The sequence below is a fragment of the Sphingomonas horti genome (assembly GCF_009753715.1).
Lineage (GTDB): Bacteria > Pseudomonadota > Alphaproteobacteria > Sphingomonadales > Sphingomonadaceae > Sphingomonas_B > Sphingomonas_B horti.
The window spans coordinates 277,155-333,829 of record NZ_WQMS01000006.1; the positions used below are offsets into that span (position 1 = coordinate 277,155).

The 56,675-nt window shown below is 68.6% G+C and carries 51 protein-coding genes, 2 tRNA genes and 2 pseudogenes (2 of these 55 cut by a window edge); 25 read left to right on the forward strand and 30 right to left on the reverse strand.

The window, feature by feature from the left end; all coding sequences use genetic code 11:
• Positions 1 to 1,025, forward strand: the 3' portion of a protein-coding gene (locus GON01_RS04980) for a TCR/Tet family MFS transporter (protein ID WP_157026252.1). The gene continues 211 nt to the left of window position 1, outside the view; the window shows 1,025 of its 1,236 coding nt (coding positions 212–1,236); the start codon falls outside the window, past its left edge; it ends in the stop codon at positions 1,023 to 1,025.
• Between the two features lie 31 nt (positions 1,026 to 1,056).
• Here the strand turns inward: GON01_RS04980 and GON01_RS04985 are convergent, their stop codons facing one another.
• The 5 genes from GON01_RS04985 to secE form a co-directional block, all read right to left on the reverse strand.
• A complete protein-coding gene (locus tag GON01_RS04985) occupies positions 1,057 to 1,329 on the reverse strand; it encodes a TFIIB-type zinc ribbon-containing protein (RefSeq protein ID WP_198159778.1) in 273 nt (90 codons plus the stop codon).
• A 3-nt stretch (positions 1,330 to 1,332) separates the two neighbouring features.
• Positions 1,333 to 1,506, reverse strand: a complete 174-nt coding sequence (locus tag GON01_RS04990) for a DUF465 domain-containing protein (RefSeq protein WP_157026253.1) — start codon at positions 1,504 to 1,506, stop codon at positions 1,333 to 1,335.
• A gap of 174 nt (positions 1,507 to 1,680) precedes the next feature.
• Complete coding sequence (locus GON01_RS04995; RefSeq protein ID WP_157026254.1) at positions 1,681 to 2,493, reverse strand: TerC family protein; 813 nt, start codon at positions 2,491 to 2,493, stop codon at positions 1,681 to 1,683.
• A 152-nt stretch (positions 2,494 to 2,645) separates the two neighbouring features.
• The gene (gene nusG, locus GON01_RS05000; RefSeq protein WP_157026255.1) at positions 2,646 to 3,185 is read right to left on the reverse strand and encodes a transcription termination/antitermination protein NusG; all 540 of its coding nucleotides are present in this window, start codon (positions 3,183 to 3,185) and stop codon (positions 2,646 to 2,648) included.
• 20 nt (positions 3,186 to 3,205) lie between these two features.
• Positions 3,206 to 3,403, reverse strand: coding sequence for a preprotein translocase subunit SecE (gene secE, locus GON01_RS05005; protein WP_157026481.1), 198 nt, complete (start codon positions 3,401 to 3,403; stop codon positions 3,206 to 3,208).
• A gap of 195 nt (positions 3,404 to 3,598) precedes the next feature.
• On the opposite strand from secE, the gene GON01_RS05010 reads away from it, so the two are divergent.
• Positions 3,599 to 3,674 (forward strand) — tRNA-Trp (locus GON01_RS05010).
• A 23-nt stretch (positions 3,675 to 3,697) separates the two neighbouring features.
• Here GON01_RS05010 and GON01_RS05015 read toward each other — a convergent pair.
• Both GON01_RS05015 and GON01_RS05020 read right to left on the reverse strand, forming a co-directional pair.
• The gene (locus GON01_RS05015; RefSeq protein WP_332308469.1) at positions 3,698 to 5,608 is read right to left on the reverse strand and encodes a putative bifunctional diguanylate cyclase/phosphodiesterase; all 1,911 of its coding nucleotides are present in this window, start codon (positions 5,606 to 5,608) and stop codon (positions 3,698 to 3,700) included.
• Positions 5,609 to 5,717: 109 nt separating this feature from the next.
• A complete protein-coding gene (locus tag GON01_RS05020) occupies positions 5,718 to 7,439 on the reverse strand; it encodes a fatty acyl-AMP ligase (RefSeq protein ID WP_157026256.1) in 1,722 nt (573 codons plus the stop codon).
• A gap of 161 nt (positions 7,440 to 7,600) precedes the next feature.
• Here GON01_RS05020 and GON01_RS05025 point away from each other — a divergent pair, with 161 nt between their 5' ends.
• From GON01_RS05025 to GON01_RS17320, 4 genes and pseudogenes are all read left to right on the forward strand, one after another.
• Complete coding sequence (locus GON01_RS05025) at positions 7,601 to 8,158, forward strand: regulatory protein RecX (protein WP_181599934.1); 558 nt, start codon at positions 7,601 to 7,603, stop codon at positions 8,156 to 8,158.
• Positions 8,159 to 8,240: 82 nt separating this feature from the next.
• Complete coding sequence (locus GON01_RS05030; RefSeq protein WP_157026257.1) at positions 8,241 to 8,831, forward strand: cold-shock protein; 591 nt, start codon at positions 8,241 to 8,243, stop codon at positions 8,829 to 8,831.
• A gap of 41 nt (positions 8,832 to 8,872) precedes the next feature.
• A complete protein-coding gene (locus GON01_RS05035) occupies positions 8,873 to 9,274 on the forward strand; it encodes an NADH:ubiquinone oxidoreductase subunit NDUFA12 (RefSeq protein WP_157026258.1) in 402 nt (133 codons plus the stop codon).
• Between the two features lie 191 nt (positions 9,275 to 9,465).
• Positions 9,466 to 9,699, forward strand: a pseudogene (locus tag GON01_RS17320) (DUF2155 domain-containing protein); the annotation flags it as partial.
• A 35-nt stretch (positions 9,700 to 9,734) separates the two neighbouring features.
• Here the strand turns inward: GON01_RS17320 and aat are convergent.
• Entirely contained in the window at positions 9,735 to 10,466 is a 732-nt protein-coding gene (gene aat, locus GON01_RS16875; protein WP_157026259.1) for a leucyl/phenylalanyl-tRNA--protein transferase, read from the reverse strand.
• A gap of 163 nt (positions 10,467 to 10,629) precedes the next feature.
• Between aat and GON01_RS05050 the strand changes: the two genes are divergently transcribed.
• The 7 genes from GON01_RS05050 to GON01_RS05080 are packed head-to-tail and all read left to right on the forward strand — an operon-like array spanning position 10,630 to position 16,209.
• A complete protein-coding gene (locus GON01_RS05050) occupies positions 10,630 to 10,935 on the forward strand; it encodes a VanZ family protein (RefSeq protein ID WP_157026260.1) in 306 nt (101 codons plus the stop codon).
• A 33-nt stretch (positions 10,936 to 10,968) separates the two neighbouring features.
• A complete protein-coding gene (locus GON01_RS05055) occupies positions 10,969 to 12,039 on the forward strand; it encodes a CgeB family protein (RefSeq protein WP_157026261.1) in 1,071 nt (356 codons plus the stop codon).
• Positions 12,039 to 12,788, forward strand: a complete 750-nt coding sequence (locus GON01_RS05060; RefSeq protein ID WP_157026262.1) for a sugar phosphate nucleotidyltransferase — start codon at positions 12,039 to 12,041, stop codon at positions 12,786 to 12,788. Before GON01_RS05055 ends, GON01_RS05060 begins: the two co-directional genes overlap by 1 nt.
• Entirely contained in the window at positions 12,709 to 13,530 is an 822-nt protein-coding gene (locus tag GON01_RS05065; protein WP_198159779.1) for a PIG-L deacetylase family protein, read from the forward strand. Before GON01_RS05060 ends, GON01_RS05065 begins: the two co-directional genes overlap by 80 nt.
• Positions 13,503 to 14,543, forward strand: coding sequence for a glycosyltransferase (locus GON01_RS05070; protein ID WP_198159780.1), 1,041 nt, complete (start codon positions 13,503 to 13,505; stop codon positions 14,541 to 14,543). The genes GON01_RS05065 and GON01_RS05070 overlap by 28 nt, the downstream gene beginning before the upstream one ends.
• Positions 14,540 to 15,286 (forward strand): class I SAM-dependent DNA methyltransferase, encoded by a 747-nt coding sequence (locus GON01_RS05075; protein WP_157026264.1) that lies wholly within the window; start codon positions 14,540 to 14,542, stop codon positions 15,284 to 15,286. Before GON01_RS05070 ends, GON01_RS05075 begins: the two co-directional genes overlap by 4 nt.
• Entirely contained in the window at positions 15,283 to 16,209 is a 927-nt protein-coding gene (locus tag GON01_RS05080; protein ID WP_157026265.1) for a GNAT family N-acetyltransferase, read from the forward strand. The genes GON01_RS05075 and GON01_RS05080 overlap by 4 nt, the downstream gene beginning before the upstream one ends.
• Here GON01_RS05080 and GON01_RS05085 read toward each other — a convergent pair.
• A complete protein-coding gene (locus tag GON01_RS05085) occupies positions 16,206 to 16,826 on the reverse strand; it encodes a PilZ domain-containing protein (protein WP_157026266.1) in 621 nt (206 codons plus the stop codon). The two genes, GON01_RS05080 and GON01_RS05085, sit on opposite strands and share 4 nt — an antisense overlap.
• Before the next feature lie 114 nt (positions 16,827 to 16,940).
• Here GON01_RS05085 and GON01_RS05090 point away from each other — a divergent pair, with 114 nt between their 5' ends.
• Complete coding sequence (locus tag GON01_RS05090; protein ID WP_456299955.1) at positions 16,941 to 18,977, forward strand: autotransporter assembly complex protein TamA; 2,037 nt, start codon at positions 16,941 to 16,943, stop codon at positions 18,975 to 18,977.
• Positions 18,977 to 23,119, forward strand: coding sequence for a translocation/assembly module TamB domain-containing protein (locus GON01_RS05095; protein WP_157026267.1), 4,143 nt, complete (start codon positions 18,977 to 18,979; stop codon positions 23,117 to 23,119). The genes GON01_RS05090 and GON01_RS05095 overlap by 1 nt, the downstream gene beginning before the upstream one ends.
• Before the next feature lie 18 nt (positions 23,120 to 23,137).
• On the opposite strand, the gene GON01_RS05100 is transcribed toward GON01_RS05095, so the two are convergent.
• From GON01_RS05100 to GON01_RS05110, 3 genes are all read right to left on the reverse strand, one after another.
• Entirely contained in the window at positions 23,138 to 24,208 is a 1,071-nt protein-coding gene (locus GON01_RS05100) for an MBL fold metallo-hydrolase (protein WP_181599903.1), read from the reverse strand.
• Positions 24,205 to 24,873, reverse strand: coding sequence for a DUF1013 domain-containing protein (locus tag GON01_RS05105; RefSeq protein ID WP_181599935.1), 669 nt, complete (start codon positions 24,871 to 24,873; stop codon positions 24,205 to 24,207). The genes GON01_RS05100 and GON01_RS05105 overlap by 4 nt, the downstream gene beginning before the upstream one ends.
• Before the next feature lie 102 nt (positions 24,874 to 24,975).
• Positions 24,976 to 25,051: transfer RNA gene (locus tag GON01_RS05110), tRNA-Thr, on the reverse strand.
• 169 nt (positions 25,052 to 25,220) lie between these two features.
• Between GON01_RS05110 and GON01_RS05115 the strand changes: the two genes are divergently transcribed.
• A complete protein-coding gene (locus tag GON01_RS05115; protein WP_157026269.1) occupies positions 25,221 to 26,252 on the forward strand; it encodes a hypothetical protein in 1,032 nt (343 codons plus the stop codon).
• Here GON01_RS05115 and GON01_RS05120 read toward each other — a convergent pair.
• The 4 genes from GON01_RS05120 to GON01_RS05135 are packed head-to-tail and all read right to left on the reverse strand — an operon-like array spanning position 26,249 to position 30,151.
• The gene (locus GON01_RS05120; RefSeq protein WP_157026270.1) at positions 26,249 to 27,112 is read right to left on the reverse strand and encodes a hypothetical protein; all 864 of its coding nucleotides are present in this window, start codon (positions 27,110 to 27,112) and stop codon (positions 26,249 to 26,251) included. The genes GON01_RS05115 and GON01_RS05120 overlap by 4 nt on opposite strands.
• Positions 27,113 to 27,124: 12 nt before the next feature.
• Positions 27,125 to 27,466 (reverse strand): MmcQ/YjbR family DNA-binding protein, encoded by a 342-nt coding sequence (locus GON01_RS05125; protein WP_181599904.1) that lies wholly within the window; start codon positions 27,464 to 27,466, stop codon positions 27,125 to 27,127.
• A complete protein-coding gene (locus GON01_RS05130) occupies positions 27,463 to 28,872 on the reverse strand; it encodes a serine hydrolase domain-containing protein (protein ID WP_181599905.1) in 1,410 nt (469 codons plus the stop codon). The genes GON01_RS05125 and GON01_RS05130 overlap by 4 nt, the downstream gene beginning before the upstream one ends.
• Positions 28,856 to 30,151, reverse strand: coding sequence for a replication-associated recombination protein A (locus GON01_RS05135; protein ID WP_181599906.1), 1,296 nt, complete (start codon positions 30,149 to 30,151; stop codon positions 28,856 to 28,858). Before GON01_RS05135 ends, GON01_RS05130 begins: the two co-directional genes overlap by 17 nt.
• Before the next feature lie 173 nt (positions 30,152 to 30,324).
• Between GON01_RS05135 and GON01_RS05140 the strand changes: the two genes are divergently transcribed.
• On the forward strand, positions 30,325 to 30,888 hold the full coding sequence (locus tag GON01_RS05140; RefSeq protein WP_157026272.1) for a PadR family transcriptional regulator: 564 nt from the start codon (positions 30,325 to 30,327) through the stop codon (positions 30,886 to 30,888).
• On the opposite strand, the gene GON01_RS05145 is transcribed toward GON01_RS05140, so the two are convergent.
• The gene (locus tag GON01_RS05145; protein WP_157026273.1) at positions 30,885 to 31,079 is read right to left on the reverse strand and encodes a hypothetical protein; all 195 of its coding nucleotides are present in this window, start codon (positions 31,077 to 31,079) and stop codon (positions 30,885 to 30,887) included. The genes GON01_RS05140 and GON01_RS05145 overlap by 4 nt on opposite strands.
• A 219-nt stretch (positions 31,080 to 31,298) precedes the next feature.
• Between GON01_RS05145 and GON01_RS05150 the strand changes: the two genes are divergently transcribed.
• Both GON01_RS05150 and GON01_RS05155 read left to right on the forward strand, forming a co-directional pair.
• On the forward strand, positions 31,299 to 37,853 hold the full coding sequence (locus GON01_RS05150) for a HAMP domain-containing protein (protein ID WP_232328663.1): 6,555 nt from the start codon (positions 31,299 to 31,301) through the stop codon (positions 37,851 to 37,853).
• The gene (locus GON01_RS05155) at positions 37,850 to 39,922 is read left to right on the forward strand and encodes a response regulator (protein ID WP_198159781.1); all 2,073 of its coding nucleotides are present in this window, start codon (positions 37,850 to 37,852) and stop codon (positions 39,920 to 39,922) included. The genes GON01_RS05150 and GON01_RS05155 overlap by 4 nt, the downstream gene beginning before the upstream one ends.
• Here the strand turns inward: GON01_RS05155 and GON01_RS05160 are convergent.
• The 5 genes from GON01_RS05160 to GON01_RS05180 all read right to left on the reverse strand — a co-directional run bounded on the left by GON01_RS05160 (position 39,919) and on the right by GON01_RS05180 (position 43,792).
• The gene (locus GON01_RS05160; protein ID WP_309503107.1) at positions 39,919 to 40,185 is read right to left on the reverse strand and encodes a DUF5985 family protein; all 267 of its coding nucleotides are present in this window, start codon (positions 40,183 to 40,185) and stop codon (positions 39,919 to 39,921) included. The genes GON01_RS05155 and GON01_RS05160 overlap by 4 nt on opposite strands.
• Positions 40,182 to 40,460 carry a DUF5985 family protein gene (locus GON01_RS05165; RefSeq protein ID WP_157026275.1) on the reverse strand — a complete coding sequence of 93 codons (279 nt, stop codon included), beginning with the start codon at positions 40,458 to 40,460 and terminating at the stop codon, positions 40,182 to 40,184. Before GON01_RS05165 ends, GON01_RS05160 begins: the two co-directional genes overlap by 4 nt.
• A complete protein-coding gene (locus GON01_RS05170; protein WP_157026276.1) occupies positions 40,457 to 40,837 on the reverse strand; it encodes a hypothetical protein in 381 nt (126 codons plus the stop codon). Before GON01_RS05170 ends, GON01_RS05165 begins: the two co-directional genes overlap by 4 nt.
• Positions 40,838 to 40,961: 124 nt before the next feature.
• Positions 40,962 to 42,431, reverse strand: coding sequence for an acetyl-CoA acetyltransferase (locus GON01_RS05175; RefSeq protein WP_157026277.1), 1,470 nt, complete (start codon positions 42,429 to 42,431; stop codon positions 40,962 to 40,964).
• Positions 42,432 to 42,433: 2 nt separating this feature from the next.
• The gene (locus GON01_RS05180; protein ID WP_157026491.1) at positions 42,434 to 43,792 is read right to left on the reverse strand and encodes an FAD/NAD(P)-binding protein; all 1,359 of its coding nucleotides are present in this window, start codon (positions 43,790 to 43,792) and stop codon (positions 42,434 to 42,436) included.
• Positions 43,793 to 43,876: 84 nt separating this feature from the next.
• Between GON01_RS05180 and GON01_RS05185 the strand changes: the two genes are divergently transcribed.
• Positions 43,877 to 45,085: an acetyl-CoA acetyltransferase gene (locus GON01_RS05185; protein ID WP_157026278.1), complete on the forward strand. Its 1,209-nt coding sequence runs from the start codon at positions 43,877 to 43,879 to the stop codon at positions 45,083 to 45,085.
• On the opposite strand, the gene GON01_RS05190 is transcribed toward GON01_RS05185, so the two are convergent.
• Positions 45,082 to 46,254: a BaiN/RdsA family NAD(P)/FAD-dependent oxidoreductase gene (locus GON01_RS05190; RefSeq protein WP_157026279.1), complete on the reverse strand. Its 1,173-nt coding sequence runs from the start codon at positions 46,252 to 46,254 to the stop codon at positions 45,082 to 45,084. The genes GON01_RS05185 and GON01_RS05190 overlap by 4 nt on opposite strands.
• Before the next feature lie 313 nt (positions 46,255 to 46,567).
• On the opposite strand from GON01_RS05190, the gene GON01_RS05195 reads away from it, so the two are divergent.
• The 5 genes and pseudogenes from GON01_RS05195 to GON01_RS17415 all read left to right on the forward strand — a co-directional run.
• Positions 46,568 to 47,203: an ATP-binding cassette domain-containing protein gene (locus GON01_RS05195; protein WP_157026280.1), complete on the forward strand. Its 636-nt coding sequence runs from the start codon at positions 46,568 to 46,570 to the stop codon at positions 47,201 to 47,203.
• A complete protein-coding gene (locus tag GON01_RS05200; protein ID WP_157026281.1) occupies positions 47,200 to 48,579 on the forward strand; it encodes a hypothetical protein in 1,380 nt (459 codons plus the stop codon). Before GON01_RS05195 ends, GON01_RS05200 begins: the two co-directional genes overlap by 4 nt.
• A gap of 40 nt (positions 48,580 to 48,619) precedes the next feature.
• On the forward strand, positions 48,620 to 49,018 hold the full coding sequence (locus GON01_RS05205) for a hypothetical protein (protein ID WP_157026282.1): 399 nt from the start codon (positions 48,620 to 48,622) through the stop codon (positions 49,016 to 49,018).
• Between the two features lie 71 nt (positions 49,019 to 49,089).
• On the forward strand, positions 49,090 to 49,455 hold the full coding sequence (locus GON01_RS05210) for a hypothetical protein (protein WP_157026283.1): 366 nt from the start codon (positions 49,090 to 49,092) through the stop codon (positions 49,453 to 49,455).
• Between the two features lie 868 nt (positions 49,456 to 50,323).
• Positions 50,324 to 50,437 (forward strand): annotated as a pseudogene (locus tag GON01_RS17415) (PEPxxWA-CTERM sorting domain-containing protein); the annotation flags it as partial.
• A 99-nt stretch (positions 50,438 to 50,536) separates the two neighbouring features.
• Here GON01_RS17415 and GON01_RS05220 read toward each other — a convergent pair.
• The 7 genes from GON01_RS05220 to GON01_RS16605 all read right to left on the reverse strand — a co-directional run.
• A complete protein-coding gene (locus GON01_RS05220; protein WP_157026284.1) occupies positions 50,537 to 51,289 on the reverse strand; it encodes a phosphoadenylyl-sulfate reductase in 753 nt (250 codons plus the stop codon).
• Entirely contained in the window at positions 51,282 to 51,701 is a 420-nt protein-coding gene (locus GON01_RS05225) for a DUF934 domain-containing protein (protein WP_157026285.1), read from the reverse strand. The genes GON01_RS05220 and GON01_RS05225 overlap by 8 nt, the downstream gene beginning before the upstream one ends.
• Before the next feature lie 114 nt (positions 51,702 to 51,815).
• Entirely contained in the window at positions 51,816 to 53,450 is a 1,635-nt protein-coding gene (locus tag GON01_RS05230) for a nitrite/sulfite reductase (RefSeq protein ID WP_157026286.1), read from the reverse strand.
• A 1-nt stretch (position 53,451) separates the two neighbouring features.
• Positions 53,452 to 53,748 (reverse strand): DUF2849 domain-containing protein, encoded by a 297-nt coding sequence (locus GON01_RS05235; RefSeq protein WP_157026287.1) that lies wholly within the window; start codon positions 53,746 to 53,748, stop codon positions 53,452 to 53,454.
• On the reverse strand, positions 53,745 to 54,632 hold the full coding sequence (gene cobA / locus GON01_RS05240; protein WP_157026288.1) for a uroporphyrinogen-III C-methyltransferase: 888 nt from the start codon (positions 54,630 to 54,632) through the stop codon (positions 53,745 to 53,747). Before cobA ends, GON01_RS05235 begins: the two co-directional genes overlap by 4 nt.
• A 178-nt stretch (positions 54,633 to 54,810) precedes the next feature.
• Complete coding sequence (gene astD, locus GON01_RS05245) at positions 54,811 to 56,205, reverse strand: succinylglutamate-semialdehyde dehydrogenase (protein ID WP_157026289.1); 1,395 nt, start codon at positions 56,203 to 56,205, stop codon at positions 54,811 to 54,813.
• Positions 56,202 to 56,675, reverse strand: partial view of a protein adenylyltransferase SelO family protein gene (locus GON01_RS16605; protein WP_181599908.1) — the 3' end only. The gene runs 882 nt beyond the window's last position; only the last 474 of its 1,356 coding nucleotides appear in the window; its start codon lies beyond the right edge, outside the window — the gene reads right to left on this strand; it ends in the stop codon at positions 56,202 to 56,204. Before GON01_RS16605 ends, astD begins: the two co-directional genes overlap by 4 nt.

Consider the following 56,675-nt stretch of genomic DNA (forward strand, 5'->3'; position numbering starts at 1 on the left):
GCAACCTTGGAGACCGCTACGGCCGGCGACCCGTGCTGATCGCGGCGATGACGGCGTTCGCGGTCGATTATGCGCTGATGGCGGTCGCGCCGACGATCGCCTGGCTGTTCCTGGGGCGCGCGATTGCCGGCATCACCGGCGCCACCTTCGGCCCGGTCGGCGCGGTGATCGCGGACGTGACCCCGCCCGAGCGGCGCGCCACCAATTTCGGCTATCTGGGCGCGGCGTTCGGCATCGGCTTCATCGTCGGACCGGCGCTGGGTGGACTCGTCGCGACCTTCGGGCCGCGCGCGCCGTTCTGGCTCGCATGCGCGCTGGCCGTCGCCAACGCCGTCGCGATGTACTTCCTGCTGCCGGAGACGCTTGCCGCCGAGAACCGCCGGCCGTTCGCGCTGCGCGACGCGCATGTGATCGGCGCGTTCAAGCCGCTGTTCGCAGCCGGCAACGCGACGCCGCTGCTGGTCGCCTGGTTCCTGTGGCAGCTGGGCGGGGTAGTCTATCCGACCACTTGGGCGTTCTGGGCCAAATTGCGCTTCGACTGGACCGACGCGCAGATCGGCTGGAGCCTGGCCTGGGTCGGTTTCCTCCAGCTGCTGGTGCAATTGTTCCTGACCGATCGCGTCATCAGGCGGACGGGGGAGCGCGGGGCCGCGATCATCGGTCTGGCCTGTGGGGCTGCGACGCTGGTCATCTATGCGTTCGTCACCCAGGGCTGGCAGGTCTATGCCTTTTTCCTGATCGGCTGCCTCGGCGCGCTGGCATGGCCGGCGCTGAACGGCATCCTGTCGCGGATGGTCGATGCAAGCCGGCAAGGGGCACTGCAGGGCGGCATCGGCAGCATGAATTCGGTCGCGGCGGTGCTGGGGCCGCTGATCGCGTCGCAAAGCCTGGCCTGGGGCGCGCGCCACTCGTTCGATGGCGCCGCCTTCATCGTTGCCGGCACGCTGATCGGCGCGGCCACGGCGATCGTGCTGCTGGGCGTGCCGCGCCTGCACTATGCCGCCGCCGGCGAAGCAATCCGATAGCCGGGACCGGACTGCTCCGCCGCGCCGATCCTCAGTCGAACAGCTCGGCCAGGAACGACTTGCGCTTGTAATGATGCTTGTCGCGGTAGTCGCCGCGCTCGTGGCGCGGGATTCCGGTGACCACCGAGGCCGGGGTCTGCGCCGGCGCGCTCCGCTCGATGATCTTGTCGATCTCGCCGCGATCGAGCCAAACGCCGCGGCAGGCCGGGCAATAGTCGATCTCGATCCCTTGCCGGTCAGACATGACAAGCACCGTCCCGTCGACCGGGCAGGTCATCGACGCCATCTGCTGGGGGGTGCGCATCGCTCAGGCCCTCCCGCCGCTCAGGCGGCGGCCGGCGAGCCGGTCCTTGATCGCCAGCCGCAGCTTCTTCAGCCGCAAAAGCCGAATGCTGTCGGGGAAGCGCCGCTTGAGCTCTCGCCGGATCTCGTCGTCCAGCTTCCTGTGGGTGAGGGTCAGTCGGTAAATGAAAGCGTTCATAGCCTCTTTCCAATCGATAAGGATCGATCGGGAGCGCCGCGAGGCAGGAGGGGCGAAACATCGCAACCTGCATCGGGAGCTATTCCCGATGCGGTCCGACATCACGGCCGTTCATCGAACGGCCGCCAGAGGGGCCCGGTCCGCAGTCTCAATTTATGACCGGGCCCCGAAGATTCAACCCTGGGGAAAGTGCGTAGGAGGTTCGGCGGCCGCCGCCAGCGCCGCCCGCTTGTTGCGGGACCAGATGTTCAGCGCCTCGACCGCGGCGGAGAAGGCCATGGCCGTGTAGATATAGCCCTTCGGCACATGCACGCCGAAGCCGTCTGCGATCAGCACGGCGCCGATCATCAGCAGGAACCCGAGCGCCAGCATCACCACCGTCGGGTTGCGGTTGATGAAGTTCGCCATCGGCTCGGCCGCGAACAGCATCACCAGCACCGCGCACACCACCGCGACCACCATGACCGGAAGATGCTCGGTCATGCCGACCGCGGTCAGGATCGAATCGACGGAAAAGACGAGGTCCAGCACCAGGATCTGCACGATCGCGGCACCGAACGAGAGGCCGGCGCGGGCGACGTCGAACACGTCGTCGTTCGGCCGCGGATCGGCATTATGGTGGATTTCCTTGGTCGCCTTCCACACCAGGAACAGGCCGCCGACGATCAGGATCAGGTCCCGCCACGAGAATTGGGTCTCGAAGCTCGGCTCGCCATAGGCGCTGGGGGAGCCCTGCAGGCCCAGGTCGAAGACCGGCGCGGTCAGGCCGACCAGCCAGCTGATCGCGGACAGCAGCGCCAGGCGCATGAACAGCGCCAGGCCGATGCCCAGCCGCCGCGCCTTTCTGCGCTGGTGCTCCGGCAGCTTGTTGGTCAGGATGGAGATGAAGATCAGGTTGTCGATGCCGAGCACGACTTCCATGACCACGAGCGCGGTCAGCGCGGCCCATACGCTGGGGTCGCTGAACAGGGCAATCAATCCGTCCATCGGTTTAGGCGCTCCTCTGAGAGATGCGGTCCGACATCACGACCGTCATGGTCGCCAGAGGGGCCCGGCCCGCGCCCGCCATTTACGTGGCGGCGCGGACGGCTTCAAGGGTGGAAAAAGGGCGAGGGCGGCGGCCGCCGGCCCTCAGGCCGTCACTTCGCGCGTTCGACCTGCTCGAACTCCAGCTCGACCGGCGTCGCGCGGCCGAAGATCGACACGCTGACCTTGACGCGGCTGCGGTCGAAATCGAGCTCCTCGACGACCCCATTGAAGCTGGCGAACGGTCCGTCCAGCACCTTCACCTGGTCGCCGATCTCGTAATCGACCTTGACCTTGGCCTTGGGCGCGGCGGACGCGGCCTCTTCCTTGGTGCTCAGGATGCGCGCGGCCTCGGCCTCGCTGATCGGCTGCGGCTTGTTGTTGGTGCCAAGGAAGCCGGTGACCTTCGGCGTGTTCTTGACGAGGTGATAAACGTCGTCGTTCATCTCGAGCTTGGCGAGGACGTAGCCGGGGAAGAATTTCCGTTCCGACTGCACCTTCTTGCCGCGGCGGACTTCGGTGACGGTCTCGGTCGGCACCTCGACATGCTCGACCAGCCGCTCGAGTCCCATGCGGGTCGCCTCGGCCATGATCGCGTCGCGGACCTTGTTCTCGAAACCGGAATAGGCGTGGATGATGTACCAGCGGGACATGGGGTGCGCTTCCTGAAAGGTTAGCCGGCGAAGGTCAGCAGCGAATGGACGATCGCGCTGAACAGGGAATCGATGCCGAAGAAGAAGATGCCGAGCATCGCGGTCATGATGATCACCATCAGCGAGGTCATCATCGTCTCGCGGCTGCTCGGCCAGACGACCTTCGCGGTCTCTGCGCGGACCTGCTGCACGAACTGGGGAATGTCGCCGATCTTCATCGCCACTGTGTCTCGTCCCGTCTTCGGGGTGAACGCCCCCGTCCGGGCCGGCGCCCGAGGGATGCTTCACCGATGTAGTGAGATTGAGCCGCGCTATAAAGTGGGCCGCGCGGCGAAGCAAGCCGGGCGCTTGCGCATCCGCAAGGGCGCGGCTACATCGCCCGCCGGCCCGGGCTCGAAGCTCGGGCCGGGCCTAGGAGTGTAGCTCAGTTGGTAGAGCATCGGTCTCCAAAACCGAGGGCCGGGGGTTCGAGTCCCTCCACTCCTGCCATCCCGCTTCCCGCACAGGGTTGATCAGGCCGCGGCCGCGCTCCTGGCGCCGCCGGTGAACAGCGCGCGGGCATCCGCCGCGCTCATCGGCCGGCCGAACAGATAACCCTGAACCTTGCGGCAGCCGAGCTTGCGGATCATCGCCAGCTCGTCCTCCGTCTCGACGCCCTCGGCCGTGGTCGACATGCCGAGACTGTCGGCAAGCGCCACCACGGCGCGGATGATCGCGACATTCTCGGGCGTGTTGCTCGCCGCCCCCTGGACGAAGCTGCGATCGATCTTGATGGTCGAGAATTTGGTACGGCTCAGATAGCCGAGCGACGAATAGCCGGTGCCGAAATCGTCGAGCGACAACTTGATGCCGAGCGCCATCAGCTCACGCAGCACGGCGACCGCGTGCGGCGCCTCGTTCATGAACACCGATTCGGTGACCTCCAGCTCCAGACGGCTGGGCGCGAGTCCGGTTTCCTGCAGCACGGCGGCCACGGTCTTTGCGAAATTGCGGTTGTGCAGCTGCTCGAACGAGACATTGACGGCGACCCGTACGGTCGACGGCCAATGGGTCGCTTCCTGGCAGGCCGTGCGCAGCACCCATTCGCCGATCGGGCCGATCAGCCGCGCCTGCTCGGCCAGCGGCACGAATTTGGCCGGCGAGACGTTGCCCAGCTGCGGATTGGTCCAGCGCAGCAGCGCCTCGAATCCTTCGATCGCGCCGGTCTCGCCGGTCACGACCGGCTGGTAATTGAGGTGAAGCTCGCCGTTTGAGAGCGCGCGGCGCAGGGCGATCTCCATCACCCGGCGCTCCTCGGCATCGACGTGGAGCTGCGGCTCATAGGCCTGAACGGTGGCTCCGCCCAGGTCCTTCGCGCGGAACAGCGCCAGGTTGGCGGAGCGGAGCAGCACCTCCGACGTCCCGCCATCGCGCGGGCCGATCGCGACCCCTGCGCTCGCGCCGACGAACAACGTGTGCTGGTCGATATCGTAGGGCAGCGACAGCTCTTCGACGATGCGCTGGGCCAGCTTCTCCAGCCGCGCCTGGTCCGATCCGTCGTTGAAGACGATGCCGAACTCGTCGCCGCCGAGCCGCCCGCACAGGTCGTTAGGCCCGAGCAGCGCCTGCAGCCGCTCGGCGGCGCGGCCGAGCAGAATATCGCCGACGGCGTGGCCGAGCGTGTCGTTGACGTTCTTGAAGCGATCGAGGCCGACGATCATCAGCCCGCAGCGGCTGCGCCACTGCTCGGCATGGGCAAGCGCGTCGCCGACGACTTCGGAGACGTGCAGGCGGTTGGGCAGACCCGTCAGCGTGTCGTAGCGCGCCATCCGGTTGATCTTGTCGGCCGAGTGGCGCTCCGCGGTCACGTCGGTGCCGGTGCCGCGGAAGCCGGCAAAGCCGCCGCGCTCGTCCTGGATCGGGGCGCCGCCCAGCTCCCACCACAAAGTCTCGCCGCCGATGCTGACGGGCAGGATCAGCTCCTTGAAGGATTCGCGATACTTGATCTTGTCGGCCAGCGTGCGCAGCGCCGCCGGGAAATTTCCGGTCTCCCACGTCTCGCCGGCAAGGATCTGGAGGAAGGAACGGCCTTCCAGTGCGCCGGCGTCGGCGCCCAGCGCCAGCGCCAGGCGCGGCGACACGCCGGTCAGGTTCTTGGCGGTGTCGATCTGCCACGACCAGTCCGCATCGCTATAGTCGTGTTCGAGCAGCTTGACGCGCGGCCCGTTCATCGCGTCGGCAAGCACGCGCGATGGGTGCGTGCCGGTCGAAAGCGCTCGGACGTTGGCGAGGCAGCGCGCGACCAGGATCGCGTCGAAGGCGATCGTCGCCACCAGCAGCATCAGCAGCGGCCAGCCGAGCGACAGGCCGCGCAACGCGACCAGCGACAGCAGCCCCAGCGGCAGCGCCGAGGCGAGCAGGATGGTCGTCGCCAGCGTCCGCACGAAACTATGCGGGATCGCGTCTGAGGGTTGGGGCCGGAGTCGCTTCACGCGCCCGGAATTAAACTCCTGTTCGTTAGCAAGCCGTAAGCGCGCCGTTCAGGTTGGGCGCTCAGGCCGCGAGCGGCTGGATTTCGCCCGATAGGTACAGGTTGCGCGCCTTGGCCCGGCTCAGCTTGCCTGAACTGGTGCGCGGCAGCGTGCGCGGCGGCACCAGTTCCACCACGCAATTCATGCCCGTGATGCTGCGCACCTTCTCGCGGATCGCGTCGCGCAGCCGGGCGCGTTCCTCGGGATCGGAGGTGCGGCACTGGACCAGCACGGCGGGCGTCTCCTCGCCGCCGGGCGTCGTGATCGCGAAGGCTGCGATGTCGCCCGCCTTGAACCCCGGCAATTGCTCCACCGCCCATTCGATGTCCTGCGGCCAGTGGTTCTTGCCGTTGATGATGATCATGTCCTTGGCGCGGCCGACCACGTAGAGATAGCCGCCGGACAGATAGCCCATGTCGCCGGTGTCCAGCCAGCCATCGACCAGGCACGCCGCGGTCGCCTCGGGATCGCGGAAATAGCCGGCCATCACCGACGGCCCCTTGCACCAGATTTTGCCGATCGCGCGCTCCGGCAGGGCCGTGTCGTTCTCGTCGCGGATCTCGACGGTCATGTCCTTGGCGGGCCTGCCGCAATTGACGACGGCGCGGAACCGCTGCGGCCCGTCATTGGCGGCGATGCCGCCGGCCAGCTCGGTCTCCTCGACCAATTCGACCTCGATTCCCTCGCCCGGCGGCATGATCGTCACCGCCAGCGTCGCTTCGGCGAGGCCGTAGCTCGGCAGGAAGGCGCTGGCCTGGAAGCCGGCGTCGGCGAAGGCGTCGACGAACGACTGCATCACGTCCGGGCGGATCATGTCGGCGCCGTTGCCGGCGATCCGCCAGCGCGACAGGTCGAACCGGTCGGACGCGCGGGTCTGGCTCGACATGCGCCTGGCGCAGATGTCGTAGCCGAAGGTCGGAGAATAGCTGATCGAAGTCCCCGGGTTGCGGCTGATCAGGTCCAGCCAAGCAAGCGGACGGCGGGCGAAATCCTCGGTCTTCAGATAGTCGACCGAGACCTGGTTCGCGACCGGCGACAGCATGCAGCCCACCAGCCCCATGTCATGGTACCAGGGCAGCCAGGAAATGCAGCGGTCGCTGTCCTCAAGCTGCATCCCGTGCGAATGGGCGGACAGGTTGTTCAAGAGCGCGTGGTGGGTGACGGCGACACCATGCGGGAAGCGGGTCGAGCCGCTCGAATATTGCAGATAGGCGATATCGTCGGGCTTGGCCGTCGGCAGCACGGCCCGCGGCGCCGCCGCCTGCGCGAACGACTCCCACGAGATCGCCGAGATTCCGGCCTGGCGCGCGGCCTCCTCGGCCATGCTCGCCAGTTCCTCGGGGAAGATCAGCATCACCGGGTCGCAGCTCTGCAGCTGGACCTTCAGCTGGTCGACATAGGCGGAAGCGCCGCCGAACGAGGTCGGCAGCGGCAGCGGCACCGGCCAGGCGCCGGCATAGACCGCACCGAAGAACAAGGAGGCGAATTCCGGCCCCGTCTCCGCGATCAGCGCGATCCGGTCGCCGGGCGCAATGCCGCGACCGATCAGCCGATAGGCATGGGCCAGCGCGTCGTGGCGCAACTCGGCAAAGGGATAAGCGCGGGCGAGCGCGCCGCGGGGATCGCAGAAATTGAATCCGCGCGCACCCTTGGCGGCATAGTCGAGCGCTTCGGTCAGCGTCGCGAAGTCGGACAGACGGCGCGGCAGCGCGTCGTCCGTCGGCGTGGCGTTCTGGTGCGTCATTTCGTTCGCGTACGACCCTGATTTACGTGCAACGGGCGCTTGCATCATCGCGAGTAGCCCTTTTCTCTTGCCTCAGCCCCCCTTGCCGTTCGACACAACGCGCATGAGGCTCTGCGATCGTTGCTCTTTATTCGCTGGCGCGGTCAAAATCGGACGTGAGTGTGGCACAATCGTGGCGTAGCCGACGGACCGATCCGGACGCAAGACGCGCGCCTCCGCTCGATCGCGCGGGTCTGGAGCGGGCGGCGCTGCGCTATGTCGAGCGCTACGCGACCACGCGCGCCAAGCTCGCGGCGTATTTGAAACGCAAGCTGAAGGAGCGCGGCTGGGGCGGGGACGATGCCGCGCCGGTCGAGGAGCTGGTCGCGAAGCTCGCAGGCCTCGGCTATGTCGATGATGCCGGTTTCGCCGCGGCCCGCGCGACCGGGCTGACGCGGCGGGGCTATGGTCTGCGCAGGGTCGCGCAATCGCTGAAGGCGGCGGGTATCGCGGAGGAGGATTACGCCGAGGCCGAAGCGGCGGCGCGCGCGCAGGCCTGGCAGGCCGCTCTGGTCTTCGCGCGGCGGCGGAAGTTCGGGCCGTTCGCATCGGAAATGCCCGACCGCACGGCGCGGGAAAAAGCATTGGGGGCGATGTTGCGCGCTGGCCACGAACTCGCGATCGCACGCCGCATTCTGGCATGCGAACCCGGCTATGTCCCGGAATTGGACCAAGGTTAACACATGATGAATCTTTGTTTCGATTCTGCGTCAGTTTCCGCTATGCTGAGTCCACGCACTTTGGGGGTTAAGTCGCGTGACGATGGAGACGATTGCAGCATCGGTTCTCGATGCGCCCGCCGAGCGTGGTTGGGCAGGCGATGCGCTGTCTGGCCAAGTTCATGAACTTGAGCGACATTGTGGAACCGTAAAGTGGTTCGACGCGACCCGCGGCTTCGGCTTCGTGGTCGCCGACGGCGATGCCGGCGACGTGCTGATTCACTTTTCGGTGCTGCGCGACCATGGCCGCCGCAGCCTTCCCGAAGGCGCCCGAGTCGAATGCCTGGCGGTCCGCCGCGAACGCGGCCTGCAGGCGCGGCGGCTGCTGAGCTTCGACCTCACCACCGCGACCGGACCCGACCTCGACCTGCTGACGGCACCGCGCGACCGGGTCGACCCGCTGGAACTCGCCGAGAGCGCCGGCGCGCCGGAGCCGGTCCGGGTCAAGTGGTTCAACCGGCTGAAGGGCTATGGCTTCCTGATCCGCGATGCGGACAGCGCCGACGTATTCGTGCACATGGAAACGTTCCGGCGCGCCGGCATCCTCGAGATCCAGCCCGACCTGCCGCTGACCGCCCGCATCGCCGAGGGACGCAAGGGGCCGTTGGCGGTAATGGTCACGCCGCGAAGCTAGGGCCTTCCTTCCGTCCGCGGTGGCCGCTAAACGCTCCGGCCATGGGACTATTGTCTTCGGCATTCACATGGTGGAACGGCGCCACCTGGGGCACCGCGCTCTACACACGCCTGAAGGGCGGCAAGGTGGGCGAGGACGACTGGGGGAACGTCTATTTCGAGGCGAAGAAGCCCGATTCCTACGGCGTGCGCCGGCGCTGGGTGATCTACAAGGGCTCGAACGACGCCAGCCGCGTGCCGCCCGAATGGCATAGCTGGCTGCACGGCCAGGCTGCCGACGTGCCTGACAAGGCGCTGCCGCCGGCGCGGCCGTGGCAGAAGCCGCCGATTCCCAATCTGACCGGCACCCACCAGGCCTATCGTCCGCCGGGCGCGCTTGAGGCAGGCGGACTGCGCCCCGCCTCGACCGGCGATTATGAGGCGTGGAGCCCCGACCAGGCATGAACCGGTGGGCGATCGCCGGCGGGGCTGCGCTGCTGATGGCGATCGGCGGCGCCGCGATCGCGTTGCAGGACGAAACGACTGCGCCCGCCTCCACCGACGCGGCCAAGGCTGCGGCCACGCCCGCCGCATCGGACAAATCCGCGCCGGCGCCGACGCCGAGCTCGGCCCCGCTGCCGGTCAAGGCGACGCCGATGAACCAGCGCGTCGCCGTGCTCGGCCTGCTCAACAAGCGCAACGGCGTGTCGCGCGATTTGACGTTGAAGCCCGGCCAGGCGGTCCGCGTCGACGACGTGATCGTGCGCCTGCGCGCCTGCGAGACCACCGCGCCGTGGGAGGAGCAGAAGCTGACCGGCGCATTTGTCCAGGTCGACGTCCAGGGGTTCGACAAGAAATGGCGGCGCGTCTTTTCGGGCTGGCTCTACAAGGAATCGCCGTCGCTGAACGTCGTCGAGCACCCGATCTACGATGTCTGGCCCAAGAGCTGCACGATGACCTGGCCGGAAATCGGGCCGGACACGGTGCGCGTGTCGTCCGGGTCGGCGCCCTCTGGCAGCGCGCCGGCCAGGCGATCGAGCGCGCCCCAGTCGGAAGCGACGCCCGAGCCCGCGCCTGCGCCGAGCCCCAGCGCTTCCCCCAGCAATCCTACATAGGTGTCCCGCGACACCTCGATCGCGCCCAGCGACGCGAGATGGTCGGTCAGGAACTGACAGTCGAGCAGCCGGTAGCCGCCGATCTTCAGCCGCGCGACCAGGTGCGCCAATGCGACTTTCGACGCGTCACGGGCGCGCGAGAACATGCTTTCGCCGAAAAAAGCCCCGCCCAGGCTGACGCCGTAGAGGCCGCCCACCAGCGCGCCGTCCTGCCAGCTTTCGACCGAATGGGCGTGGCCGCGCAGGTGCAGCTCGTTGCAGGCCTGCTCGATCTGCGCGTTGATCCAGGTGCCCTGCGCGCCCTGGCGCGCCTCTGCGCAGGCCGCGATCACCCGGGCGAAGACCTGGTCCGCGGTGACGGCGAAGCGGTCGGAGCGGACCACCTTCGCCAGCGAGCGCGACAGGTGGAAGCGATCGAGCGGCAGGATGCCGCGCATCGCCGGCTCGACCCAATACACGTCGCGGGCGCGCCGGCTGTCCGCCATCGGGAATATCCCGGCTGCGTAGGCGCGCAGCAACAGGTTGGTATCGAGGGGCCGCATCGACGCGATATTTGCGCCGGCGCCGCCCGGGTCAACATGCTGGCGCCGATCCCATTCATGCTCCCGCAAACCGAAATGGGCTGCTAAGGGCTGGCCGCTCCCCCTCTCACCCGGGATTCTTGTGCAGCGTATTCTCCAAGTCGCGTTCTGGCTCGCCGTTGTCATGACCCTGTATTTGTGCCTGCGGCACGTCGATGTTGTCATGCCGATTTCGGACAAGAAGCAGCATGCCTTCACCTTCGGTGCGCTCACTTTGCTGGCCGCGGCGGCCTATCCGTACCGCAACGTGTTCGTCGAGGCGTTCGCGCTGTCCGGCTTCGGCGCGCTGATCGAGTTCATTCAGCCCTATTTCGGGCGCGACAAGGACGTGAAGGACTGGATCGCGGACACGATTGGCATCCTGGTCGCGCTGGCGATTGCGGCGATCGCCCGCAAGCTTCTGATGCGGGAGCGGAACTCCACGCTTTGATCCCTCGTTGGGAGGCGAAAGGGACGCCACCCGATGAAGCTCGCGATTTTCGGCCTGACCGTCAGCTCGTCCTGGGGAAACGGCCACGCGACGCTGTGGCGCGGCCTGATCCGGGCGCTGGCCGCGGACGGGCACGAGGTGCTGTTCTACGAACGCGACGTCCCCTGGTATGCGGGCCATCGCGACCTGACCGAGCTCCCGGGCGCGACCCTGGTCATCTATAGGGACTGGCAGGACATCGCCGCCCGAGCTGCGGACTTTCTCGACGCCGATGCGCTGTTCGTCACGTCCTATTGTCCGGACGCGGTCGCGGCGAGCCGGCTGGCGGCGGAGCGGGGCAGGGGCCTCCGCGTCTTCTACGACCTCGACACGCCGGTGACGCTCGGGCGGCTCGCGGCGGACGAGGAGGTAGACTATCTGCCGCCCGAGGGACTGGGCGGGTTCGACCTGGTGCTGAGCTATACCGGCGGGTCCGCGCTGGACGCGCTGGAGCGGGAGCTGGGTGCGCGCCGGGCGGTGCCGCTGTACGGCCATGTCGACCCGGACGTGCACCGGCCGGTCGAGCGGCAAGCCATGTTCGGCGGCGATCTCAGTTATCTCGGCACGTTCGCTGAGGACCGGCAGGCGCTGGTCGAGCGGCTGTTTCTCGGGCCGGCGCGGCGGCGGCCCGACATGCGCTTCGTGCTCGGCGGCTCCGGCTATCCGCAGGACTTTCCCTGGACGGACAATATCTGGTTCATGCGCCACGTCGCGCCGCCCGACCATCCGGCCTTCTTCTGCTCCAGCCGCGCGACGCTGAACGTCACCCGCCGCGACATGGCCGCAATGGGATGGTGTCCCTCCGGCCGGCTCTTCGAGGCGGCGGCGTGCGGAGTGCCGATCCTGTCGGACCGCTGGCCGGGGCTCGAAGCCTTCTTCACGCCGGACGAGGACATCCTATTGGTGTCGCAGCCGGAACACGTGCTCGCCGCGCTCGATCGCGACGATGCGGAACTGCGCCGCATCGCCGCGCGGGCGCGGGAGCGAACGCTTGCCGAGCACAGCTCCGCGGAACGTGCGCGGGAGCTGGTCGCCCTGCTCGAAACCGCGCGGGAATATGCCTGATGTGGGGAATCATTCCCGCCGCCGGCAATGGAACGCGAATCCAGCCGCTCGCCTTTTCCAAGGAACTGCTGCCGGTCGGCAGCCGGATCGACTCGAACGGCGTGGAGCGGCCCAGGGCGGTCAGCGAATATCTGATCGAGCGGATGGTGAAGGGCGGAGCGACCAAGATCTGCTTCGTCATCTCGCCCAGCAAGTCGGACATCGTCAGCTATTATGGCGGCGGCATCGGCCACGTGGACACCGCGTTTGTCGTCCAGCCGCAGGCGGCCGGGCTATGCGATGCGCTGTTCCGCGCCTGCCCGATCGCCGCGCCGGACGAGCCGGTGCTGATCGGTCTGCCCGATACGATCTGGTTCCCGGAGGACGGGCTGGCCAGGCTGCCGGACGAAGGCCTCTCCTTTCTCTGCTTCCCGGTCGAGCGCCCTGAGCTGTTCGACGCGGTCGTGATGGACGATGACGGCGCGGTCGAGGAAATCCAGGTCAAACAGCAAGGCGCCCGTTCCAATTGGGTATGGGGCGCGTTCAAGATGCCCGGGCAGGTCTTTCACGATCTCTATCGCCTGTGGTGCGAGCCGGGGCGGGGCGACGAATATATGGGCACGCTCGTCAACGCGTGGCTGGCGCGCGGCAACCGGGCCACGGCCGTGAAGGCGGGCGAAAGCTATGTCGATGTCGGAACGCTGGGCGGCTATCGCAGTGCGATCCAATTGCTCGCCCGGACCGGCGCTCCGGCCGTTCGTGCCGCATGACCTTGCCGCGCGGCTGGCATCGGGCGAGCGGATCGAGGAACCGGTCGCGATCGTGGTCGCGCACCCCGACGACGAGAGTCTGTGGCTTGGAACCGCGCTGAAGCGGCTGGCGCGCGCCACTCTGATCCACCTGACCGACGGTGCGCCCACCGACATGCGCGACGCGACGCGGCTCGGCTTCCGGAGCCGCGGCGACTATGCCGCCCGGCGCGCCGGCGAGCTGGACGCGGCACTCGGGACATTGGCGGCGACGCCGCGCCGCATCGCCTATGATTTCGCCGACCAGAGCCTCGCGTACGGCCTGCCCGAGCTGATCGCGCGGCTGCGCGCCGACCTTGCCGGCATGCGCGCGGTGCTCACCCATCCATATGAGGGCGGGCATCCGGACCATGACTCCGCCGCCTTTGCGGTGTGCCGGGCGTTCGGCGGCGAGATCGTCGAGTTCGCCTGTTACCACCTTGCCGGCGGCGAACGGGCATGGGGCATCTTTTGGCCGGACGCGGATGCGCCGGAGCTAGTTCGCGCGCTCGATCGCGACGAGCAGGCGCTGGTCGGCCTGGCGATCGACGCGCACGCGAGCCAGCGCGCGGTGACCGGCTGCTGGCGACCGGCGGAGGAGCGATGGCGCCGGGCGCCGCGCTATGACTTTGCCGCGTTGCCGCCGCCAGGCGCGGCGCTCTATGACAGTTTCGGTTGGGCGATCACGTCCCGCGGATGGCGGGAGCTGGCGGCGCGATGCTGACCGTGTTGAGTATCGGCTACCCGTTCGCTCCGGTCACCGCGGACCCGGCGGGCGGGGCGGAGCAGATTCTGGCGCATGTCGATCGTGCGCTGGTCGCGGCGGGTCACCGATCGATCGTAGTCGCCCCTCAAGGATCCCATGTCGCGGGCGAGCTGCGCACGATCCCGGCGGTCGATGGAGAGATCGATGCTGCGGCAAGAACCCGGGTGCACGGCGCGGTGCGCGACCGCATCGCCGACGAACTGAGGGGCGCGCCGATCGACGTGATCCACTATCACGGGCTGGATTTCGGCGTCTATTTCGCCGCGGCCGCGCTGCCTCAGCTCGCCACCTTGCACCTGCCGATCGCCTGGTATGCGGAGGCCGCGCTCCGCTCGGGTGCGCGCCTGCTGCCGGTATCGCGGGACGAGGCGGCGCGTGCGCCGGCAGGGCTGACGCTGCTGCCGCCGATCGAGAACGGGGTCGATCTCGACCGCTACCGACCGGCGCGCAGCAAGTCCGATTATGCGCTCGCGCTCGGCCGCGTCGCGCCGATCAAGGGGTTTCACGACGCGATTGCCGCGACCAGGAGGGCCGGCGTGCGGCTGCTGATGGCTGGGCGGCTTTATCCCTATCCGGAGCATCGCCGCTATTTCGCGGCGCAGGTCGCGCCCGCGCTTGACGACTGGCATCGTTGGATCGGGGCAGTCGCCGGCCACGCCAAGGCGCAGCTGATCGCCGGCGCGCGCTGCCTGCTGGTCCCTTCGACGGCCCCGGAAACCAGCTCTCTCGTCGCGATGGAAGCGCTGGCCAGCGGTACGCCGGTGATCGCCTATCGCTCCGGGGCGTTGCCGGAGGTGGTCGAGGACGGCGTCACCGGCTTCATCGTCGACGACGCGGACTCGATGGGCGATGCGATCGCGCGGGTCGATACGATCGACCCCGCCGCCTGTCGTGCCGCGGCGGAGGCGCGCTTTTCGGCAGCGCGGATGACCGCCGAGTATCTGCGCCTCTACGAACGGCTGGCGGCATGACGTCGCCGCAGATCGCGCTGGTGCGGATGCTGCTGGAAGGCGCCGAGCTGCCCGAGACCGGCCCGGTCGCCGCGCTCGCCCGAGCCCATCCGGCGCGCATTGCGAAGGCGCGCGCGCTGATCGCCGGCGGCCTCGACCCGCCCGGCAGCGCCGAAGCCGCACGCGCGCTGTTCGATCGGCTGGCAGTCGAGGCGCCGGAGGCAGGCGTCGCGCTCTATTCGCTCGGTGATCCGGCACTGCTCGAGGAGGCCACGGCCGAGCTGGTCGCCATGGTCCAGCGCTGGCATCCGCTCGACGGGCAGGACGTGCTCGATTTCGGCTGCGGCATCGGGCGCGTCGCGCGGGCGATGACGGCGCGCGGCGCCAGAGTGGTCGGCCTCGACGTCTCGCCGGCGATGATTGCCGAGGCGCGAAGGCGCGGCGGCGACGTGCGTTACCTGATCGGCAGGGGACGCGGGCTCGATGGCGTCGCCGATGCGAGCGTCGACCTGATGCTGGCCGCCGACAGCTTTCCCTATCTGGTCGCCGCCGGACTGTTGGACGCGCATGTCGCCGAAGCGGCGCGGGCGCTCCGCCCCGGCGGCTCGCTGATCGTGTTCAACTGGTCCTATCGCGGCGACCTGGCGGCGGACACGGCGGAGGCGGCGCTGCTGGCGAATGCGCACGGGTTCGACCTGCTCCGCTCGGCCGAGCGACCGTTCGCGATCTGGGATGCGGCCGGTTTCCAGCTGGTGCGGCGATGACGCTGGGGGACGATGCGTGGGCGCTGTGGCGGAGCGATCCTCGCGCGACGCCGTTCCAGTCGCCGGCCTGGCTCAATGCCTGGGCCACGCATCTGGGCGGGCAGCAGGTTCACGTCATCGAAGTGCCCGGTCGCGCGCTCCTGCCGCTTTTCCTGTGGGACGATCGGGGCACGCGCAAGCTGGTGCCCGCCGGCGCCGGGCACAGCGACTATTGCGACATGATCGGTGATCCGGACGCGGTGCCGGCCCTGCTGGACGCCGCTGCCGACGCACCGATCGCGTGGGACGAGCTCGTGCTGCCGGACCTGCGTCCCGATTCGCCGCTGCTGCGCCCGCCGCCGCCCGGCTGGATTGCCACGGACGAACCGCACGAAATCTGTCCGGTGCTCGCGCTGCCGATGGGCAAATCGCTACGCGAGCTGCTCTCGAAAACGCAGCGGCGGAAGCTGGCGCATGACCGCCACCGTGCCGACGATCTTTCGGACCTCTCCGTGTCGCTCGCGACGGCAGCGGAGGTGCCGGACGCGGTCGAGGCCATGATTGCGCTGCATACGGCGCAATGGAATGCGGCGGGCGAACGGGGGATGCTGGCGGATCCGCGCGTCCGGGCGTTTCACCACGCGGCGGCGCCCGCACTTGCGGAAGCGGGCCTGCTGCGCATGGCGGTCATACGTCACGCGGGGCGCATCGTTGCGGCGCTGCTCGGCTTTCGCGATGCGGAGCGCTTCCATTCCTATATCGGCGGGATCGACCTGTCGGTTCCGAGGCAGAGCTTTGGTACGCTCGCCTTCGCCTGCCTGATCGAGACCGCGATCGCGGAAGGCGCGCGGGAGTTCCATTTCCTGCGCGGCGAAGAGCCGTACAAATATAGCTGGGACGCGGTGCCGGTCCGGACGATGCGGCGAACGCTGCGGCGCTGTTAGGCGCGCGGCGCCTGGTCGAGCCAGAGCTGGAAGGCGCGCCAAGGCAGCGGCTTGTCGAATCGGATGCCGGAGACGTCGCCGCGGGACCAGCGAAGCTCTGCGTTGGTGGCGCCGATCCCATCGATCGAGGCGACGATCGGCTCACCACGCTTGAGCGGCTGCTCGGGACGGCAGCTGAGGCCGCCGATCGCGATGTCGATGATGTCGCCGGCCACCGCATCGCCGTCGCGGCCAATCAGCCTGACGGTGCCGCGACGCACGAAGCGCGGCGCTCGCGGCCGGACGCGCAGCAGCGTGCCGCGCTCCTCGCGGAGCATCTGCTCGACGTTCACCGGCGCGTCGAATTCGATGCCGGCGCCAATGCCCTTGGCCCAGCGCACGACGCCGGTCATCTGCTTGTCGGAACGAAGTTCGACGTTAACCTGCTGGCCGACCGCCGGCGGATGCAGGCATTCGAACATCAGCCCGCCCGCGGACAGGTTGCGGACGACGCAGAGCTGGTCGATGCCGTCCCAGACGGTGCGGCCGACCCGCAGCACGGAAATGTGGCGAGGCCCGACGCGGCGGTCGTCGAAATCGTCTTCCTGCGGGAAGGGGTGGGCAAAGGCGGCAGTCACAGCGGAGTCGCTAGGCCGAATCGCTTAAAAATCCGCTTAATCGCCGGGCAGTAATCATGCCGGGTCCGGAACTGTCCCTCGCCGCTCGCGTTGCCCCGCGAAAAGGGGTTTCGGTTGAAGGCGATCTGGATTGTCGCGGCGGTGATGGCGTGGGCGCCGGGAGGAGCGGCGCGCGCGCAGCCGCAGCTGCAGCAAGCGCCGCCGCCCGATGCCGCGATCGTGCCCGATGCCGAGTTCGAGGCGGCGCTGCCCAAGGTGGGCGACGATTTGAAGGCTCCGCTGGCGCCACTCCAGTCGTTCGACACCCCTGCGCCACCGCCCCCCGACCCGGCGCTCAGTGAGCCGCTGCCCCCGCTCGCCACCTTCGACGTGACGACGCCGACCGAGCCGGCCAAGGCGGAAGCGGTCGAGAATGCCGCCACGGTGCGATACCGCGTCGTCGTGGAAGGCCTCGACCAAGTCGGTCTCGAAGGACGGTTCCGCTCCCTGTCGGCGCTGGACAAGGGCGACGGCCAGGCCGCGAACGGCGCAGTGGTGACGGCGCGCGCGCGCGAGGACGAGCGGCTTGCGGCGACGATCCTCCATTCCGAGGGCTATTACGACGCGGTCGTCACGTCGTCTGTCGCACCGGTGCCGGACCAGCCGAACAGCGTCACCGCGACCATCAGCGCCGTGCCGGGGCCGCGCTACGCGTTCGGCGCGATCGCGATCACCGGCCCGGCGACGGTGCCGCCCGGCATTGCGCGCGAGGCGCTGAAGCTGAAGTCCGGCGATCCGATCATCGCCGCAGATGTCGAGGCAGCCGAGGCGAACGTGCGGCTGCGCCTGCCGCAGCAGGGCTATCCGTTCGTCGATCTGGGCGAGCGCGACGTGCTGCTCGATCCGGCGACGCATCTGGGAGACTATACGCTGCCGGTCGATCCCGGCGCGCGCAGCAGTTTCGGCGGGTTCCGAACAGAAGGCGATCTCGCCTTCGACGCTGGGCATGTGGCCGTGTTGTCGCGGTTCCGGCGCGGCGAACTGTACGACAGCCGCAAGGTCGACGATCTGCGCGAGGCGATGGTCGCGACCGGGCTGTTCTCCAGCGTCGCGGTCGAGCCGATCGCAACCGGCGAGCCGGGGCCGGACGGCACCGAGCTGGTGGACCTGCGCGTGATCCAGCAGGCGGGGCCGCCGCGCACGCTCGCCGCGCAGGCCGGCTATGCGACCGGGCAGGGCTTCACGCTCAGAGGTAGCTGGACCCACCGCAATCTGTTCCCGCCGGAAGGCGCGCTGATCGTCGCCGGCGTCGCGGGCACGCAGGAGCAGGGCGCGTCGGTGACGTTCCGGCGCTCGAACGCGGGCAAACGCGACCGCACGGTGAACCTGGCGCTCAGCGCCTCGCACCAGGATTACAAGGCGTTCGAGGCCTATACCGCGTCCCTGATCGGCAGCATCGCGCGCCAGTCGACGCCGATCTGGCAGAAGGTCTGGACCTGGAGCTACGGGTTCGAGCTGGTCACGACCGACGAGAAGCGGGCCGACCCCACCCGCCGGCGCGACGACGGCACCTATTTCATCGCCGCGCTGCCGGCCCAGATCGGCTATGACCGGTCGAACAACCTGCTCGACCCGACCAAGGGCTTCCGCCTTGCGGCGCGGGTCAGTCCCGAAGTGTCGCAGCGCGCGAAGGGCGCGTTCGACCAATATGTCCGCGCTCAAGTGGACGGCAGCGTCTATTATCCGGCCAGCGACAGCCTGACGATCGCCGCGCGGGTGCGGCTGGGCTCGATCGTCGGCGCAGCCCGCGACCGGATCGCGCCGTCGCGGCGGCTCTATGCCGGCGGTGGTGGCTCGGTGCGCGGCTTCGGCTATCAGGAGCTCGGTCCGCGCGACGCGAACAACGATCCGCTGGGCGGGCGCAGCCTGAACGAGTTCGCGGTGGAGGCGCGCTATCGCTTCGGCAATTACGGCATCGTGCCGTTCATCGACGCCGGGCAGGTCTATCAGAGCAGTACGCCCAAGTTCAGCGACATGCGCTTTGGAGTCGGCATCGGCGGGCGGCTCTACACCAATTTCGGGCCGATCCGCGTCGACATCGCGACGCCGCTCGACCGCCGCAAAGGCGAGGCGCGCTTCACTGCCTATGTCTCGATCGGGCAGGCCTTCTGATGACCGCGCGGCGGATCGCGATCTGGGCGGGCGGCATCGTCGCCGGGCTTCTGCTGGTGCTCGCGGTCGTGCTGGTCGGGTTGAACACCGATCCGGGCCGCCGCTTCATCGCCGACCGGGCCGCGGGTTTCACAACCGCATCGGGGCTACGTTTTCAGGTCGGCCGGATCGAGGGTTCGATCTACGGCAAGATGGTGCTGCGCGACGTGCGGGTCAGCGACACCAAAGGCGTGTTCGCGACGGCGCCACGCATCGCGATCGACTGGCGGCCCTTCGCCTATCTCGGCAACCATATCGATATCCGATCGGCGGCCGCGCCGCTGATCACCCTTTGGCGGATGCCGGCGCTGAAGCCGGTGCCGAGCCAGCCGAACGCGCCGATCCTGCCGGACATCGACATCGATATCGGCCGGCTGAAGGTCGACCGGCTGGTGCTGCAGCCGCCGGTCTCGGGTGAGCGCCGCATCGTCACGGTCCAAGGCAGCGTGAAGATCGCAGACCGCCGCGCGCAGGTCCGCGCCGACGCGGCGGTGCTGGGCGGTGGCGACCGGCTGAAGCTGGTGTTGGACGCCGTCCCCGACGACAACCGGCTGGCGATCGAGGCGCGGCTGGATGCCCCGGCCGGCGGCGTAATCGCCCGCACGGCCGGGCTCACGGTACCGCTACAGGCGCAGATCGGCGGTACGGGCAGCTGGCAGGCATGGAGGGGGCGGCTGACGGCAACGCTTGGCGGCCAGTCGCTCGCCGACCTGGCGCTGACCGCGCGCAACGGCACCTTCGCGCTCAAGGGGCCGGCCCATCCCGGCCTGGTCGTGCCCGCCGCCGCGCGCATCACGGCGCCGGCGCTGGAGGTCGACCTGACCGCCGCGCTGGACAAGCGCATCGCCAACACGAAGCTGGCGCTCCGCTCCGACGCGCTGGCGGTCGACGCGGCCGGCGAAGTGGACCTGGCACACAGCCGGTTCGGCGCGTTCCGCGTCGACGCGCGGCTGATCCGCCCGGCCTCGATCGCCCCGAACCTCAGCGGCCGTGACGTCCGGCTGCAGATGATCCTTGACGGGCCGTTTGCGCGGCCTGCCGTCGACTACCGGCTGAGCGCGGCCGCGATCGGCTTCAACAACACCGTCGTCGAGCGGCTGTTCGCGCAAGGACGGGCGCGCGTGAACAGCGATCGCATCCTGATCCCGGTTTCAGCGCGGGCGGCGCGGGTGACCGGGCTCAGCGCCAGTGTCGGCGGGCTGCTCACAAACGTGACGATTAACGGCCAACTCGCGATCAGCGGCGACACGATCCTGTCCGACAACCTTCGCATCCGGTCGCCGCAGATAGACGCTACCGCAGTGGTCGTCGCCGACTTGTCGAGCGGCACCTACCGCGCCGGGCTGAAAGGCCGCGTCAATAACTACCTGGTGCAGGGCGTCGGCATCATCGGGCTCACGACCGACGTGAACCTGGTGACGACGCCCAAGGGTTTCGCGCTGACGGGGCGGTTCGCCGCGGAGACGGTGCGGATCGACAATGGCAGCGTCCGCAACCTGCTCGGCGGGCACACGATCGTCACCGGTCGGCTGGCCTATGGCGATGGCGGCGTGGTGCGGATCACGCGGCTGCGGCTCGCCGCGCCGAAGCTGAAGATCAGCGACGGCGGCGGCACCTATCGCCCGGACGGCCGCATCGATTTCCGGGCGACGGGCGTGTCGGACCAATATGGCCCGCTGACCGTGTTCGTCACCGGCACCACCGCGCGCCCGCAGATCCGCATCCGCGCGTCGCGACCGAACATCGGCGTGCCGCTGACCGATGTCGACGCGCAGATCCGCTCGACCGGCAACGGCTATGCGATCACCGCGACGGGCGGCTCGCCCTATGGTCCGTTCTCGGCCGACCTGTTCGTCGCTACGGGCGGCGGCGGACCGCTGGCGGTCGATATCCGCCGCGCGCATTTTGCCGGCATCGACTTCAAGGGACGGGTGACGCAGACCCGCGCCGGGCCGTTCGCGGGCCAGCTGAGCCTTGCCGGCTCCGGCTTTACCGGCACCGTGCGCCTGGGCGCGCAGGGCAGCGTGCAAACGGCGCAGGTCTCCGCCCGCGCGGTCGAGGCGACGATCCCGGCCGAGCCGCCGATCCGGATCGGCCGCGCCACCGTCGAGGCGCGACTGGTGCTTTACGCATCGGCGCCGCTGGTCGTCGCGGACATTCAGGCAGCCGGAGTCCGCCAGGGCCAGATGGTCGTGCAGACCGCGCGCGCCCGTATCAACTACCAGGGTGGGCGCGGCACTGCCGAGCTGGCCGCGAAGGGCCGCAGCGGCGCGAGCTTCGAGGTCGCGGCCAGAGCCGACCTGTCGCCGGGCCTGTACCGCGTCGCGGCGCGAGGCACCGTCAACAGCATCGCCTTCCACCTTGCCCGGCCGGCGGTGATCCGGGCCGAGGGTGGCGGTTATGCGCTGGAGCCGGCGACCATCGTGCTGCCGCAGGGCGAGGTGCGGCTGACCGGCCGCTACGGCCCGGGCGTGGAGCTGCGTGCCCGGTTCGACGGTCTCGACCTGTCGGTGCTGAACGCCTTTGCGGCGGGCGCCGGGGTCGGCGGCAAGGCCACCGGCAGCCTCGACTTCGCGCAAACGGGGAGCGCCTTCCCGCGCGCCGACCTGCGTCTCGCGGTCGACAATTTCACGCGCTCGGGCGCAGCGGCGGTGTCGGAGCCGGTCGACATCGCGCTGCTCGGCACGCTCAGGCCCGAGGGCGGCGCTCTGAGCGCGGTGATCCGTCGCGGCGGCCAGGCGATCGGGCGGCTGCAGGCGCGGCTCCAGCCCGTCGCCGCGGGAGCGAGCTGGACCAGCCGACTGTTCGCGGCCCCGCTGTCCGGCGGCATCCGCTACAACGGCCCGGCAAGCGTGCTCTGGTCGCTGACCGGCATCGCCGACCAGCAGCTGAGCGGCCCGATCGGCGTCGCCGCCGACTTCTCGGGCCGGCTCGACCAGCCGCAGCTGACCGGCGTGATCCGCGCCAACGCGCTCGGCTACACCAACGAGACCTATGGCACCCGCATCCGCAACATCCGCCTTTCCGGCCGCTTCACCAACGACCGGCTGGAGATCAGCGAGTTCACAGGCCAAGCCGGCGAGGGGACAATCTCTGCGCGCGGCTCGGTCGGCCTGTCCTCGGCCGCGGGCTATCCGATCGACGTCAGCGCAACGCTGGACCATGCACGGCTCGCCCGCTCCGACGCGCTGGGCGCCACCGCAACCGGCACCCTCCGGCTGACCAACAGCAAGGCGGCCGGCGCGACGATCGCCGGCGACCTTCGGCTGCCCGAGGTCCGCTACCAGATCGTCCGCCAGGGCGCGGCCGAGGTCGCGGTGCTGGAAGGGGTCCGCCGCAAGGGCGCGCCGCCGCCTTCTACCGAGCCCGACGAGCCGCCGCCGTTGCCGGGCCTGTTCAAGCTCGACCTTAGGTTGCGGGCCGACAACCAGATCTTCGTCTCCGGCATGGGCCTCGAATCCGAATGGGCGGCGGACCTGCGCGTGGCCGGCACCAGCGCGGCGCCACGCCTGGTCGGACGGCTGGACGTGGTGCGCGGCACCTACAGCTTCGCCGGCCGCCGTTTCGACCTCGACAACAGCAGCCACATCAATTTCGAGGGCGGCACCAATCCGGCGCTCGATATCCGCGCCACCGGCGACGTGTCGGGCACCGAGATCACGATCGTGATCGGCGGCCGCGCGCAGAACCCGCAGATCAGCTTCAGCTCGACGCCGCAGCTGCCGCAGGACGAGCTTTTGTCGCGCGCATTGTTCGGTGAATCGATCTCCAGCATCTCGGCGATCCAGGCAGTGCAGCTTGCCGCGGCGCTGAACAGCTTGCGCGGCTCGGGCGGCGGCCTCAACCCGCTCGGCAAGCTGCGTTCCGTCGCGGGCATCGACCGGCTGCGCATCCTGGGTGCCGACGAGACCACCGGCCGCGGCACTGCGGTCGCCGCCGGTACCTACATCTCCAACCGCATCTATGTGGAGATCATCACCGACGCGCGCGGCTTCACCGCCACCCAGATCAACATTGCGCTGTCGAAGGCGCTCAGCATCCTGTCGCAGACCAGCTCCTTCTCGGGAACCAGCGTGGAGCTCAGGTACCGGAAGGACTATTGACCCGTTACGTCGGGACGCTCAGCGGCGCCACCGCCAGACGCCGTCGCGCTCCTCGCGGCCGGCCCGGCCGCGGCGTTCCAGCCAGCGCAAATGCGCGAGCGTCTCGCCGGTCGCCATGCCGAGCAATTTGTCGTCGATCGTGCGCGCGAACATCACGCCGAAACAGTCGACCGCGCGGCGCGGCGCCTCGGCCAGCCGGTCCTCGAGCCGGGCGAGCTGCTTCTCGTGGCCCTCAACCAGCGCATCCAGCCGCGCATGGAGGCCGGTGAAGGGTGAGCCGTGGGCGGGCAGCACCAGCAGGTCGCCCGGCAGCTCGGCGCGAAAGCGGGCGAGGCTGTCCAGCCATTCGCCGAGCGGATCGCCGTCCGGTTCCAGCGTGGTCAGCGAGACGTTGGAGCTGATCCGCGGCAGTACCTGGTCGCCCGCGATCATCACGCGGCGCGCCGGATCGACCAGGCAGAGATGCTCGGGCGAATGGCCGCTGCCGACGATCGTGTCGAACGCGCCCAATCGGTCGCCCGCCTGCACCCGTACATAGCCGTCAGGCAGTTTGTGGACCGCGCGGGCGAACATGCTCCAGCCGCGCGCCGTGGCGGCGGCGATCTGCTCGCCCGACCAGCCGGCGCCGCGCCACATCGCGACCACGTCCTCAGGCGGCTCCGGCCGAGCGTCGGCGACGAGCAGCCGCGCGGTCAGATATTCGCCGCGCGTCATCCACAGCCGCACGCCGAACTTGCGCGTCAGCCAGCCCGCGAGGCCGAGATGGTCGGGGTGCATGTGCGTGACGATCACGCGCGTGACCGTGCGCCCGGCCAGCGGGCCGGCGAAGATCGCACGCCAGGCGTCCTTGCACGCATCGCGCGGCAGGCCGGTGTCGACGATCGCGACCCCGCCGTCTTCCTCGACGGTCCAGACGTTGATGTGCCTGAGCGCCCCCGGCACCGGCAGCCGCGCCCAGTGCACGCCCGGCGCCACCTCGATCAGCTCGCCAGGTTCCGGCGCCCGCTCGCCGAACGGGTAGTGCAGGCCCTTGTGGCTAGTCGGGCTGGCGTGGTGATCCGCCAGCGTTGCGTCCGGCGTGCGGCTCACCCGTGCTTGAACGGGTCGGCAAAGGCCGGGTGGTCGGGCGCCTGCAGCTCGCCGGCGGCGGCCGCATCGGCCTCGCGCACCGCGCGCTCGCGTTCGGCGCGCAGTTCCTCGATAAGTGCCTCGCGGTCGCCTTCGAAGCGCGTGTCGGTCGGCGCCTCGATCCCGGCCGCCTTGGCCGCCTTCGCCACCGCCGCGTCGAGCTCGCGCTGCGAGCACAGGCCCAGGGTCACCGGGTCCTTCGGCGTGATGTTGGCGATGTTCCAGTGGCTGCGGTCGCGGATCGCGGCGATCGTGGTCCGGGTCGTGCCGATCAGCTTGCCGATCGCGCCGTCGGAGACTTCGGGATGGTTGCGGATGATCCAGGCAATGCCGTCCGGCTTGTCCTGGCGCTTGGAGACCGGCGTGTAGCGCGGCCCCTTGGTGCGGCGGACCTGCTCAGGGCCCTTGCTGATCTGGAGGCGATAATTCGGGTCCTTCTGCCCCTTTTCGATCTCGTCCATCGACAGGTCGTGCGCGCGGACGGGATCGCGGCCGGTCAGCTTGGTCGCGGCGGCATCGTCGGCGATCGCCTGGACCTCCAGCACGTGCAGGCCGCAGAAATCGGCGATCTGCTGGAACGAAAGCGACGTGTTGTCGACCAGCCACGAAGCGGTCGCGTGCGGCATAAGCGGCTGAGCCAAGGGAACCTCCAGAAACAAATAGGGCCGCCCCTTCCCGGAGCGGCCGAACATCGCGCCGATCTAGGCGCGGCAGCCGCGTGAAGCAAGTGGTGCCGAGTGTCCGACTCGAACGGACGACCTACCGCTTACAAGGCGGTTGCTCTACCAGCTGAGCTAACCCGGCATCGAAATTCGCCCATGCGTCATCGCGCAAGCGGCGTCCAGCCTCCTGTCCGATTTCGGTCACAACCGTCCGGCCGCGCACGGGACGTTGTTTCGTCAGTGCTGCAAGATCAGTGGTTTAGCTCCTGCACGCTTATTGCATCGGCGCTCCTGTAATGGGGAGAGCCTGCATGAACCACCGCCTTGTCCTGAGCCTTGCCGCAGCCCTTGCGGCGCTGCCGTCCTTCGCCTGCGCGCAGATGCCGGGCCGGATCGAATGGTCGATCGACCATGGCGAGCGGCGCGACGACGGCAAGGTGCAGTTCACGCTGATGGTCCGCGAGGGTCGCAGCCAGAACATCCACAGCCATCCGGTCGCCCTCGACAGCCTCGCCGGGCTGACCGCCGAGCAGCTGCGCGGACGGCGCGGACCGGTGCGCTTTGCCGTGAAGGAGGACGCCGGCACGCTGGACTGCAGCGGTACCGCCGGGTCGGGAGAAGGCGAGGGCGCGTGCAGTTTTGCCGGCAATCCGGAGTTCGTCGGCGCTCTGGAGCGGCAGGGCTTCGGTCATGCCGACGACCGGCAATTACTCTCGCTGACGATGATGGACGTCGGCCTGCCGATGTTCGCGGAAATTGCGCGCCAGGGCTATCGGGGCGCCAGCGTGGGCGATGTGATCCGCCTGCGCGAGCATGGTGTCGGGCTGGAGATGCTGCGCGAGGTGAGCGCGCTTGGCTACAAACTACCGACGCTCGGCGCGCTCGCCGACATGCGCGATCACGGCGTCACCACCGACTATATCCGCGCGGTGATGGCGAACAGGCTCGGCAAGCTCAGCCCTCAGGAGTTGATCGACCTGCGCGATCACGGCGTGATGCCCGACTATGTCGCCGAGGTGCGGCGCAACGGCTTCCCGGATGCCGGCGTGCGCGAGCTGATCGACATGCGGGATCACGGCGTCAGCGCTGCCTTCGTGCGCGAACTGGCGGCCAGCGGCCGGCGCTTTTCGGCGGACGACGTCGTGCGGATGCGCGACCACGGGCTGAGCGCCGGTTTCGTCGGCGAGCTGCGTGAGGTCGGCTATGGCGACCTCAGCGTCGACGAGATGATCCGCCTGCGCGACAATGGCGTGTCGCTCGCCTCGATCCGCCGCGCCAACGCCCAAGGCGGCCGCTACAGCCCGGACGAGCTGATCCGCATGCGCAACGAGGGGCGGATTTAGCGCACGCCAAACGTCCAGCCTTCCGTGCGGGCGAGCTCGGGCGTGAGCTTGGCCGGCGACCAGAGCGCGCGATCGTGCGCGACCGCGCGCAGCCAGGCGGCGGCAAGGAGCGCGTCGGTCGCGTGGTCGTCGTAGCGCCCGAGCGGCGCATGTGCGCGGCTGCCGAGCGCGGCTAGGGCGCGATCGAGCGTTTGCGGATCGCGGATCTTGGTGCGGCCGCGCGGCAGGCCGGCTGCGGTGGCGGCGATGCTGGTGTAGATTTCGATCACGACCGGCCCGCGCTCCGGCACCGGATCATAGGGCCAGATCGGCAGCTTGCCGCCGATTCGGTGGAACAGCCGCATGCCGGTCAGGCTGGATTTTCCCACCTGCGCCGCGCCGACCAGATTGAAGTTGCTGTACGGGTTGCACAGCCCCTGCTCGCGGCTGGCATCCTCGACGACGCGGAAGCGGCCGGCACCGGGCGGAAACAGGTCGCCGCAGCGGCCGCCATGGCGGCGGAAGTGCCGGCTGGCTTCCGGATGATCGACAAAGCGGTTGGCGCCGAGGTGCGGCTCGTCGCTTGCGATATCCTCGACCAGCGCCCAGAGCCCGCGCACATCGGCCGGGCTGCGCGCCCAGCCGGGGAAGAAGGCGCCCTTGTCCGCAAAGGCGAGCGACGGCGACAGGTCGAGGCCAATAAGCCAGTCGCCCTCCAGCGCCAGCATCCAGTCCAGCACCTCCCGGCGCGACCAGATATGGCCGGGGCGGACAAGCTCGGGTGCGTCCTCCCCCGCTACGCAGGTCGCGAGCGCGATTCCCTTCTGCCGCGCGCCCGCGGCGCCGGACCAGTCGATCGCGGCGAAGCGATCAAACTTCATACGGCACCGGCTTCACGGCCGCTCCCCGAACGCCTCCCGCTGCGGCTTTTTCAGCCGGTCCCACCAGGCGCGAATGATGACGGTTTCGATGCGCTCGCGATCGGCGCTGTCGAAGCGGACCAGGATGGCGGGCCAGCCACGATAATGGGCGGTTTCCCAGAACGTGTCCGGGTCGGTTTCCATCAGCAGCTCCTTTTCGGGGAGCGGCGATGAAATCGCGAAGCTGCCCGCCTCGCGGCCGGGATAGACGAACGCCTTGCCGTTCACCTTGACCGCCGGACGGCCATAGCTGGTCGACAGCTCCGTATCCGGCAGCGCCAGCACGAACGCCACGACCTCGTCCCAGCTCCTCACCTGAGCGCCGCCGCCACGTCGGCGGAGAATTTGGCAATGTCGAAGCGCGCCCCGACCGGGTCCTCGCCGCGCCGGACGATGACGAGCCGCTCGGACGGGATCACCATGATGTACTGGCCGCGATTGCCCTGGGCGGCGTAGCTGCCCTCGGGCAGGCCCTGCTTTGGCCCGAACAGCCACATCGTCGCGCCATAGCCGGGCCCTTCCTCCGGCTGCGGGCCGGACGGCGTGGTCATATATTTGACCCAGCCTTCGGGCAGGATGCGCTCGCCCTGCCAGACGCCGTCGTTCAGCCACAGCAGCCCCAGCCGCGCCAGATCGCGGGCAGTCGACCAGACCTGTGACGACAGGATGAAATTGCCCTGCCAGTCGGTCTCGGCGACGGTGTGCGTCATGCCGATCTTGTCAAACAGCTCGGTGCGCGGAAACGCCAGGTAACGCGCATCGTCGTTCAGCGCGGCGCGAAGCGAGCGGATCGCTAGCAGGATGTCGTTGTTCGCATAGCGGAAGCGGGTGCCGGGCTTCGCCTCCAGCGGCCAATGCGTTGTTTCCTGAGTGACCGTCGTCGCGCCCATGTATAGTGCGTCGGTCCGGTTGCCTGCGGTGTCACTGTGCAATCCGCTCGCCATGCGGAGGAGATTGTCGAGCGTGATCGAACGGCGAGGATCGTCGTACGGGTGAACGCGCCATTCACGAACAGGCGCCGGGCTGTGGACCTGAAGCAGGTTCTTGCGGCTGGCAACGCCCAGCAGCGTGCCGGAAATGCTCTTGGCGACGGACCAGGTTCGGTTGGAGGTATAGGGGCTGAAGCCGGTCGCATAGCGTTCGGCGATGATCTGCCCGTCCTGAACAACGACGACGCCGACGGTGCGCGCTTCTTCTCCGTACGCGGGGCCGAACGCTCCTGCGGCGACTGATGCTGCTGGTCCGGTCGAGGGATTTATGCCCCCGTCGCCCGCCGGCCAGCGTCGGGAGTCGGGACCCGCAACGTTGACGGCCGGATACTCCGCGGCTTCCGACATTTCGAGCTGGCCGATCGGCTGCGTCTCACATCCGCGCCCGTGCCGCCATTCGGATCGGCGCGGGGGCAGCGCCGGGTCGAAGGCAACGGTCACCTGGCGCGTCCGGTAATCAATGCCCGCACTGAGCGTCGGCACGATCGCAGCATATTCTGCATAGATCCCTGTCAGCTCCAGCGCTTCGACCTGCGCCTGGGTGCGGCCGGCGTTGAAGATGCCGGAGCAGAGGAACGCCGCCTTGTAGCCCGCTGCGAGCGCGCGCTGATAGGTCGTCGGTTCGGCGGCGTGGGCGGGGGTGGCGAGGCTCAGCAGTGCTCCAGCGAAGGCCGGAGCCCAGCGTCCAAGGCTCCGGCTTTCGCCGGAGCACGCTTCAGCCCTTTTTCCCACGCCGCAATTCCTCCCAATAGGCCAGCCGCTCCGCGATGCGCTTTTCGAAGCCGCGGTCGGTCGGTTCGTAATAGGTCTGGGGCTTCATCGCCTCGGGCCAGTAATTGCCGCCCGAAAACCCCTCGTCGGTATCGTGGTCGTAGGCATAGCCCTTGCCATAGCCGAGCTGCTTCATCAGCCGGGTCGGGGCGTTGACGATGTTCATCGGCGGCATCAGCGATCCGGTGTCCTTCGCGCTCCGCCACGCCGCCTTCTGCGCCTTGTAGGCCGCATTCGATTTGGGCGCGATCGCGAGATACAGGCACGCCTGCACGATCGCGAGCTCGCCTTCCGGGCTGCCGAGGAAATCGTAGGTGTCCTTGGCGGCGAGGCACTGGACCAGCGCCTGCGGGTCGGCGAGGCCGATATCCTCCACCGCGGTGCGGACGAGCCGGCGGAGCAGGTAGAGCGGCTCCTCCCCCGCCACCAACATCCGCGCGAGGTAGTAGAGCGCCGCCTGCGGGTCCGATCCGCGGATGCTTTTGTGGAGCGCCGAGATCAGGTTGTAATGACCTTCGCGGTCCTTGTCGTAGACGGCGACGCGGCGATGGAGCAGCGCCGACAGGCCGGCGGGATCGAGCGGGCCGTCGAGCTCGACCGAGAACAGGGTCTCCGCCTGGTTGAGCAGGAAGCGCCCGTCGCCGTCGGCGCTCGCCACCAGCGCGTCGCGCGCGTTGGGCGTCAGCGGCAGCGGGCGGCCTTCGGCTTCCTCGGCGCGGTCGAGCAAGGTGCACAGCGCCTTGGCGTCGAGGCGGTGGAGAATCAGCACCTGCGCGCGGCTGAGGAGCGCCGCGTTCAGTTCGAAGCTGGGGTTTTCGGTGGTCGCGCCGACCAGCGTGACGGTGCCGTCCTCGACATAAGGCAGGAAGCCGTCCTGCTGGGCGCGGTTGAAGCGGTGGATCTCGTCCACGAACAGCAAAGTGCGCTGGCCGGCGGCGGCATGATCGCGCGCGGTCGCGAACACCTTGCGCAGATCGGCGACGCCCGAGAAGACGGCGGAGATCGCCTCGAACCGCAGGCCGACCGCGTCGGCGAGCAGGCGCGCGATCGTGGTCTTTCCGGTGCCCGGTGGGCCCCAGAGAATCATCGATGACAGCCGCCCCGCCGCGACCATGCGGCCAATCGCGCCGTCGGGACCTGTGAGATGTTCCTGCCCGACGACGTCCTCGAGCCGGCGCGGGCGGAGCCGGTCGGCGAGGGGCGCCGATTCGGCCGGATCGGGAGCGAAGAGGTCGGGCACCAGCCAGTCCGTAACCCCTTCGTCACCCCCGCGAAAGCGGGGGTTCCGCTGCCCTTGTATCGCTGAGGAATGGAAGAAGCGGGATTCCCGCCCTCGCCGAAGTGACGAGAAGTTGCGGCCCGCCCTTATAAGATATATCTTGATGCTACAGAACTGATCTGGAGCGAGTCGATATGTTCTTTACGTTCGAGCGCGGCTGCGGGCCGCGGCCCGGCAGCTGGCGGCGCGGGCCGTTCGAGTTTCGCTGGGAAGTGGGCGGCCGTCACGGCGGCGGCCGTCGGCGGCGGATGTTCGACGGGGAGGAGCTGCGGCTGGTGTTGCTGAAGCTGATCGCCGACCAGCCGCGCCATGGCTATGATCTGATCCGCGACATCGAGGAGCGCACCGGCGGCGCCTATGCGCCGAGCGCGGGCGTGATCTACCCGACGCTCACCATGCTTGACGACATGGGGCTGATCGAGGCGGTGTCCGAAGGGTCGCGCAAGGAATATGCGGCGACCGAGGCGGGCCGAGAACACCTGGCCGAGCGCGCGGACGAAGTGGCGGCGCTGTTCGAGCGGCTGGAGGCGCTGGGCGAGGAGCGGTCGCGGGTCGATCGCGCGCCGATCCGCCGCGCCACCGCCAACCTGTTCAGCGCGATCCAGCACCGCCTGTCGCGCGACGACATGGCGCCGGACCTGCTGCACAAGGCAGTCTCGATCATCGACGAGGCGGCGCAGAAGATCGAGCGGCTTTAGGCGGCCGCGGAATCCGGAGAGGTCGCCTGGGCGTCGTCGTCGGGCGCAGCCTCGGCCGCGCCCGTGATTGCCCGGGACGTGGCGACTCGCTGCGCTGCCTCCCCGATCAGCCGGTCGTTCTCGGCGATGTGATCCCGCAGCAATTGCTGCCTGCGCTTCACCTCGCCGACGGAAACGTCGTCGTCATGCATCAGCCTAACCTGGATTACCCCTGGGGCGGAGCAACGGCGAAGTTCGTATACGGTTCCGGAAAATGCGACGAACCGATGATGTGCCCGGCCGATCGCTTTTGGGACAGCGTTCAGGAAATTTTCACGCGCATCGAACAAAAGGCTTTGCTATCAAGAGGTCCGGCCGGGGGGCCGAACAGTTCGAATCATAAGGGCGGGGGGAAGAGCCAGGAGCCGTCCTTGAACGTACATAACCCGCGCGAGTTCGCCGAACGGCGTCAGCTCGTCAGTGCGCTCCGCAGCTTGAGGCGGGGCGATTTTACCGTCCGCCTGCCCGAGGACGATCCCGATTTCGACAGCGAGATCGCGACTTTGTTCAACGAAGTGGTCGGGATGAACCAGGATATCACGGCCGAGTTCGAGCGGCTCTCCGCCGTGGTCGGCAAGGAAGGCAAGATCACGCAGCGCGCGCGGGTGCGCGGTGCGACCGGCGGCTGGGAAACCAAGCTGCGCGCGGTCAACGAGCTGATCGACGACATGGTCCAGCCGACCGCCGAAGTCAGCCGCGTCATCGGCGCGGTGGCCAAAGGCGACCTTTCGCAGGCAATGGCGGTCGAGATCGACGGGCGGCCGCTCCGCGGCGAATTCCTCCGCATCGGCAAGGTCGTGAACACGATGGTCGAGCAGCTCGCCTCGTTCACGGCGGAAGTGACGCGCGTGGCGCGCGAGGTCGGTACCGAGGGCAAGCTGGGCGGCCAGGCGAACGTGAAGGGCGTCGCCGGCACCTGGAAGGACCTGACCGACAACGTCAACGCGATGGCGACGAACCTGACCGCGCAGGTCCGCAACATCGCCGAAGTGACGACCGCCGTCGCCTCGGGCGACCTGTCGAAGAAGATCACCGTCGACGTGAAGGGCGAGATCCTGGAGCTGAAGAACACCATCAACACGATGGTGGACCAGCTGAACTCGTTCGCCTCCGAAGTGACGCGCGTTGCGCGCGAAGTGGGTACCGAAGGCAAATTGGGCGGCCAGGCGCGGGTGGAAGGTGTCGCCGGGACCTGGGCCGATCTGACCGACAACGTGAACCTGATGGCCGACAACCTGACCGGCCAGGTCCGCAACATCGCCGAAGTGACGACCGCCGTCGCCTCGGGCGACTTGTCCAAGAAGATCACCGTCGACGTGAAGGGCGAAATCCTCGAGCTGAAGAACACCATCAACACGATGGTGGACCAGCTGAACGGCTTCGCATCCGAAGTGACGCGCGTGGCGCGCGAGGTCGGCACCGAAGGCAAATTGGGCGGGCAGGCGCAGGTGCCCGGCGTCGGCGGCACCTGGAAGGACCTGACCGACAACGTGAACCTGATGGCCGACAACCTGACCGGCCAGGTCCGCAACATCGCCGAGGTCACCACCGCGGTGGCGCTGGGCGATCTGTCCAAGAAGATCACGGTCGACGTGAAGGGCGAGATCCTTGAGCTGAAGAACACCATCAACGTGATGGTGGACCAGTTGAACGGCTTCGCCAGCGAAGTGACGCGCGTGGCGCGCGAGGTCGGCACGGAAGGGAAGCTCGGCGGTCAGGCGAACGTGCCGGGCGTCGCCGGCACCTGGAAGGACCTGACCGACAACGTCAACCTGATGGCCGACAATCTGACCGGTCAGGTCCGCAACATCGCCGAGGTGACGACGGCGGTGGCGCGCGGCGACCTGTCGAAGAAGATCACGGTCGAGGTGCGCGGCGAAATCCTCGCGCTCAAGGACACCATCAACGTGATGGTGGACCAGCTGAACGGCTTCGCATCCGAAGTGACGCGCGTGGCGCGCGAAGTGGGTTCGGAAGGCAAGCTTGGCGGTCAGGCGCGGGTGGAAGGCGTCGCCGGCACCTGGGCCGACCTGACCGACAGCGTGAACCTGATGGCCGGCAACCTGACCGCACAGGTCCGCAACATCGCCGACGTGACGACCGCGGTTGCGCGCGGCGACTTGTCGAAGAAGATCACCGTCGACGTGAAGGGCGAGATCCTGGAGCTGAAGGACACCATCAACGTGATGGTGGACCAGCTGAACTCCTTCGCGTCCGAAGTGACCCGCGTGGCGCGCGAGGTCGGCACCGAAGGCCGGCTGGGCGGGCAGGCGCAGGTGCCCGGCGTCGGCGGCACGTGGAAGGACCTGACCGACAACGTCAACGCGATGGCGGCGAACCTGACCGGCCAGGTCCGCAACATCGCCGAGGTCACCACCGCGGTGGCGCTGGGCGATCTGTCCAAGAAGATCACGGTCGACGTGAAGGGCGAGATCCTTGAGCTGAAGAACACCATCAACGTGATGGTGGACCAGTTGAACGGCTTCGCCAGCGAAGTGACGCGCGTGGCGCGCGAGGTCGGCACGGAAGGGAAGCTCGGCGGTCAGGCGAACGTGCCGGGCGTCGCCGGCACCTGGAAGGACCTGACCGACAACGTCAACCTGATGGCCGACAATCTGACCGGTCAGGTCCGCAACATCGCCGAGGTGACGACGGCGGTGGCGCGCGGCGACCTGTCGAAGAAGATCACGGTCGAGGTGCGCGGCGAAATCCTCGCGCTCAAGGACACCATCAACGTGATGGTGGACCAGCTGAACGGCTTCGCATCCGAAGTGACGCGCGTGGCGCGCGAAGTGGGTTCGGAAGGCAAGCTTGGCGGTCAGGCGCGGGTGGAAGGCGTCGCCGGCACCTGGGCCGACCTGACCGACAGCGTGAACCTGATGGCCGGCAACCTGACCGCACAGGTCCGCAACATCGCCGACGTGACGACCGCGGTTGCGCGCGGCGACTTGTCGAAGAAGATCACCGTCGACGTGAAGGGCGAGATCCTGGAGCTGAAGGACACCATCAACGTGATGGTGGACCAGCTGAACTCCTTCGCGTCCGAAGTGACCCGCGTGGCGCGCGAGGTCGGCACCGAAGGCCGGCTGGGCGGGCAGGCGCAGGTGCCCGGCGTCGGCGGCACGTGGAAGGACCTGACCGACAACGTCAACGCGATGGCGGCGAACCTGACCGGCCAGGTCCGCAACATCGCCGAGGTGACGACCGCGGTGGCGCTGGGCGATCTGTCCAAGAAGATCACCGTCGACGTGAAGGGCGAGATCTTGGAGCTGAAGAACACCATCAACACGATGGTGGACCAGCTGAACTCGTTCGCGTCGGAAGTGACGCGCGTGGCGCGCGAGGTCGGCACCGAGGGCAAATTGGGCGGGCAGGCGCAGGTGCCGGGCGTCGCCGGCACCTGGAAGGACCTGACCGACAACGTCAACCTGATGGCCGAGAACCTGACCGGCCAGGTCCGCAACATTGCCGACGTGACCACGGCCGTGGCGCGCGGCGATCTTTCCAAGAAGATCACCGTCGACGTGAAGGGCGAGATCCTCGCGCTCAAGGACACGATCAACGTGATGGTGGACCAGCTGAACGGGTTCGCCAGCGAAGTGACGCGCGTGGCGCGCGAGGTCGGCACCGACGGCAAATTGGGCGGCCAGGCCAACGTGCCCGGCGTCGGCGGCACCTGGAAGGACCTGACCGACAACGTCAACCTGATGGCGAACAACCTGACCAACCAGGTGCGCGGCATCGCCGATGTCGTCACCGCGGTGGCGCAGGGGAACCTGAAGCGCAAGCTGACGCTGGACGCGAAGGGCGAGATCGCCGCGCTCGCCGAGACGATCAACTTCATGATCGAGACTTTGTCGACCTTCGGCGACCAAGTGACCAACATGGCCCGCGAGGTCGGCATCGAAGGGCGGCTGGGCGGACAGGCGCGCGTGCCGGGCGCCGCCGGTCTGTGGCGCGACCTGACCGACAACGTGAACCAGCTGGCCGCAAACCTGACCAACCAGGTGCGATCGATCGCCGACGTGGCGACCGCCGTGACCAAGGGCGACCTGACCCGGTCGATCGCCGTCGAGGCATCGGGCGAGATGGCCTCGCTGAAAGACAACATCAACGAGATGATCCGCAACCTGAAGGATCAGACGCTGAAGAATGCCGAGCAGGACTGGCTGAAGACCAACCTGGCGCGGTTCAGCCGGATGCTGCAGGGCGAGCGCGACCTGACCACGGTTTCGAACCTGATCATGTCGGAGCTGGCGCCGCTGGTGAACGCGCAATATGGCGTATTCTACGTCACCCAGCGCGACGAGGCGGAGACCTATCTGGAGCTCGCCGCCAGCTACGGCGCCGAGAACAAGCGCGAGCTGCGTGAGAAATTCGGCCTCCGCGAAGGGCTGATCGGCCAGGCCGCCGCCGACAAGCGCCCGATCGTGCTGAAGGAGGTGCCGCCCGAGTTCATCCGCATCGGCTCCGGCCTCGGCCACGCCAAGCCCGCCAACGTCGCGGTGCTGCCGGCGCTGTTCGAGGATGACGTGAAGGCGGTGATTGAGCTCGCCTCGTTCAGCGAGTTCAACGAGACCCACCAGAGCTTCCTCGACCAGCTGATGGAATCGGTCGGCATCGTGCTGAACACGATCGCAGCGACGATGCGCACCGAAGGCCTGCTGAAGCAGTCGCAGTTGCTGACGCAGGAGCTGCAGGCGCGCCAGACCGAGCTGACCACCAAGCAGGAAGAGCTGCACGCGACCAACGAGGAGCTGCAGGAAAAGGCGCAGCTGCTGGAGAACGAGAAGAAGCAGGTCGAGGCGAAGAATATCGAGATCGAGATGGCGCGCCGCGCGGTCGAGGAGAAGGCCGAGCAGCTCGCGCTCACGTCCAAGTACAAGTCCGAGTTCCTGGCGAACATGAGCCACGAGCTGCGCACGCCGCTCAACTCGCTGCTGATCCTCTCGAAGCTGCTGGCCGACAATCCGCAAGGCAATCTCAACGAGAAGCAGACGGAGTTCGCGCGCACGATCAACGCCGCAGGCTCCGACCTGCTGAGCCTGATCAACGACATTCTCGACCTGTCGAAGATCGAATCGGGCACCGTCTCAATCGAGATCGGCGACATGCCGATGCTGACGTTGAAGCAGCATATGGAGCGGACCTTCCGCCAGCTCGCGACCGACAAGGGGCTGCGCTTCGACGTGGTGTTCGACCAGGCTTTGCCGTCCGCAATCCGCACCGACGAAAAGCGGCTGCAGCAGGTCGTGCTCAACCTGCTGTCCAACGCGTTCAAATTTACCGCGCAAGGCGGCGTTACCCTGTCGGTCAAGGCGGTGGAGAGCGGCTGGAGCACCAACCATCCGGTGCTGCGCGCGGCCGACGGCGCGATCGCGATTGCGGTGACCGACACCGGCATCGGCATCCCCGAGGACAAGCAGAAGCTGATCTTCGAGGCGTTCCAGCAGGCCGACGGCACCACCAGCCGCAAATATGGCGGCACAGGCCTGGGTCTGTCGATCAGCCGCGAGATCGCCCGGATGCTGGGCGGCGAGCTGCAGGTCCGCTCGAAGCCGGGCGAAGGATCGACCTTCACCCTGTTCATCCCGCTCGAGACCGGCGCGGTCGCGAGCAGCACGATGGGCACGCCGGCGCGGTACGAGAACAGCGGCGCGGCCGTACCGATGGCGCTGCCGGCCAGCACCGACGTGGTCGACGACCGCGAGAATCTGGGCCACGACCCGTTCGTGCTGATCGTCGAGGACGACGTGACCTTCGCGTCGATCCTGCTCGACATCGCGCGTGACGCGGGGCTGAAAGGCGTGGTCTCGACCGCAGGCTCCGGCACGCTGGCGCTGGCGCGCAAGCTCCAGCCCGACGCGATCACGCTGGACCTGGGCTTGAGCGACATCGACGGCTTCGTGCTGCTCGACCTGCTGAAGCACGACCCGCAGACGCGGCATCTGCCGATCCACGTGATCTCCGGCGCCGCGGACGTTCAGGCGGTGTCGCGGCTGGGCGCGTTCAGCATCACCGAGAAGCCGGCCGAGCGGGCCGAGCTGGCGGAGGTGTTCCGCTCGATCCACGCCCATATCCACCGCGCCGAGCGGCGCGTGCTGGTGATCGGTGGCCAGGCCAATGACCGCAAGGCGATCGGCCAGCTCGTCGCCGACCCGCTGATCGAGGTCGATACTGCTGCGACGCTCGCCCGCGCGCAGGAGAAATTCGGAATCGACCAATTCGACCTGATCGTGCTGGCGGGGGGCGAAACGGCCGCCGCGGCGCGTGAGCTTTCGGCGCTCGCAACGCTCGGCACGCCGCTGCTGGTCGCCAGCAAGGGCGAGGAGAGCGAGGCGGTCGGCAGCTTGCTGGCGCGGCTGAACGAGGTCCGCGACGTGCCGATCGTGCACAGCCTGGAAGCGCTGCCGGGCGCGGTCGCTCCGGCGCTGCGCCGCGGCAAGCGAGCCGGCAACGACAATGAAGGCACCGCGCCGGCGCGCGAAGTACCGGAGCTCGCCGGCGCCAAGATCCTGATCGTCGACGACGACATCCGCAATATCTTCTCGCTGACCAGCGTGCTGGAAAGCTTCGGCGCGGAAGTGATGCACGCCGAGCGGGGCCGCGACGGCATCCGCATCCTGGAGGAGACGCCGGGCATCTCGATCGCGCTGATCGACATCATGATGCCGGAGATGGACGGCTATGAGACGATGCAGCAGATTCGCCAGCGGCCGATGCTGGCCGACGTGCCGCTGGTCGCGGTCACCGCGAAGGCGATGAAGGGCGACCGGCAGAAATGCCTGGACGCGGGCGCTTCGGACTATATCGCCAAGCCCGTGGACATCGACCTGCTGCTGGCGCTGCTGCGCGTGTGGATCGATCGCTCGCGGTCGCGGACCGGGCTGGTCGCCGAGCCGATCACGCAATCGGCGGCGGAGTGATCGTGCGGACCATGCGGGCACGCCTGATGGAAATGACCCCGGCCCCCAAGCCGCGTATGCGGGCAATACGATCGGACCCGGACCGGGCGCGCGTGCTGGTCGTCGACGACGACGAGCGCAACCTGCTCGCGATCCGGACCGTGCTGGAGGACGTCGCCGACATCGTCGAGGCTCGGTCCGGCGAGGAAGCGCTGCGCCATGTGCTGAAGCACGAGTTCGCGGTGATCCTGCTCGACGTCTATATGCCCGGCATGGACGGCTATGAGGTCGCCCAGATCGTGCGCGGCCGCGAGCAGTCGAAGCGGACGCCGATCGTGTTCCTGTCGGCGGTCAACAAGGAGACGGAGCACCTGATCCGCGGCTATTCGATGGGCGCGGTCGACTATGTGTTCAAGCCGGTCGAGCCGGTGGTGCTCCGCTCCAAGGTTGCGGTGTTCGTCGACCTCTATCGCATGCGCCGCGAGATCCAGCACAAGGCGCGCGAGCAGGAAGAATTGCTCGAGGCCAATCTGAAGACCACCGGCGAGCTGATGCGCGCGGAGCAGGAGCTGCGCATCGCCGAGCAAAGGCAGGCGGCGATCATCAACTCGCTGCCGATCGTGCTGTACCTGGAGCCGTTCGACCGGACGCCGCGCTGGCCCGCCTTCATCAGCGGGGACCTGAAGGCGATCACCGGCTTCACGATCGAGCAGATCGCGGCCGATCCGCACATCTGGCAAGATCGGCTGCATCCCGAGGACCGGGAGCGGGTGCTCGCCTGCCTTGAGGAGCGCAAGACCACGGGCAGGCTGTCGATCGAATATCGCTGGCGGGCCGGCGACGACGGCTATCGCCATTTCCTGGACCAGGCGGTGCTGCTGCCCGGCGAGGACGGCGGGCCGGGCGAGTTCGCCGGCACGCTGCTGGACGTGACCGAGCGCAAGGCGCTGGAGACTCAATTGCTCCAGGCGCACAAGATGGACGCGATCGGCAAGCTGGTCGGCGGCGTCGCGCACGACTTCAACAACCTGCTGGCGGCCGTGCTGGGCGGCATCGGCCTGATCGAGCGGCGGCTGCAGCTTGCCGACGAGCAGAAGAAAGTGCTCGGCATGACGCGCCACGCGGCCGAGCAGGGCACCGAGCTGGTTCGCCGCCTGCTGGCTTTCGCGCGCCGGCAGAAGCTGCAGCCCGCGCCGGTCGCGCTGAAGGAGCTGTCGATCCGGCTGAACGAGCTGCTCGCGCACACGCTGGGCGGGCTGGTCGAGACACGCTGGGACGGGATGGACCAGAGCTGGCGCGCCTTTGTCGACGAGACTCAGCTGGAGCTGGCGCTGATGAACCTGATCATCAACGCCCGCGACGCGATGGCGGAAGGCGGGACGATCACCATCACTGCCGCCAATCGCGGGCCGGCGGACGCGACTGCGCTGTCGCTGCCGCAGGGCGAGTACGTGACGCTGTCCGTCTCCGACACCGGTGAGGGCATCGCGCCGGCGATGATCGAGCAGGTGATGGAGCCGTTCTTCACGACCAAGCCGATCGGCAAGGGGACCGGCCTTGGCCTGTCGATGGTCTATGGCTTCGCGCGCCAGTCGGGCGGCGGCGTCCAGATCGAAAGCGAGGTTGGGCAGGGCACGACCGTGACCATCTGGCTGCCCCGCGCACCGGACCAGGAAGGGCTGCTCGCGGCCGTCGCCCGGGACGGCGCGCCAGGGGAGCCGATGCGGCCCCTGCGCATCCTGCTGGTCGACGACCATGAAGGCGTACGCGCGATGACGTCGGCGATGCTGAGCGAGCTGGGGCACAAGGTGAGCTCGGTCCGCGACGGCAACAGCGTGGTGAAGCGGCTGAAGGGCGGCGACCGCGACTGGGACCTGCTGATCACCGACTATGCGATGCCGACCATCTCCGGCTCCGAGCTGCTGAGAAAGGCGCGCGAGCACGCGCCGGCGCTGCCCGCGCTGCTGATCACCGGCTATGCCGACCCGGACTCGATCGGCAGCCGCCCGGACGATGTCGAGGTGCTGGTGAAGCCGTTCACGATCGACCAACTGCGTGCTGCGATCGGCCGCTGCGCGGGGCTCTGCTAGGCCTTCGCGTTCTTGCGGATGATCGCGACGATGATCAGCAGGAAGGCGGCGAGGCGGATCAGGTAGAGCGGGCTGCGCTCCTCGACCGGCACGCCGGACAGGGTGAGCAGCGCCTGGCCGAAGCCCAGCAGCCCGAAAGCGGCAGCGAAAGCGAGGAACAGACCGTCGCGCGTTCGGCTCCAGAAACGGGCGAAGAACAGGCTCGCGATCAGGAAGCCGCAGGTGATCATGCCGCTCATAAAACCGTTCAGCACTGGATTCACGCTTCGTCTCCCCGCCAGATGAAGCCGAACAGCAGCACTGCGATCGCCAGCAGCGACGCCGCCAGGCGATACAGGCCGAGATCGACCGGCACGATCATCAGGTCGAAGATCACGATCAGGTTGTTGAGCGCGAGCAGGCCGAAGCACAGCGCGCTCCAGAACAGCATGTTGCCGCGAACCTTCAGATAGCTGCGCATCAGCAGCCAGGCGCAGATCGCGCTGGTGATGAAACAGAGCAGGTACACTGCCCCCGGAAACCATGTTTCGAAGTTCATTCCCCCTGGTCCCTTCGAAAGCGGAACGCATCGGCGAAATTGACGACCGAGTCGGCAGTGCCGCCGACGATCAGCCGCCGCACCGCCGCCGGGCGCGATGCGTAGAATGCCGCCACAGCGTCGACTGTCTCCTGCAGCGCAGGCGACGACGGAGCATATTGGGCGCAACCTTCCGCGTCGACCGAAACGAGGCCGGCCGCGACCAGATCCGCCGTGCTCTTCGTCAGCACCTGTTCGCTCGCCCGCAAGGATTCGTTCAGTTCCTGGCGCGTCCAGCAATGCTCCGGCTTGCTGCGCAGCAAGAGCAGCAGCTCCAGAGACCAGATTGATCCGAAGGCCGAGCGCATGAATCGGTTGATCGCGCTATCGTCGGCCATGAAGCGGTAGCGGAGTCGTCAACATCACGAATGCCCTTGGCATGGACGGGACCTCGTTCCAAGCCTGGAATGTCCTGAAATTGGCCCGGATCGGGAAAACGGCGCCGCGTTTGTTCGGAGCGGATCAGATCACGGTAAAGCCGCTGATCTTTTCGCCCGTCTCGATGCGCATCTTGCGGCCGATCGGATCGCAGCCGAGCAAGCCCGCCGCCTCGCCGCTCGCGGCGAAGCGGGCGCCGGACGCGGTGCGGCCGATCACGATCGCGCGCGGGGGCGTCGCCTTGCCATGGGCGATCGTGAAGGTCTCGATCGTGCCGGTCCCGCCGGGCGCCGCATCGACCGGCACGCGTTCGAGCCGCTCGGCGATGGTCGGCGCCGGGCGCCAGTCCGGGGGCGGGGCGGCCGCGTACAGGCCGACCGCCTGCTTCGACAGGAAGCCGCCGTTCGCGGTGACCATGCCCTTGGCGCCGGGGCGGGCGCGGAGCCGCGCGATCATCTCGGCGATCGCGAACAGGCTGTAGCCGTTGCCCGCGCCGCCGAAATAGGGAAGGCCGCCGGTCACCGTCAGCCGGGCCCCGTCTTCCGCAGCGAGCCCGAGCGCGTCGCACGCGGCGGAGACCGCGCAGGGAAAGCAGCTGTAGATGTCGACCAGGCCGACCTGCCCGATGGTCCAGCCGGCCATGTCGAGCGCGGCGCGCGCGGCGATCGCCAGCGGACGCGAGGCGCCCATGTCCGGCCGCTCGATCAGCGGCACGTCGGCCATCGCGGCATAGCCGTGCAGGTAAACGCGCTTGTCCTGCGGGATGCCGAGCGCGTCGGCCCTGGCGCTGGTCGTCATCAGCACCGCCGCGCCCTGATTCACCGCATCCTGCGCGACCAGCCATTTCAGATAGGGGTCGCTGACGCGGTAATTCTCCGCGCTTTCGGTCGCCAGGAAACCGGCGCTTCGTGCGACGGGGAACTGGGCGTGCGGATTGGTGGCGGCAACGCGCGAGAAGCCGGCGAACAGCGCCGCCATCGCCCGCAGATGCGCCTCGGGCGAGCGGCCCAGCCGCGCCCGCAATGCATGCTCGATCAGCGAATAGACGATCACCGGCACGTAGAGGCCGTGCCGCGCCTCGACCGGATGGACGCGGAGGTCGCCGGGGCCGCGATCGTCGCAGTCGCCGTCCGCCGGCTCCGGCCAGTCGAGCGCGATGCCGGCGCGGCGGGCTGCTCGCTCCAGCCCGGTCGCTTCGGCCGCGACGATCAGCGCCATGTCGCATGCGCCCGCATGGAGCGCCTCCGCGCATTCGTTGACGAACGCCTGCGGCGACTGGCCGCCGAGATGGCCGTAGATCGCCTCGCGCGGGCGGGCGCCGATCCGGCGGGCGACGGCGCGCGGGAATGCGCTAGGGCCGGGCGCGGCGTTGTCGGCGGTCATGCGCACGGCAGCGATGCGGTCGACCTGCTCCGGCCGCACGCCGGCATCGGCCAGCGCGCGGCGCGCCGCTTCCGCAGCGAAGCCGGCCGGCGAGAGCTCGGGCGAGTCGAGCGGCGGGCCGCGATAGGTGACCTGCCCGCCGCCGATCAGCACCGGTGTCCGCGCACTCATGCCTATAGTCCCTCGCCGCCCACCCAGTGCGCGTTGGCGAGCCGCCGCGCCACCATCCAGGCCTGCCGTCGCAGGTCGGGCACTGCCGTCATTTCCCAGAAGGCGCCGCGCGTCATCGGCCCGATGCAATAGAGGCGGCGATTGACCCTGCCGCCGGCGCCCACGGTGCGGCAGGCCGCATCGGTTTCGATTCCGAGCCGGAGCGGGTCCGGCCGGATGGCGCCGCGCCGCGCGAGCGCCTCCAGCAGCGCCTCGCCCGAGCGGAGCAGGTCGCCATGGACGCCGCTGCAATTGACGATGCGACCGGCCGTCATCGCGCGCGGTTCGTCCGTGCCGCGCGGACGCCAGCGCACAACAAGGCCATCGGGTGACCGCTCGATGGCGAGCAGGCGGCCTGCCAGCGCCTGGAACCGACCTTCGCGTTCGAGTACCCGCACGCGGTGCATCGCCTCCGGGGCGAGGCGGTGCCGGTGCACGTCCCAATAGGGCCGCAGGTGGCGCAGGAAGCGGCGGCGCGTGGCGTCATCGGCGCGCCACCAAAGCTGGTGGGTGACTGGCCGGAGCTCGTCGATCGCGCCGCGCCACCCAATGTCGCGGGCGCGTCGCCGCACCCGTCCGGTCAGGCGCGACAGCTGCGTCGCGGACGGCAGGGCGGCGCCTGCCGCGGCGGGCTGGTGGAGGTCGTGCGCGCGGGGCAACAGCCCGCGCCGGGATATCGCGACGACCTGCCCCTCCATTCCCTGACGGTCGAGGTCGAGCAGCACGTCGATCGCGGTCAGGCCGGTGCCGATCAGCAACGTGCGGCCATTGGTCGGCACCGGCTTGCCCGCCGGCCGCCACGGGTCGGCGATGAAGGCGTCGCCATCCAACGCATCGAGGCCGAGCCTGTCCGGCACCGCCGGCGGCAGGCTGCCGGTGGCGAGCACGACGGCATCCGCCTCGATCGGCGGGGCGCCGGCGATATCCAGCCGCAGCCGCCCCTCCGCTTCGACCAGGTCGGCCACGTCGGCTCGCACGACGCGCAGCCGGTGCGCCGCGCCCGCCGCCGTTTCGGCGAGCAGCTCGCGGAGATAAAGCCCGTAGAGACGGCGCCGCACGAACGGGCTGGCGCCGGACGAACGGCGTCCCAGCCAGCGCTCGAAATGCCGCGGATCGTCGGGGAAGGCGCTCATGCCGGCGGCACGAACGTTCAGCAGATGGTCCGGCCGGGCCGAGCCATAGGCGACGCCGCGAGCGAGCTGATCCTCGCGCCGCTCGATCAGGGTGACGCGCGGGCCGTCATGACGCAGCAGGTTGATCGCAAGCAGCGTGCCGCTGAACCCCCCGCCGACGATCGCGACTTCGGCGCGCTGATCGAACAATCCCGTTCCCTTCGACACTGTTCTGCCTGCCGCGTGCGCTATACAGTTTGATGACAGGCTGGCCAGTTTCCCGGGAGAGGCATGATGGCGCGCGGCATCAAGGACAAGGTGGCGATCCTGGGGATGGGCTGCGCGCGGTTCGGCGAGCGCTGGTCCGACGATGCCGACACGCTGATGGTCGAGGCATTCGACGAGGCGATCGCCGATGCCGGCATCGAGCCGAGCGCGATCGACGCCGCCTGGCTGGGCGTCGCGTTCGATGCGGTGAACATCGGCCCGTCGGGCATCCCGCTGTCGATGGCGCTTCGGCTGCCGAACATCGGCGTCACCAAGGTCGAGAACTACTGCGCGAGCGGGACCGAGAGCTTTCGCGGCGCGGTCTATGCGGTCGCCTCCGGGGCGGCGGACATCGCGCTGGCGATGGGCGTCGAGAAGCTGAAGGACACCGGCTATGGCGGCCTGCCGGTGCGGACGCGCGGCACCACTTTCGACATGGTCGGCGTCACCGGATCGGCGCCGGGCAATTTCGCGCAGCTGGCCGGCGCCTATCGCGCCAGACACGGCGTCGGGAAGCCCGACCTGAAGCGCGCGATGGCGCATGTGTCGGTCAAGTCCCACGCGAACGGCGCGAAGAATCCCAAGGCGCACCTGCGCAAGGCGGTGGACATGGACACGGTGCTGAACGCGCCGATGATTGCCGAGCCGTTGGGCCTGTACGACTGCTGCGGCGTCTCCGATGGCGCCGCCTGCGCGATCGTCACCACGCCCGAGATCGCGCGGAGCCTGGGCAAGGTCGACCTCGTCACGGTCAAGGCGCTGCAGGTGTCGACCTCGAACGGCTGGGAGCTGCAGCAGGCGGGCGGCTGGGACGGCAGCTATTTCCACACGACCCGCATCGCCGCCGCCCGGGCCTATGAGGAAGCCGGCGTCACCCGCCCGCGTGAGCAGATCGACCTGATGGAAGTGCATGACTGTTTCTCGATCACCGAGCTGGTGACGATGGAGGACCTGCACATCTCGAAGGAAGGCGAGGGCTGGAGGGACGTGCTCGATGGCTTTTTCGATGCGGACGGCACGATCCCCTGCCAGATCGACGGCGGCCTCAAATGCTTCGGCCACCCGATCGGCGCTTCGGGGCTGCGCATGATCTACGAGAATTACCTCCAGCTCCTCGGCCGCGCGGGCGAGCGGCAGCGCCAGCAGCCGCCGACGCTGGCGCTCAGCCACAATCTGGGCGGATCGCCGATCCAGAATGTCAGCGCGGTCGCGATCGTGGGGCTGGCGGGGGCCTAAAGCGCCATCCCAGCGGCCCAGCCGCTGGCCCAGGCCCATTGGAAATTATAGCCGCCAAGCCAGCCGGTCACGTCGACCGCTTCGCCGATAGCAAAGAGGCCGGGTACGCGGCGCGCCTCCATGGTGCGCGACGACAGCTCGGCGGTGCTGATGCCGCCGGCGGTGACTTCGGCCTTGGCAAAGCCTTCGGTGCCGTTCGGATGGAAGGTCCAGCCGGCCAGCCGGCGTTCCGCGGCATCAAGCTGTGCGTCGGGGCAATTGGCAAGTTCGCGGACCAGGCCGATCCGCTCCGCGAGCACGTCGGCCAGCCGGTCCGGCAGCGCGGCGGCAAGCTGGCTGCGCAGCGTCGCGCGCGGCTGCTCGCGCTTGGCGGCGCGCAGCCAGCCCGGCGCGCGATCGGGCAGGAAGTCGATCGCGACCGGATCGCCCCGGCGCCAATAGGACGAGACTTGCAGGATCGCCGGGCCCGACAGGCCGCGATGCGTGAACAGGGCCGCCTCCCGGAATGAGGCCTTTCCGGCGCGCGCAAGCACGTCTGCGGACACGCCCGACAGGCTGCGGAACAGTGTCTCGTCTCCGCCGAGCGTCAGCGGCACCAGTGCCGGGCGCGGTTCGACGATCTTCAGCCCGAAACGGCGCGCGAGGTCATACGCAAAGCCGGTCGCGCCCATTTTCGGGATCGACGGACCGCCGGTCGCGATCACCAGCGCCGGGGCGCCGGCCTCGCAGTTGCCGAAGCTCAGGCGGAAGCGGCCATCGGCATGGTCGATATCGCGCGCGGCGTGACCGACGGCGATATCGACGCGGCCTCGCGCGCATTCGGCGAGCAGCAGGTCGACGATCTGGCGGGACGAGCCGTCGCAGAACAGCTGCCCCAGCGTCTTTTCGTGCCAGGCGATGCCGTAGCGCTCGACGAGCGCCAGGAAATCCCGCGCAGAGTAGCGGCCCAGGGCCGACTTGGCGAAATGCGGGTTGGCCGACAGATAACGGTCGGGCGCGACCCCCAGGTTGGTGAAATTGCACCGCCCGCCACCGGAAATCAGGATTTTCTTGCCCACCCGGTCGGCATGCTCGACGACCAGCACGCGCCGGCCGCGCTGCCCGGCAACGGCCGCGCACATCAGCCCGGTCGCGCCGCCGCCCAGCACGATCGCATCATAGTCGGTCATGAGGCGGCCTTAGCGGATGTCGCGCCAATCGATAGCGGAAATCGCCAACCGATGCGGCGGCTCTGCCAAGTGCCAATTCCGACATCAAGCATAATCAATAACTTATCGGTTTGGCACGGCTGTTGCGAAGCATCGGGCAACCGGCGGATCGGCCGCCGCGATTGGCAAAGGATACCAACATGGCCCGCTCATATGACATCTCCGCCCGCCTCGCCGCGTTCGCCGCCTCGCTGCTGTTCGCGACGATCAGCGTCGTTCTCACCGTCGGTCCGGCGGTTCCGTCCTTCCCGCTCGCCTGAGCGCGGTCGCAAGGATGCTGAGCCTCGATCGCGTCAGCAAGCGCTATGGCCGCAGGCTGATCCTCGACCGCGTCGAGCATGATTTCGGGACCGGCCTGACGCTGCTGGTCGGCCCCAGCGGGGCCGGCAAGTCGACCCTGCTGCGGCTGCTCGCAACGGCCGAGCGGCCGAGCTGCGGCACGATCGGCTGGGACGGCACGCCGCTGCCGCGGGCGCGCGCCGCGCTGCGACGGACGCTCGGCTATGCGCCGCAGGCGGTCGACCTGCCGGAGGATCTGACCGCGCGCGAGTTCGCGATGCACATCGCCGCGCTGAAAGGCCTGGAGCTGGACGCCGCCGACCGGCAATTCCTCCAGATCACCGATGCGATCGGCCTTCACGCCGATGTGAGCAACCGGATCGCGACCTTTTCCGGCGGCATGCGCCGGCGGCTGATCTTCGCCCAGGCTTTGCTCGGCAGCCCCAGGCTGCTGATCCTCGACGAGCCGACTGCCGAGCTCGACCGCGAGACCGCCGCGCGAGTCGATGCGCTGATCCTCGAGCGCGCGAAGGCCGCGGTCGTCGTGATGACCACCCATGCCGGCGACGCGCTCGCCGGCAAGGTCCGGGCGGTGCTGCGGGTCGACGACCGCCGGGTGCTGCCGGCATGAGCGCCGCCCTCGCTGCGCGCTCGACACTCGGCACCGCGCTCACCCGCTATTCGCGCAGCTGGGGCTTGTGGCTGATGCTGCTGATCGCGCCGATCGGGGCGCGGCTGTTCGTGCCGCGCGGCGACGGGACGACGATCGTCATCTCGATCGCGGACCAGCTGCCGGTGATGACCTCGCCGGTGATCGGCGTGTGCCTTGGCATCGTCGTTTCGACGCTGCTGCTGCCGGCCGCCTATATCTATCTTCGCGCCAACACCAATCGCCGCCAGCCCTGGCAGATCGCCGAAGTGACGCCGGCCTCGCGCGTCGCTGTCTCCTTCGGCCGGTTCGCCGCCGACGTCGCGGTGCTGTTCGGCGCGCTGGCGGCGCTGAACGCGGCCGGTATCTTCCTCGCGACGCTGATCCTGCCGTGGCGAGCGTTCGACCCGCTGGCGCTCAGTTTCGCGCTGTGGGTGATCGCCGGCCCGGCAGTCATCGGACTGGCCGCGATCCGCACTTTGTTCGACGCGGTGCCGCTGCTGCGCGGGGCGCTGGGCGACCTTGCCTATCTCGTGTTGTGGATCGCCTCGCTCGCGGCCCCGTCGGGCACGGCGATCAGCAAGAGCGGCTTTGCCGCCAACATGCTCGATTTCGGCGGATTCGTGCGGCCGCTGATCTACGGATCGGGGCTGACCGAGCCGAATTTCGCGATCGGCGGCGCCGAGGTGAAGCCCGGCCGTATCGCGATCGACGCGATGGCGGGCCTGCTGTCGCCCGGATATCTGCCGTCGCGGCTGGCCTGGATCGGCATCGCCTTGGCGGTCGTGGTCGTGGCCGGGCTGATCTACCGCCCCCACCGCGCGCGCAACCGCCCCAGCCTGGCCGGCCGGGCCGGCAAGCTGCTCGAAGCGCGCCGGGCGCCCGCCGCCGATCCGCGCACGCCCGCTGCCCCTCGCTCCACGCTGCCCGCGCTGACCCTGTTCGCGGCCGAATTCCGGCTGATCGGCGCCGGCCGCTTGTTCAAGCTGCTCGCGGTCATGATCGGCTTGGCGGGCGTTTTCACCGATGCGATGCCGCTGCTCCTGTTGTTGCTGGTCTTCGCGCTGACCGCGCACGCCGGACGCAGCGAGAGCGCCGGGCTGGCCGCGCTGACCCGGGCGCTGCCGACTGGGCCGTGGCAGCGGCGCTGCGCCTTCGTGCTCGCCGGATCGGCCTGGGCCGCGCTGATCGCCTTGCCGCATGCGATGGTGCAGCTGGACCCGGCGATTCTGGGGACGGCGGCGGCGCTGGGCGGGCTCGCGGCCGCGGCGGCGGCCGGGCTCGCAGCCGTCAGCGGATCGAGCTTCGCGCCGCGGCTGGTGCTGCTGATTGCCTGGTACGGCTACACCGCAAGCTGAAGACGCTACCATTGTCCGCACCGCGCGTTAGATAGGCGGCATGACGAAAAGCGCGACCGACGTGATGCAGGACATCATCTTTTCCGCCGTGATCGATTCGATCCAGGCGTTGAAGACGGCGTCCAGGGGCCTGCCCAACACGCTGCTGCGGGACGTCGGCGCGATTCACGCGAACGTCACGCTGGCCGATCTGCCGGAGGATGTGCGGACCGCGATCGCCACCAACGTCCGCTCCGCGTTCACCCGGTTGCTGAAGGAAGGCTATTCGGTGATGCCGCGGGGCGGCATGCCGGAGCGGCGCGGCCCGCCGCCCGCGCCGGTGGTCGGCCGCGGCGAGCGCCGTCCGCCCTCGGGCCCGCGTCCGGGCGGTCCGAAGCTTCCCTCTACGCCCGGCGGCCGGCCGCAAGGCCCGCGGCGACCGCCCAAGCCGCGCGGCTGAGGCGGGCCGCGGTGGCGCGGGCCATCGCCCTTGCGATAGGCGCCGCCCTGGCGCTTGCCGGGTGCGCGGCGATGCCACCGGCCCGGACGATCGAGTTCCTGCCCCGGCGTCCGTCGGCGGAGCTGGTCGCCAAGGCGACCGCCGATGCGGCCGCGCAGGTGAAGCGCTGCTACCGCGCCCCGAAAGTGTTCGGCACCGGCCGCCGGATCAGCACCAAGCTGGCCGTCCGCTACGCGCCGGACGGCAGCATCATCGGCCTGCCGAGCGTGGTCTCGCAAGGCGGCGTCACGCCGGAGAACGCGATGTTTGCCGACGATATGGCGGCGGCGGCGATCGAGTCGGTCGTCCGCTGCTCGCCCCTTCACCTGCCGCCCGAGCTCTACGCCTATGGCTGGAGCAGCTTCGAGCTGACCTTCAGCCCGGTGCTGCGCGGGTAAGGCCGTGTTGCGTTATGGATAATCGGTGTTAAGCTTTTGACGCGGGCGCATAACAAAAGACTGTTTTCGCAACTTTTTAGGGGTGTTTCCGATGAAAATTGCTGTTTCCCTCGCCGCGATTGCGGCCACGGCTCTGATTGCGTCTTCGGCAGACGCGACCACTGTCTATAATCTCGATCTGCCGAATGTGAGCGGCAACTTCGGCGCGGGCGTCGCGACGACGTCGACCTCGTCCCAAGGCACGGTCACGATCGTTACCGGTCCGGGCGGCGGCGCCAATCGCGCCGGCGCAGCGCCGGTCGCCAACAAATGGCTGCAGGAGAATGTCGGCGGTAACGCGACTGTCGGCATCACCAAGGATTTCGCCCGCAGCGGCAATGGCTCGGCCTTCTTCTCAGGCGTGGATGGCAACTCCAAGGCCGATCTGGAGTTCTACTTCGCGAACCCGGTCTCGCTTTCCTCGGTGCAGGGCCTCTCGTACGACTGGTACCGTTCCAGCTCATCCACCAACAGTGCGGGCCAGGTAACCTCGCTCCGCCTCGCGGTGACGAATGGTTCGCAGTCCGCTTATCTGATCTACGAGCCCATCTATAACGGCGTCCCGGTGATCCCGACCGACACCTGGCAGACATCTTCGATCACGACCGCATCGACCTTCTGGTCGAACAACAACAATCTGGCCAAACCGGGTGCAACGCCGGCTTGCCCGGATTGTTACCTGTCGCTGTCGGCGTGGCAGACGTCGAATCCCGGCTGGCTGGTTTACGGACTGAGCACGGGCATGGGCTCGGGCTGGAACGGCTTCTATGCGGGCGGCGTGGACAATATCGCCTATGATTTCGGCGCGGCGGGCTCGGGCAGCTTCAACTTCGAAGTGGCCGCGGGCGTGCCGGAGCCGGCGACCTGGGCGATGATGATCGGCGGTTTCGCGTTCGTCGGCGCCGCGGCGCGCCGCCGCAAGTCGAAGGTCGTGTTCGCCTGATCTCGGTCCCGTCATCCCGGCCTGACCCGGGACCCACCTTCTTTTCGTCGTTCGGCGAGGGAAGGTGGGCCCCGGCTCAAGGCGGGGGTGACGCTGGCGTTAGAACACCGGCTCGTCGCCCGTCGCGCCGTGAATCCCGCACTCGGTCTTGTCCCAGCCGCGCCAGCGGCCGGCGCGGGGGTCTTCGCCGGGATGCACCTTGCTGGTGCATGGGGAGCAGCCGATCGACAGATAGCCTTGCGCTTCCAGCGGATGGCGCGGCAGCCTGTGCTCTTCGAAATAGCCGTCGAGCTCAGCCTTCGACCAGGCGGCGAGCGGGTTCAGCTTCAGCCGCCCTTCGTCGATCTCGAATCGCGGCAGCGCCGCCCGCCTCTCGCCCTGGAAACCCTTGCGGCCCGATATCCAAGCATCGAACGGCGCCAGCGCACGCCTGAGCGGCACCACTTTCCTGATCTCGCAGCAGCCGTCCGGATCGTAGGACCAGCGGAGCCCGGTCCGATCGCGCGCGGCGAGGTCGTACGGATCGGGCCGGAACACGCGCAGGTCGGTATAGCCGAGGTGCTCCGCCAGCGCGTCGCGATAAGCGAGCGTCTCGCCGAACATCTTCTGCGTATTGACGAAGATCAGCGGAATCTCCCGGTCGATCGTCGCTACCATGTGCAGCAGCACCGCCGATTCCGTCCCGAACGACGACACGATCGCGACCCGGCCCTTCAGCTCGGTCGTCAGCAGCGCGCCCAGCATCGCCGCCGTGTCGACGCCTTCGAACCGCGCGTTCAGCCGGTCCGCATCGGCCTGGACGAAGGCGGGCGCGGTGTCGATCAGGTCGAGCCGGCGCGCGGCCTCAGCCATGGCGCAGCTTCCAGACCGGAACCGCCGCATCGGCGGCGGCCTGATAGACGAAGGGGAAGCGCTTCAACGCGTGCTCGACCAGGCGCGCGTCCAGCGGCTGGACAGGCGCGAAACTGTCGAAGCCGCAGCGCCGCAAGAACAGGATCTGATCGACCAGCACGTCGCCCTCCGCGCGGAGCTCTCCGGTGTAGCCGCTCTCGCGCAGGATGCACGCGGCCGAATAGCCGCGGCCGTCGCGAAAGCGCGGGAAGGCGATCTCGACCAGCTTCAGCCGGTCGAAATGCGGGATCAGCTGGCGCACGTCCTCGCCCGCCTCTACCCGGACCGCATGCGCGTCCTCCTGCGTCAGGAAGCAATCGAGCGTGACCGCCGGCTCCTCGTGCGGATCGTCGTCGCGGAAGCGCAGGGTCATTTCTCCCCTCCCGCTTGCGGGAGGGGCTGGGGGAGGACCTGAAACGGCTGCCGCCCCGAAGGGAAGGCATTTCCCTCCCCTGACCCCTCCCGCAAGCGGGAGGGGAATTTGACACTACCCATAAATCGCCTCCTTGAACGGCTCGAACCCGACCCGCCGGTAGGTGTCCAGGAACCGCTCGCCAGGGTCGCGGAGCGCCCGATACCGCTCCACCGCGCGCTCGACCGCATCCACGATGCCGTCCTCGTCGAAGCCGGGGCCGGTGATCTTGGCCGGGCTTGCGTCCTCCGCGCCCGATCCGCCGAGCAGCAGCTGGTAATTTTCGGTGCCTTTCCGGTCGACTCCCAGGATGCCGATATGCCCGGCATGATGGTGGCCGCAGGCGTTGATGCAGCCCGAGACCTTGATCTTCAGCTCCCCCACGTCGAGCTGTCGGTCGAGATCGGCGAAGCGCGTGGCGATCTTCTGCGCGACCGGGATCGAGCGGGCGTTCGCCAGGCTGCAATAGTCGAGCCCCGGGCAGGCGATGATGTCGGTAACCAGGTCGAGATTGATATCGGCCAGCCCGGCCGCGTCCAGCGCCTGCCAGACCATGTACAGGTCCTGCTTGCGCACGTGCGGCAGCACCAGGTTCTGCGCATGGCTGACGCGCAGCTCGTCGAAACTGAAGGCTTCGGCCACGTCGGCAACCGCATCCATCTGCTCGGCCGACACGTCGCCGCCGATGCCGCCCACTTTCTTGAGACTCACATTGACGATCGCATAGCCAGGCGCCTTGTGCGGCACGGTCTGGCGGTCGACCCAGAGTGCGAATTCCGGGTCCGACCGGTCGATATCCTCACTCAGCCCGGTCTCGAACGGCGGCGGCGCGAAGTGGGCGGAGATCCGCTCATATTCCACGCGCGGGAAATCGGTGCCGAGCTTCAGGACATGGCCGAATTCCTCCTCGACCTGACGCGTGAACTCGGCCTCGCCCAATTCGTGGACCAGGATCTTCATCCGCTGCTTGTGGATGTTGTCGCGCCGCGCGTGGCGGTTCCATACGCGCAGCACGGCCTGCAGGTAGGAGAAAATCTGCTCGGCCGGCAGGAAGGCGCGGATCGGGTAGGCGAGGAACGGCGTGCGCCCCATGCCGCCGCCCGCGAACACTTCGAAGCCCGTATCGCGCGCCTCGTCCCGCACGATCCGGAGCGCGAAATCGTGCCAGCGCAGGGCGGCGCGGTCGACCGGGGACGCCGTCACCGCGATCTTGAACTTGCGCGGCAGGTAGCTGAACTCGGGATGAAAAGTGGTCGCCTGGCGCAGCAGCTCGGCCCAGGGGCGCGGGTCCTCGATCTCGTCGGCGGCCGCGCCGGCATAGTGATCGGCGGAGATGTTGCGGATGCTCTCCCCCGACGTCTGGATCGCGTGCATCTCGACGGTCGCCAGCTCAGCCAGGATGTCGGGCGCCTGCTCCAGCTTGATCCAGTGATACTGGATATTCTGCCGTGTCGTGAAATGGCCGTAGCCGCGGTCGTAGGTACGCGCGATGCGCGCCAGCATCCGCAGCTGCCGGCTGCTGAGCGTGCCGTACGGAATCGCGACCCGCAGCATATAGGCGTGCAGCTGCAGGTAGAGTCCGTTCTTCAGCCGCAGCGGTTTGAACTGGTCCTCGGTGATCTCGCCGGCGATCCGCCGCCGCACCTGATCGCGAAACTCGTCGACGCGGGCATCGATGATCGCCTGGTCATAGAGGTCGTATTTGTACATGTCAGATCACCCAGCTCCCCGCATCCGGGTCGGCGGGCTTCAGAGTCAGGTCGGGGCGAACGGTGGGTCCGAGAGCGCGGATGCGGTCCTTGATGTGGGCGGGACGGGGGCCTTCGGGCGTGGCGACCGCCTCGATCATATAGGCGCTGTTGACGCGGCGCGCGCCTTCCTCGCGGGTTAGGGTCGCTTCGCCTGCCTCGCCCACATCGACCGCATCTTCAACGTGACGCGACCAGCCATCGCCCGCCCACCAGATCACCGCGCCCGAGGGGAGGTCGTTTCCGGTCAGAATCTTCATCTGGTCCTCCCCCAACTTGCTGGGGGAGGGGGACCGCCGAACGCGGTGGAGCGGCCGGCCGCGAAGCGGACCGATATACCCTCCTGTCGGCTCGACGCCGGGGCCCCTCCACCATGCTTCGCATGGTCCGCCTCCCCTCGCGTTGCGAGGGGAGGATTGAGAACATCGCGGCAATCGCTTCGCTCCACCACCTCGCCGACGACGATGATCGCCGGGCTCTTCACGCCTTCGCGTTCCAGCGTCCCGCCCAGGTCCGCGAGCAGCGAGCGGAGCGTCCGCGCGCCGGGGCGGGTGCCGTTTTCCAGCACCGCGACCGGCATGGCCGGCGAGACGCCGTCGGCGATCAATTTCTCGGCAATCTCGGCCCCGGTCGCGACGCCCATATAGATGACCAAGGTGCGGCCTTTGCCGGCCAGGCCGGACCAATCCTGGTCGGACAATCCCTTGCACTGGCCAGCGACGAAGCTGACTGCGCTCGCCGCGTCGCGGTGGGTCAGCGGCAGCATCGCCTCCGCTGCGCAGCCGAGCGCCGCGCTGACGCCCGGCACGACCGCCACCGGAACGCCCGCCGCGCGGCAGGCTTCGGCTTCCTCGCCGCCTCGGCCGAAGATGAACGGATCGCCGCCCTTCAGCCGCACCACCTTGCGGCCGGCAAGCGCTTCCTCGACCAGCAGCAGGTTGATGGCGTGCTGCGCCAGCGTGTGGCGGCTGCGCTGCTTCGCGACGGATATCTTCGGCGCCGCGCTCAGCTCCAGGATACGCGGATCGACCAATCCGTCATGGATGATCAGGTCCGCTTCGACGAGGAGCCGCGCGGCTTTCAGCGTCAGCAACTCCGGATCGCCCGGACCCGCGCCCACCAGATAGACTTGGCCGTTTTCCATGCGCTGGCAAATGGACCGGTCGCGCGCATGTCACAAAGCAAGGATGCTTGGAGGTGGTTTAGCGTGGCTTTCTGCTGCGAGGGCGGGCGCGTCAGCAACATCCGTTCGTTTCGAGCGAAGTCGAGAAACGGGTGCTCCCGCGACGAACGCTTCTCGACTTCGCTCGAAGCGAACGGAGTTAGGTACGCAAACCCACGCCAATAGTCGCTTCCGCTTTGTCCGTCTCGGTCGAGACGACCGGATAGGCGACATAGTCGGCCGCGTAATAGGCGCTCGGCCGATGGTTGCCGCTCAGTCCCACGCCCCCGAACGGCGCGGCGGACGAGGCGCCGTTGGTCGGCCTGTTCCAGTTGACGATGCCCGCGCGCGCGCCGGCCCAGAAGCGGTCGAACAGCGCCCGGTCGCCGCCGATCAGCGATGCCGACAGGCCATAGCGGGTGTCGTTCGCCTCCGCGATCGCGGCATCGAAGTCGGCCACGCGGACCAGTTGTAGCACCGGGCCGAACAGCTCCGCGTCGGGGCGGTCCGGCACGTCCGTCACGTCGATCAGCGCGGGGCTGAGGAACGGGCGGTCGGCGTCGCGTCGGTCGAGCGGGCGGACCACGCGCCCGCCGCGTTCGACCAGCGACAGGAAGGCCTCTACCAGCGCATCGGCCGCGTCATTGTCGATCACCGGCCCCATGAACGGCGCCGGCTCGTCGTGCGGGCCGCCTACGATCAGCCTGTCGACCAGCCCCTCCAGCTCGCGCAGCAGCGGCCCTTCGGCGCCGTCGCGCACGATCAGCCGTCGCGCGGCGGTGCAACGCTGGCCCGCGGTCATATAGGCGGACTGGACGATCAGCGCCGCCGCGGCGGCTACGTCGCCTGCATCCCAGACGATGATCGGATTGTTGCCGCCCATCTCCAGCGCCAGGATCTTCTCCGGCGTGTCGGCGAACTGGCGGTTGAGCGCGAGGCCGGTGCGCGCGGAGCCGGTGAACAGCAGGCCATCGATGTCCGGATGGGCCGACAGCGCGCGGCCTTCGGCGGGGCCGCCGATCAGCAGCCGCGCGACGCCATCGGGCACGCCGGCCTCGTGATAGAGGCGGATCAGCATCTCGCCGCTCGTCGGAGTCTTCTCGGACGGCTTGAACACGACGGCGTTCCCGGCGAGCAGCGCCGGGACCATATGGCCGTTCGGCAGGTGCGCGGGAAAGTTGTAGGGCCCCAGCACCGCCAGCACGCCGTGCGGCTTGTGGCGCAGGTGCGCGCCCGCGCCGAGGTCGCGCGTGTCGGTCCGCTCCTGGTGGGCGCGAATCGAGATCTCGACCTTGTTGACGACCGCGTCGACTTCGGTGCGCGCTTCCCAGAGCGGCTTTCCCGTTTCGCGCGCGATCAGGTCGGCGAACAGCTCCTTGCGCTCCTTCGCTAGTTCCGCGAAGCGGCGCAGCACCGCGATCCGCTCGTCGAGCGGTCGCCGCGCCCAGTCGGCCCATGACGCGCGGGCGGCCGCGACTTCCGCATCCGCATCGCCGATCGCCGTGCGCCAAAGCTCCGCGCCGGTCGCGGGTTCGTAGGAGATGAGAGTGGTCATACTCCTAGCGCTTCGCCCATCGCGCGGACCTGCGCAACCTTCGCATGCAGCGCAGACCAGTCGTCGTCCTCGGCGATGCGCGCCCAGATCGCTTCCACTTCCTCGATGTGCATCGAGCAGGGCTCGCCTGACCAGAAGGGGTGGTCCATGCTCCGCGCCGGCGCATAGGCCGCGACGCGCTCCCGGAACGGCGCGAAGGCCTCGTCCGCATAGACGTCGGACCCGTGGCGCAGGTCGCCGCTGGCCCAGTCGAAGAAGAAGCGGTCGATGCCGACGCGACTGCCAACCAGCCCCTCCTCGATCGCCTGCACCAGCGCGACATCCTCCTCCAGTCCGCGCGAGCCGACGCCGAGCCGCCACAGGAAGCGCTCGATCAGCGCCGCGCGATACAGCGCCGGAAACCGGTCCAGCTCCGCGATCATCGCGTCGACCTCGGCAATGGTGCGCAGGCTGCCGGCCAGCTGCACCAC

Coding starts and splice junctions, on each gene's coding strand:
- GON01_RS05115 (WP_157026269.1), top strand. CDS start 25,221: ATGAACCACCGCCTTGTCCTGAGCCTTGCCGCAGCCCTTGCGGCGCTG.
- GON01_RS05075 (WP_157026264.1), top strand. CDS start 14,540: ATGACGTCGCCGCAGATCGCGCTGGTGCGGATGCTGCTGGAAGGCGCC.
- GON01_RS05030 (WP_157026257.1), top strand. CDS start 8,241: ATGGAGACGATTGCAGCATCGGTTCTCGATGCGCCCGCCGAGCGTGGT.
- GON01_RS05065 (WP_198159779.1), top strand. CDS start 12,709: ATGTCGGAACGCTGGGCGGCTATCGCAGTGCGATCCAATTGCTCGCCC.
- GON01_RS05170 (WP_157026276.1), bottom strand. CDS start 40,837: ATGGCCGACGATAGCGCGATCAACCGATTCATGCGCTCGGCCTTCGGA.
- GON01_RS05060 (WP_157026262.1), top strand. CDS start 12,039: ATGTGGGGAATCATTCCCGCCGCCGGCAATGGAACGCGAATCCAGCCG.
- GON01_RS05165 (WP_157026275.1), bottom strand. CDS start 40,460: ATGAACTTCGAAACATGGTTTCCGGGGGCAGTGTACCTGCTCTGTTTC.
- GON01_RS04985 (WP_198159778.1), bottom strand. CDS start 1,329: ATGCGCACCCCCCAGCAGATGGCGTCGATGACCTGCCCGGTCGACGGG.
- GON01_RS05140 (WP_157026272.1), top strand. CDS start 30,325: ATGTTCTTTACGTTCGAGCGCGGCTGCGGGCCGCGGCCCGGCAGCTGG.
- GON01_RS05035 (WP_157026258.1), top strand. CDS start 8,873: ATGGGACTATTGTCTTCGGCATTCACATGGTGGAACGGCGCCACCTGG.
- GON01_RS05145 (WP_157026273.1), bottom strand. CDS start 31,079: ATGCATGACGACGACGTTTCCGTCGGCGAGGTGAAGCGCAGGCAGCAA.
- GON01_RS05070 (WP_198159780.1), top strand. CDS start 13,503: ATGGCGGGAGCTGGCGGCGCGATGCTGACCGTGTTGAGTATCGGCTAC.
- GON01_RS05185 (WP_157026278.1), top strand. CDS start 43,877: ATGGCGCGCGGCATCAAGGACAAGGTGGCGATCCTGGGGATGGGCTGC.
- cobA (WP_157026288.1), bottom strand. CDS start 54,632: ATGGAAAACGGCCAAGTCTATCTGGTGGGCGCGGGTCCGGGCGATCCG.
- GON01_RS05225 (WP_157026285.1), bottom strand. CDS start 51,701: ATGACCCTGCGCTTCCGCGACGACGATCCGCACGAGGAGCCGGCGGTC.
- GON01_RS05210 (WP_157026283.1), top strand. CDS start 49,090: ATGCCACCGGCCCGGACGATCGAGTTCCTGCCCCGGCGTCCGTCGGCG.
- astD (WP_157026289.1), bottom strand. CDS start 56,205: ATGACCACTCTCATCTCCTACGAACCCGCGACCGGCGCGGAGCTTTGG.
- GON01_RS05120 (WP_157026270.1), bottom strand. CDS start 27,112: ATGAAGTTTGATCGCTTCGCCGCGATCGACTGGTCCGGCGCCGCGGGC.
- GON01_RS05055 (WP_157026261.1), top strand. CDS start 10,969: ATGAAGCTCGCGATTTTCGGCCTGACCGTCAGCTCGTCCTGGGGAAAC.
- GON01_RS05205 (WP_157026282.1), top strand. CDS start 48,620: ATGACGAAAAGCGCGACCGACGTGATGCAGGACATCATCTTTTCCGCC.
- GON01_RS05080 (WP_157026265.1), top strand. CDS start 15,283: ATGACGCTGGGGGACGATGCGTGGGCGCTGTGGCGGAGCGATCCTCGC.
- GON01_RS05235 (WP_157026287.1), bottom strand. CDS start 53,748: ATGAAGATTCTGACCGGAAACGACCTCCCCTCGGGCGCGGTGATCTGG.
- GON01_RS05105 (WP_181599935.1), bottom strand. CDS start 24,873: ATGCCGCACGCGACCGCTTCGTGGCTGGTCGACAACACGTCGCTTTCG.
- GON01_RS05050 (WP_157026260.1), top strand. CDS start 10,630: ATGACCCTGTATTTGTGCCTGCGGCACGTCGATGTTGTCATGCCGATT.
- GON01_RS05020 (WP_157026256.1), bottom strand. CDS start 7,439: ATGACGCACCAGAACGCCACGCCGACGGACGACGCGCTGCCGCGCCGT.
- GON01_RS04990 (WP_157026253.1), bottom strand. CDS start 1,506: ATGAACGCTTTCATTTACCGACTGACCCTCACCCACAGGAAGCTGGAC.
- GON01_RS05195 (WP_157026280.1), top strand. CDS start 46,568: ATGCTGAGCCTCGATCGCGTCAGCAAGCGCTATGGCCGCAGGCTGATC.
- GON01_RS05095 (WP_157026267.1), top strand. CDS start 18,977: ATGACCGCGCGGCGGATCGCGATCTGGGCGGGCGGCATCGTCGCCGGG.
- GON01_RS04995 (WP_157026254.1), bottom strand. CDS start 2,493: ATGGACGGATTGATTGCCCTGTTCAGCGACCCCAGCGTATGGGCCGCG.
- GON01_RS05230 (WP_157026286.1), bottom strand. CDS start 53,450: ATGTACAAATACGACCTCTATGACCAGGCGATCATCGATGCCCGCGTC.
- secE (WP_157026481.1), bottom strand. CDS start 3,403: ATGAAGATCGGCGACATTCCCCAGTTCGTGCAGCAGGTCCGCGCAGAG.
- GON01_RS05175 (WP_157026277.1), bottom strand. CDS start 42,431: ATGAGTGCGCGGACACCGGTGCTGATCGGCGGCGGGCAGGTCACCTAT.
- GON01_RS05190 (WP_157026279.1), bottom strand. CDS start 46,254: ATGACCGACTATGATGCGATCGTGCTGGGCGGCGGCGCGACCGGGCTG.
- nusG (WP_157026255.1), bottom strand. CDS start 3,185: ATGTCCCGCTGGTACATCATCCACGCCTATTCCGGTTTCGAGAACAAG.
- aat (WP_157026259.1), bottom strand. CDS start 10,466: ATGCGGCCCCTCGATACCAACCTGTTGCTGCGCGCCTACGCAGCCGGG.
- GON01_RS05200 (WP_157026281.1), top strand. CDS start 47,200: ATGAGCGCCGCCCTCGCTGCGCGCTCGACACTCGGCACCGCGCTCACC.
- GON01_RS05220 (WP_157026284.1), bottom strand. CDS start 51,289: ATGGCTGAGGCCGCGCGCCGGCTCGACCTGATCGACACCGCGCCCGCC.